The following is a 57,671-nucleotide window of genomic DNA, read 5'->3' on the forward strand; positions in this document are numbered from 1 at the left end:
GATTGCTCCGTCTTTCATTACCGCTCCATGCGAAGCGATAAATTATCCGGTATTAGCTACCGTTTCCGGTAGTTATCCCGGTCTTACGGGCAGGTTGCCTACGTGTTACTCACCCGTCCGCCGCTAACCAAGAGCGATCCGAAGATCGCTAAGGTCCGCTCGACTTGCATGTATTAGGCACGCCGCCAGCGTTCGTCCTGAGCCAGGATCAAACTCTCCAAGAAAGGTCGAACTTCGTTCGACCGACGATTGAAAATGGGTCAAACTCGGCTGAGTCGATCATTTTCAATCCGCATCTTCGAAAGAGCTCTTAGCTCATTTTGAATCTGACGAGAAATAATGAATTTTTCGATTGAGCAAAGCCTAATCGGAAATTTCATTATATAAATTCTCATTGTTTGCTCCGCAAACCATCCAGCCATAGGCTTGAACAGGTTTGCTTCGCGTTTCGGTTTCGTTGCCGAAACCTCATATCTCACTCGTTGTTCAGTTTTCAAAGATCAAACATTTCGTTTTCGCCGCCGCCGTTGTGTTCAGCAGCAACTTTTATAATATATCATGTTTTGTTTCTTAATGCAAGCTTTTTTTGAAAGTTTGTTGAAAAACATTTTAAAAGCTGCATTCTATTTCATCATGTCTTTGTGAAGACAAGAATTAATATAACACAGCTTCGTTAAGTATGTCAACTATTTAATTTGAAGATAAAACTTCTTCAATGTACAATTGGGGTTTTTGCGCTAAATTAATAATTTCGCCGCCAATGGACACCATAGGACGCGTCGGTTGATTTCGGTCCGTAAACACGATTTCCCCGATTTGATGATTACTAAGCCGTACCTTTGTGCCGTTGTGGAACTCCGTCGCCTTTTGGATAAATATTCGGACGAGCGTCGGATCCAGCTTGCCGAATGCCTCGGAATGAATTTGCTCCAACACGATGTACGGCGACTGAGCCTTCCGGTAAATTCGGCGAAGAGTCATGGCATGGAAAATATCCGTGATCCCCACGATTTTGGCGTAGACATGGATTTTGCTGCCCTCAAGCCGAAGCGGATAACCCGTTCCATCGATTTTTTCGTGATGCTGAAGCGCCGCAAGCCTGACGCCTTCGTTGATGGCTTTGACGTTTTTTAGGATTTGGTAGCCGTATGCCGTATGCCTGCGCATCTCCTCCGCTTCCGCAACGGTCAGAGGACTGGGTTTATACAATATCGCCGGATCGATCTTGGCATTTCCGATATCATGGAAAAGGCCCGCAAACGCGGCCTGCATCCAATCCTTCTGCTGCAGCCCGCTCCATTTGGCAAGCAAATACGAAGAAAGTGCGCATAATACGCTGTTATGGAATATATAGTCATACTCATTCATCGTTCTTGGGACGAACGTCAACGGATTATATTCCTTGATATGTCCGATAGCCGCTTCGAGTTGGTTGCGAAGCTCATATATCGGCAGCCCCCCGGCAATAACGGATTGATGAGCGCTTTTCATCAACGAAATCAATTTTTCGTATTCCTCATAAAAAGAGGCCATTTTGGTCGGCAATGCCGGGTCGTCCACTGCCCGCTCGTATGCGGCCGCGACCTGGCCCACAGCGTTTGAGAATCCGTTTTGGGGTTCCGCCTCCCCCATATCCACTTCGACCTGCGGCACCATAAAAGCACGCAAAATATCCAAATCGCGCGGGAGGAGAACCGTGCCTTTGCGCATCAGCAATCCGCCCAGCGGTGTATGTACATCTTTTTCTAGCTTGATACCAGGTTTCAATTCGGAAATAGATATGCTGGCCATAACGATGATTCCCTCGCTAACTTTTATCCATGGATAATGGCAATATACTCCATTATATTACGTAAAGCAGGTCTGTACAATCTTTATTAACAGTTTATGAAACGACGATGTTCCCCTTTTTTGGCATAAATGAAAACAATGAGTTTTTTTTATATCCAGATGGTTTGAACAAAAAAAGAGCACAGCTTCTGATCGCTCAAAAGCCATGCTCTTTCGATTATCGTTTACGCTTCATCGGAGGAATCGTCCGCGTCCGAATTCGCTTCCTCTTCTGCTCCATTCGCCGGCGCTTCCGCGTCGGACGAAGGATTCATTCCGTTCTCCTCGGACTCAACGCCTTCTTCTCCTTCTTCCGGCTCCTCGCTCTTATCGACGCGGCATACCGTGGCAACGGTATCGTCCTCGCGGATGTTGATGAGCTTCACGCCCTGCGTATAACGGCCCATAATGGAAATGCCGTCGATGCTGGTGCGGATCAGGGTACCGCTCGACGTAATGATCATCAGATCCTCATCCGGTTTTACGACCTTGAGGCCTACGACCGGACCGTTTTTCTCGGTCACGTTCAACGTCTTGATCCCCTTGCCGCCGCGTGTTTGCGAACGGTAATCGCTCAGAGGCGTCCGCTTGCCGTACCCCTTCGCCGTAACGATCAGCGTGTCCAGATCCTTGTCGACGACGTCCATGCCGATGACATGATCGTCATCATCCAGCGTGATCCCTTTGACGCCGGTTGCGCTCCGGCCCATGGAACGAACGTCGTTTTCCGAGAACCGGATCGACATTCCCTGTGCCGTCGCCATGATGACTTCCTGCTGGCCGTCGGTTAATTTGACCTCGATCAGGGAATCATCTTCACGTAGGTTGATTGCGATCAAACCGCCTTTGCGGATATTGACGTAATCCTCAAGCGGCGTTTTTTTGACGATCCCGCTCCGCGTTACGAAGAACAGGTATTTGTCGTTTTCGAACTCTTCCACCGGAATGACGGCATTGATCGTCTCTCCCTGTTCGATCTGGATCAGGTTGATGATCGCCGTGCCCCGGGCGGTTCGGCTAAGCTCAGGAATCTCATACGCTTTAAGCCGGTACACCTTGCCCCGATCGGTAAAGAACATCAGGTAATGGTGGGAGTTGGTGACGAACAAATGCTCGACGAAATCCTCGTCCTTCGTATCCATCCCCACGACGCCGCGTCCGCCGCGTTTTTGGCTGCGGTACGTATTGGCCGGCAGCCGTTTGACGTAGCCGGTATGCGTAATGGTGATGACCACTTCCTCGCGCGGAATGAGATCCTCGTCCAAAATGCTCTCTTCGCCAATCGTAATTTCGGTACGGCGCTCATCGGCGAAACGTTCTTTGATTTCGATCAGCTCGTTGCTGATGATTTCCAGCACCAAATGCTGGTTGGCCAAAATTTCTTTATATTCGGCAATCTTAACCATCAGTTCCTGGTATTCATTTTCTATTTTCTCGCGTTCCAGTCCGGTCAGGCGCTGCAAACGCATCTCGAGAATCGCTTGCGTCTGCTCGTTGCTCAGTCCGAAGCGTTCGATCAAACGATCGCGGGCGATATCGGTCGTTTGCGAGGAACGGATAATCGAGATGACTTCGTCCAAATGATCCAAAGCGACGCGCAAACCTTCGAGAATATGGGCGCGCGCTTCGGCTTTTTTCAAATCGTATTCCGTCCGCCGGCGAATAACCTCGACCTGATGCTCCAGGTAGTAGTTCAAAACGTCCCTTAAGCTCAGCACCTTCGGTTCGTTTTTGACGATCGCCAGCATATTGATGCCGAACGTGGATTGCATCGCCGTATGCTTGTACAAATTGTTCAGCATAACGCTCGGGTTCACGTCACGGCGAAGTTCGACGACGACCCGCATACCGTTACGGTCGGATTCGTCCCGCAGGTCGGTAATGCCGTCCAGTCTTTTTTCGCGCACGAGTTCCGCGATTTTTTCGACCAGACGGGCCTTGTTGACCTGGTACGGAAGCTCGGTAACGATAATCCGCGCCTTGCCGTTGTTCTCTTCAATCTCGGCTTTGGCACGCATCGTGACGGAGCCGCGGCCGGTTTCGTAAGCCTGGCGGATGCCATGGCGTCCGAGGACATAACCGGCGGTCGGGAAATCCGGCCCCTTAATATATTCCATCAATTCCAGTGAAGTAATGTCGGGATTTTTGATCAGGGCAAGCACCCCGTCAATGACCTCGCCGAGATTATGCGGCGGAATATTCGTCGCCATCCCGACGGCGATACCCGAAACGCCATTCACCAAAAGGTTCGGATACCGCGCAGGCAGCACGACGGGCTCCAGCTCTTCACCGTCATAGTTTTCTGTAAAATCAATGGTTTCTTTGTTAATGTCGCGCAGCATCTCCTGGGCGATCTTCGAAAGCCGTGCTTCGGTATAACGCATCGCGGCCGGAGCGTCTCCGTCGATGGAGCCAAAGTTGCCGTGCCCTTCGACAAGCATATAGCGCATCGAAAAATCCTGGGCCATGCGGACCATTGTCTCATAAGCAGGCGCGTCACCGTGCGGATGGTACTTACCGATGACCTCGCCGACGATTCTCGCCGATTTTTTAAACGGCTTATCCGGCGACAAGCCAAGCTCCGACATCGCATAGAGCACGCGCCGGTGTACCGGCTTGAGTCCATCGCGCACATCCGGCAAAGCCCGGCTCACAATGATGCTCATCGCATAGTCCATAAAGGACTCGCGCATTTCCACACCAATGTCCCGCTCCTTAATCTGGGGATTTTTTTCTTCCGCCATGGTGGACCTCCTCCATTTCCCTCAACAAACAAGCATACGGCCTATATAGAATCAACGAATCTTTTACTTCCATACGGGCATAAAACGGCAAGCCGCAATCCGCCGGCGAACGGGGAAAGCAGTACCGCTTCATGTGCCAAAATAGATAAAAACCACTAATCTTTATTATATTACTTTCACAAAAAGAGCACAATTAAACGTTTGGCCTTGTCTAGATGACCGGTCGCCCAACTTGCCTCTGTTCTGGGGATTCGCCCTACCCTCTTCCTGCCCGGGACATATACTGATAGGCAAAAGGATTTATGTTTCGGGAGTCTAAAATTTCAATTATCCATATCTTCATATTATACCATTCATTTGCTCCCTTGTCCTATGTTTTACGCATTCCATGAAGCATTTTACAATTCTCGACCGCCTTTGTTCCCCCTGCTTCCTACTACAACCTTCACGGAAAGGATGCGATGACTTGTCCATACAGCGTGTTTCGAGCAAATGGGCCAAAACCAAGGTGCTGATGCGCAATAAACAAACTGCGGCCTATATTCCCCTTACGATGAAATACTCGCAGGATGCGCTTAACGAAATGCTGAAAGACGAAACGATGGTGTACATCAAACCCGATGTCGGGACGTACGGCAACGGCGTGATGTGCGCCGAGCGTTTTACGGAAACCGAAGATTCCGTAGAAATCCAAAACGGGACATCCGTCCCCGAACGATACAGGCTTCATTACGGTACCAGCATCGAGGAATTCAATTCCTTAAATGACCTTCACCGTGCCGTACGCAACCAGATCGGCAAAAAGGTTTATCTTATCCAGCACGGCATTGCCAAACTTAAACACAAGGACCGTTCTTTCGACCTCAGGGTCTTGACGCAAAAAACGCCTCATGGCACCTGGGAGTCGACAGGCGTAATTGCTCGGGTGGCGGCCAAAAACAAAGTCATCACCAACTACCACAGCGGCGGCTCGGCAAAACTTCTTCATGAGGTGCTTAGCGATCATGCTTCCCGGCAAGAAATCAACGCGCTTGAAAAACAGCTGTACGCCCTGGGCGAGGATACGGGGAAACAGCTGCAGAAGGAATACCCGCGATTAAAAGAGCTCGGTCTGGACATCGCCCTGGACAAAGACTTGTATCCATGGATTTTGGAGGTGAACACGCTCCCGGCTATTTTTCCGTTCAAAAAGTTCTTCAAGGACAAAAGCGTGTACCGCCGCATCGAGCGATATGCGATCGCTTATGGGCGCATTTCCGCTCCCAAGGGCCGACGCAAATCGAAGGCATAAGCAAAAATACGCAAAAAAAAGAAGGAGCCGCGCGGGCTCCTTCCTGTCTTGATTTAAATATCCAGGTTTTTGACGTGTTTGGCATGCTCGTGGATGAAGTCGCGGCGAGGTTCGACGTTATCCCCCATCAGGGTATCGAACAAAATATCCGCCTGCATCGCATCCTCGATCGTCACCTGCAGCATGGTGCGGCTATCAGGGTCCATCGTCGTTTCCCAAAGCTGTTCAGGGTTCATCTCGCCCAAACCTTTGTAACGCTGGATCGTATATTTCGCGTTTTCGCCGAAGGAAGCGATGATTTCGTCGCGCTCCTTCTCCGAATTGGCGTACCGAATCGTTTTGTTGCGCTCGATCTTGAACAATGGCGGCTGCGCGATGTACACGTACCCCGCTTCTAGCAGCTGCCGCATATACCGGTAGAAGAACGTCAGCAGCAGCGTACGGATGTGCGCTCCGTCGACGTCGGCATCGGTCATGATAATCAGCTTATGGTAACGAGCCTTCGAGATATCGAAGTCTTCATCGCCGATCCCCGTCCCCATGGCCGTAACCATGGCGCGAATCTCCATGTTGGACAAGATGCGGTCCAGTCTCGCTTTTTCCACGTTCAAAATTTTACCGCGAATCGGCAAAATCGCCTGGAAGTGCCGGTCACGGCCTTGTTTGGCCGAGCCGCCGGCGGAGTCGCCTTCGACGATGTACAGCTCGCAGATCGATGCGTCCTTGGAGGAGCAGTCGGCCAGCTTGCCCGGCAGCGCGCTGATTTCCAACGCACTTTTGCGGCGCGTCAGTTCGCGGGCTTTGCGGGCGGCTTCGCGGGCACGGGATGCCTGCAGCGCTTTTTCCAGGATCCGTTTGGATACGGCAGGGTTTTCGCCCAAAAACTCCTGCAGCTTCTCGGAAAACAGGGATTCCACGATGCCGCGCACTTCGCTGTTGCCCAGCTTGGTTTTGGTCTGGCCTTCGAACTGGGGCTCCGGAATCTTGACGGAAATGATGGCCGTCAGACCCTCGCGGACGTCGTCGCCGGTCAGGTTGCCGTTGCTGTCTTTAATCATGCCGCTTTTGCGGGCATAATCGTTGATGATCCGCGTCAGCGCGCTCTTAAAGCCGGATTCGTGCGTACCGCCTTCATGCGTGTTGATGTTATTCGCGAAAGAATAAATATTCTCCGTATAGCTATCGTTGTACTGCAGCGCGATTTCGACCTGGATCATGTCGCGCGCGCCTTCGACGTAAATCGGCTGCTCATGGAGCGGTTCCTTTTTCTCGTTCAAATATTTGACGTATTCGATAATCCCGCCCTCGTATTTGAAGTAGTTGGAAGCGCCCGTCCGTTCGTCCGTCAACGTCAGGGCAATGCCTTTGTTCAGGAAAGCCAGTTCTCTGATCCGGGTAAGCAGCGTGTTGTAGTCGTATTCCGTGGTCTCGGTGAAAATTTCCGGATCGGGCAGGAACGTTACCGTCGTACCGTGATCATCGGTGTCCCCGATGATTTTGATATCGTATTGAGGAACGCCGCGATGGTATTCCTGCTGATAGATATGGCCGTCACGCTTGACCTGCACGACCACTTTGGTCGACAGCGCGTTCACGACAGACACGCCCACGCCGTGCAAACCGCCGGAAACCTTGTATCCGCCGCCGCCGAATTTACCGCCTGCATGCAGAACGGTCATAACGACTTCAAGCGTGGATTTTTTCATCTTGGGATGTTCGCCGACCGGAATGCCCCGCCCGTTATCGACGACGGTAATGCTGTTATCCTTGTGAACGATGACCTCGATGTGATCGCATATGCCGGCCATCGCTTCGTCGATACTGTTGTCCACAACTTCCCATACGAGATGGTGAAGGCCTTTGGAGCTTGTGGACCCGATATACATACCTGGACGTTTGCGGACGGCTTCCAGACCCTCCAGAACCTGAATCTGACTCTCATCATATTGCGGTTGATTCATAGACATGCCTGTCACCTACTTCTATAAATTCTAAATCTGCTGTTGCGAGTACAACTGCATGGAAAAGGAATCTCCTGCTAGGGATATTGCAACATCGTAAATAAAAAATCGCGCTTTATCGCAGCAAAAACTCTCGTGCGAAACCGTCTTGCCGGATTCAGAGAGTTCAACCCATGATTTTCGTATATATTAAGCGTTGGCCACAAATACCTTCGCCCGTTTTTTGAGTGTCGACGAGGAAATCGGGGAATAATAAACCGTGCTCTTCGTGATCACGATCGACTTGGGCTCCTCTTCGCCGATGAACTCCACGTTTTTGTGCTCGCAGGCGTGACTGACAAACTGCTTGGATATTTTTGAGGATTTCTCGATCGAAACGTCGAAAATGGCGACCAATTCCGCGGAGCGGATAATTCTTTCGCCGCCCAGGTGAATATACATACTCCCAACTCCTTAAGAGCCAATCCGTCCGTCGTGGACGTGAAAAACGCTGGCCTTTTTCAGTTTATCGGTATTCAGGCTCTCGATCCCCGTCGCCGTGATAAAGGTTTGCACTTTGGTCTGAAAGGTTTCGATCAGCTGCGTCTGGCGGTAAGGATCCAGTTCGGACAACACGTCATCCAAAAGCAGGACGGGATATTCGCCGATCTCTTCATGGATCAGTTCGATTTCCGCCAGTTTCAGCGACAGTGCCGTAGTGCGCTGCTGCCCCTGGGATCCGTAGGTCTGCACTTCCTTGCCGTTGATATAAAAGGCCACATCGTCGCGATGAGGCCCGGCAAGCGTCATCCCGCGCCGAAGCTCCTGATCTTTCAGTTGTGATAATTTTAACATAAATTGTTCGAAAAGATAAGCTTCATCTTCCTCCGCCTCTTCGCCAAACGACGGAACATAGACAAGCTTGAGGTCCTCGCTGCCGTTCGTAATGCCGTGGTGGATGGACTCGGCCCATTTTTGCAGCTTTAAGATAAATTGTTTCCTCTTTTTGATGATTTTAACACCATGTTCGGCAAGCTGCTGGTCCCAGACCTCCAGAAGCCCCTGCTGCGGCTTGTCCTTGCCCCACATTTGCTTGAGCAGGTTGTTCCGCTGGTTCAGCACTTTCTGGTACTGCTGCAAATGGTATAAATACCCCGGTTGAACCTGTCCGATCTCCATGTCAAGAAAACGCCGGCGTACGCCTGGCGTTCCCTTTACGATTTCCAGGTCCTCGGGCGCAAACATGACGACGTTCAGCGATCCGATGAAATCGCTCAGTTTGCGCTGCTCCAGACCGTTGATTTTTGCTTTCTTCCCTTGCGGGGATAAATTCAAGTCGAGCGTCAGCTGTCCGTATTTCCGTTCCACCGCCGCGGAAACATGCGCGCTTTTTTCCTGGAAGGAGATGAGCTCGCGGTCTCTCGAGGTCCGGTGGCTTTTCGTTAAGGCCAGAACAAAAATAGCTTCAACCAAATTGGTCTTCCCCTGGGCGTTTTGCCCGATCAGCAGATTGACGTCGCTGAAGGAATCCAATCGGAGCTCTTCGTAGTTGCGGTAATGCTGCAGGCTGATGCTTTTTACAAACACGTATGCTTCCTCCCCATCTCCCGCCGAATCGACCCGCGCCGGAGCACGTCTTTATGAGGAGTATATCAGGACTCCCTGGATACGGTAAACTCGCCGCAATCCTCTACGCTCACCCGATCGCCCGGATACAGCTTGCGCCCCCGGCGTTCCTCAGGCTCTCCATTCACAAGCACATGGCCTTCCGCAAGAAGGGCTTTCGCCATCCCGCCTGTGGATATGCAATCGGCCAGCTTCAAAAATTGATCCAGCTTGATATATTCACTGTGGATAAATATTTTTTTCATCGCAAACGCCCTTCCTGTTGATAACTTTGGCTGCTTTAGTTCGTTGTCCGGTAAGGCAAAATGACGTAAGAGCTTTGGCTGTCATCCAACGGCTTGAGGATAATCGGGCTCATCATGCCGGTAAAGGCGATCATCAGCTGTTCGCTTTCCACGATTTTCAGCACGTCGAGCATATATTTGGAGTTAAAGGAGATGCGCAGCGGCTCGCCTTTGAAGTCGATGACATCCAGTTCTTCGCGCACTTTCCCGAGCTCGGACGAGCTGGACGAAATTTCGATCCCGCCGTTTTCCATCGTCTGCAGGCGAACGATGTTCGTTTTTTCCTCGCGGGACAACAAATAAGCGCGGTCGATCGACTCGCTCAATTTTTTGGTGTCCAAAATCAGTTCTGTTTTGTAGGTTGTCGGAATAATTCTAGTAGTATCCGGGTAAATGCCATCCAGAATACGGGAATAGAACAGGACGCGGTCCAGCTTGAACAGCACCTGGTTGTCGGCCACGACGATATCGATCAGCGTGTTTTGGTCCGGAATGATTTTGCTCAGCTCGTTCAGCGTTTTGCCGGCAATGACGACATTGCTGAACTTCACGTCATCCGCTCCCTCCAGGTGGGCCGAACGCGTGGCAAGGCGGTGGCGGTCCGTCGCCGTAAATTTCAGGTCGTTATGGTCCAGGTTCCAAAGGACGCCGGTCAAAATCGGAGTCGTCTCCTGCGTGGAGATGGCAAACACCGTCTGGCGGATCATGTTTTTCAGCAGCGCTCCCGGGAGGGAAATCGTCTGGTTGCCTTCGATGTCAGGCAGCACCGGGAATTCCTCCGGATCCAGCCCGACCATTTGAATTTCCGTCGAACCGGAAGAAATGAAGGTCTGGAATTGCTCTTTGACCTCCATTTGGATTTCTTGGGAAGGCAGCTTTTTGATGATTTCCACGAAAAACTTGGCAGGCAAAACGACGCTGCCGATTCTCTCCACCTGCACGATCGTCCGGTCGGCATCTTCGGCTGGAATAAACGATTGAATGGAAATGTCCGTATCGCTGGCGGTCAGCGTCACCCCTTGGTAGGTCACGTCCAGCTTGATGCCTCCGAGAATCGGAATGGTAGTGCGGCTGGAAATCGCTTTGGATACATGCTGAATGGATTCGTTAAGGACGTTTTTGAGAATGCTGATTTTCATCTTTTCACTCCTAGCAGGAAATTTCGGCTGGCAGAGGCAGCATGATGTCCGTTCCTCTTTTGCGCAGCTTTTATGGTTATATTTTTTATATTTAAAACATAGTAATAGCAGTAGGGGCGCTGAATATGTGGATAAGCCCACGAAACCTCAACAAATTAAGCCTATCCACATGTGTATAGATTGTGCATAGGCTTTGAACTTGTTCAGGTCGGATTTTTGATTTTTTCTGTAATGTTATTGATCACTTTAAACAGATCCTGGTCGGTTTTCAGCGACTGGGATATTTTTTCGTGCGCATGGATCACCGTCGTATGGTCCCGGCCTCCGAAAGCTTCCCCGATTTTGGGCAGGGAAAAATCCGTCAGCTCGCGCGAGAGATACATGGCGATCTGGCGAGGGAAGGCGACGGCTTTGGTTCGTTTGCGCGCCTTAAAGTCTTCCAGCTTCAAATTGTAGTATTCCCCGACTTTCTGCTGGATGTCCTGGATGGTGATCATCTTCGGACGGCTGGAAGGGATGATGTCCTTCAGCGCTTCGGCAGCCAGGTGCGTGGTGACGTCCTGATTGGTGAGCGACGAATAGGCGACGACCCGGATAAGGGCGCCCTCGAGCTCCCGGATGTTCGTGTCGATCTGGTTGGCGATGTACATCATCGCTTCGTTCGGGATGTCGAGATTTTCGGCCTTCGCTTTTTTGCGCAAAATGGCGATCCGCGTTTCCAAGTCCGGCGGCTGAATGTCGGTGATGAGTCCCCATTCGAAACGGGAACGCAGCCGGTCTTCCAGCGTCGGAATTTCCTTCGGCGGCCTGTCGCTGGAGATGATGATTTGCTTCTGTTCCTCATGCAGCGCGTTAAATGTATGGAAAAATTCCTCCTGAGTCGATTCTTTCCCAGCCAGGAATTGAATGTCGTCAATCAGCAAAATGTCTACGTTGCGATATTTGTTGCGAAAGCTTTCCGCCCGGTTGTCCCGGATGGAGTTGATGAATTCATTCGTGAATTTCTCCGAGGAAATGTACACGACGCGGCTTGCAGGGTTATGTTCCAGAATGTAATGGCCGATCGCATGCATCAAGTGCGTTTTTCCCAGCCCGACCCCTCCGTACAAAAACAAAGGGTTGTATGCTTTGGCCGGCGCCTCGGCGACGGCGAGCGATGCCGCATGGGCGAACCGGTTCCCGGATCCGATCACGAACGTATCGAAGGTGTATTTCGGATTCAGCATATGGGTGAATGCTTCTTCTTGGGTCACCTGAGGCATTGGAGCGGGCTGCTGGGGAACGACTTCTGCAGGCTTGTTCTCTTCGATGACGAATTTCACGTCAACCTGTTTGCCAAGCACTTCATAGATCGTCGAGCTGACGAGCTTGGTATAGCGGCTTTCCAACCATTCAACAGCAAAGGTCGTAGGCGCGGAAATGACAATGGAGTGGTCATTCATTTGGATCGCTTTTGTTGCTTTAAACCAGGTGTCGAAGCTCGGCTTGCTTAGTTTGGTATGAATAATAGATAGGATTTGCTGCCATAATTCGGAAGTATGGCTGTCCACTAACTGTCACTCCTTTAAATCTTCCAAATGCGGCATTGGCCTCCGCTACTTGAGTGGAATTGTCGAAAAAAAATGAAACATGAAGTATTTATCCCCAAGTTTCACGGTCTGGAGAAAATAAAAAAAGTGGATAAATTAAAATTGTTCACAAGTTTATCCACAGCCTGTTAATAATATTATGGGTGAAAACAGATATTCACAACCAAAAGTAATATAATCATAGCAAAAGAATCCCTTTTTATCAATGTATGCGTCCATTTTATCCACAAATTCAATAAGTTGTGTATAAATCATATTCACAACACTATATATTGTTTATAAATTGTTTAAGTTTCGACAGTATTCCTAAAAACGGAAAATCGGTTGTGCACAGGTTGTGCCGGAAAAAGGGAAGTCGAGGCGATTTATGTGAACAAGTGGATAAGTAAGGTCTGTGGATTTTTACATGCTGCGACGAAAGATGCCTGTGGAAAACCTTGCTGTGCCCCTCCAGCCGAAATTTGGGGGAGCGGTTTGAAAGGGAGGAAACGTTCGTCCTGTGGATGATTCTTTTTGGACTGAGCTTTTATAATGAAATACGGATGGTCATTGTGGTCATTGCCCCGGATCAGAAGTAGAGTTCCCGATTTTGGGCTTGGCGGCATGCTTTAGTTCGGTTTGGAGCGGATGAACCTCTAAAAAAGAGGAAGAAGAGCGGTCGAAGGGAGAAAAAGAACGACCCAAAAGGCGGACAAGCCGGATTCGGCCGAATTTCGGATGCGAAAAGGGGAAGGGTTCAGGTTGACTTTTGGCCCTTGACATGGTTAAATGTATAAAGGCATTTTCTGTGTGAATGAAAATGAATTAACCATAAAGGTTATTTTAAATCCTGTAAGGGGGTGCGCAATACATGAGACCTACATTTAAACCAAATGTAAGCAAACGCAAAAAGGTACATGGCTTCCGGAAAAGAATGAGCACGAAAAACGGCCGTAAAGTGCTGGCAGCTCGTCGTCAGAAGGGCAGAAAAGTATTGAGTGCGTAAATTTCGTGCATAAAGACCACCGCGGTGGTCTTTTTTTCTTCAATGAGATGGACATTCCAGGATCGGAGTGCGGTTTTGGGGCAGGAATCCGGCAGAAGCACCCGAAAAAGAGGGAGAAACGATTTTGCCGCTTCCGGTTTATCGGTATGGCGGAATGCCAATACTGGTAAATGCGTTTTTCTTTTGGATCAGGATGCGGATGCGGTCGTGCCGGCCGGCTGCCGGCGCTTGAAATTGCTGAAAGCGTTTCGTCCGAAGCCGCGGTTCGCCGTCTGTTTTTTCCTACTATTATATGAAGCAAAAATTTTCAATAGGATGGAGGCGGGGGCAGTATGCGAAATGCGCCCCGTTTTCCGGGCCAAAGGGATCGGTTGTATCCCGAATCGCAAGATTGATGATAAGAATCGAAAAAGATGTTTTAAGAGGATGGTATTGGTCTTCAGCGAAGGCAGGGGGCGGTTCGTTTGCCGCCAAAAATGCTTTCGCCGACGATGGCCCTCGCTTTCTTAAATTTCTTCATGCTTATTATCAAGAAATGACCGCCTGAGCATACCGGGCGGAGAAGCAGGCAGGGGATCGGGTTGCATAAAAGTTTACGATTACGAAACCGCGCGGACTTCAGTCGCGTATATCGCCATGGGAAGTCTTTTGCGAACCATCAGTTCGTCGTGTATTGGTTCCGCAAAAAAGAGGTAGAGAAATTTCGCGTAGGGATTTCCGTCAGCAAAAAGGTGGGCAATGCCGTTGTCCGCAACCGGATGCGCCGGCTCGTGAAAGAGATCGTCCGCCACCATGAGGACCGGCTCATCGAGCATGTGGACCTTGTTTTTATCGTCCGCAAAGGCGCGCTGGATTTGCCGTACAAGGACTTGGAAAAATGCGTGCTGCACGTGCTGCGCAAGGCGTCGCTTTTAAAGCCTCCCGGCCATTGAAAGCTGGTTTCTTTGTCCAATTGTTTATGGTATGATTTACGTTGAACGGAAGTGTCCAGAGAGGGGTTATGAAGTGTCGCTATTCAAGACGAGACGAGGCAGGAAATGGATCCTCCTCACGGCAGTGTTGCTGCTTGCAGTCATGGTATTATCGGCGTGCGGTTCCAATTCGGTAACGTATACGACCGAAGACATGAAAACCAGCGGCAGTTTCTGGCAAAGAAACGTCGTTTATTATTTTTCGTTAGCGCTCGATACGTTTGCTCAGTGGTTTAACGGCGAATATGGACTGGCCGTCCTTGTGATGGTGATCATCGTGCGGACGATCATTTTGCCGCTGTCGATCAAACAGGTTCGAAGCTCCAAGGCGATGCAGGCGATTCAGCCTGAGCTTGCCAAAATCAAAGAGAAGTACAAAGACAACCCGGAAAAGCAGCAGCAGGAAACGATGCGCTTGTTCCAGGAAAACAAGGTCAATCCGATGGCGGGCTGTTTGCCGCTGATCGTGCAAATGCCCGTATTCATCGCTCTCTATAACTCGATTATTCACAATAAGTATTTGTATGAACATTCTTTCTTATGGCTCCAGCTGGGTAAGCCGGACCATACGTTCATTTTGCCTCTCCTTGCCGCAGCGACGACGTTCCTGCAAACCTGGATGATGCTTAAGATGAATCCGACCCCGCAGCAAGGGGCCATGCAGTTCATGATGTTCGTGTATCCGGTGTTGATTTTCTTCATGTCTTACCAGTTCCCGTCTGCGCTGCCTCTGTACTGGTTCTTCAGTAACCTGTACACGATCGTGCAGAACTACTTCCTCTACCGCAATAGACCGACGGCGAACGTAGCGGCCGTGTCCTCTGACGGCGGCAATGCCAGCGGCAAAGGCGGCAAGAACAAAAGCCAAGGCAACAAAGGAAACGCGGGAAAAGGCAAAAAGGGGGCCAAAAAGTCTAAATGAGCAAAGTCGTCGTATCAGGAAAAACCGTTGAAGAAGCTGTAAGACAAGGGCTGGCCCAGCTCGGGGTAAGCCAGGACCGGGTATCGGTCAATATCGTAACGCAGCCGTCAAAAGGATTCCTGGGACTGATTGGTGTCAAGGAAGCGAAGGTGGAGCTGACGCTGCTGCCCGAGCCGGAACCCGAAACCATTCCAGTCGAGACGGCAGCATCCTTGCCATTAGACCCGGCTGAGCCGGAGGCCGAACAAACAAACGCCGATCCAGATCCTTATGAAGAAGCCGTGCGATTCATTCAGGATGTCGGCAAAAGCATGGGCCTGGACGTCACCGTCGACGTGCAGCATGCGAAGGATGTCACGACGCTTCATATATTCGGGCCCGATTTGGGCCTGATCATCGGCAGAAGGGGACAAACCCTCGACGCTTTGCAGTATTTGGCCAACATCGTGGCCAACCGCTATTCGGGAAGTTACATCCGCATCGTGCTCGATGCCGAAAATTTCCGCGAGCGGCGCAAAAAAACGCTGGAGGAATTGGCTGACCGGCTTGCGGGCCGCGTCATCCGTTCCGGCAAGGAAGTCGTCCTGGAGCCGATGTCTCCGCAGGAGCGGAAAGTGATCCACGCCAAACTGCAGGATCATCCGCAGGTGAAGACATTCAGCAAAGGGGAAGAACCGAACCGGCGTATCGTCATCACATTAAAGTAACGGGAGTTTCAAGGAATCCCGGGGACTTATAGATTGTCCTAAGACGTGCATGATGTGCAATGACTTTATTCAGCTGATGCAGCTGATGAAGTCATTGCTTTTTTCGTAGATAAGGAGCTCTATCCAGGGTCTTTATGACTCGCGATTCGGGTAGAGTAGAGGTAAGGGCAAACGATCCGTACGAACAATATAAAGGAAGAGGTGAGTAACGTTGCTAAGCGATACAATTGCAGCGATTTCGACGGCGGTAGGGGAAGCGGGCATCGCGGTCATTCGCGTGAGCGGTCCTGATTCCATTGCCGAGGTAGACAACATTTTTCGCAGCAAAACGAAGCTGACGGAGGCGGAAAGCCACACCGTCCATTATGGGCATATTGTGGATCCGGAACTCGGAGAACGGGTGGAAGAGGTGCTTGTTACGGTCATGCGGGCTCCGCGTTCTTTTACGACGGAAGACGTGGTGGAGATCAGCACGCATGGCGGCGTCATTTCGGTGAAAAGGGTGATGGATCTGCTGCTACAGCAGGACATTCGGTTGGCCGAACCGGGCGAATTCACCAAACGCGCCTTCCTTAACGGACGCATCGATCTGTCGCAAGCGGAGGCGGTTATTGACCTGATCCGCTCGAAATCGGACCGGGCGTTTTCCGTGGCGCTGAAGCAGGTAGAGGGGCAGCTATCGGATCAAATCCAGAAGCTCCGCCATACGCTGGTGGAGACGCTGGCCCATATCGAGGTCAACATCGATTATCCGGAGCATGACGTCGAGTCGTTGACGGCTGAATTCATCAAGGAAAAGAGCACGGAGGTCATGCAGGGCATTACGAAGCTGCTGAAGACGGCCGAACAAGGGAAAATCCTCCGCGAAGGGATCACGACGGCGATCGTCGGACGCCCGAACGTGGGGAAATCTTCGCTGCTGAATGCACTCGCCCATACGAATCGTGCCATTGTGACGGATATTCCGGGGACGACGCGGGACGTCATCGAGGAGTTTGTCACGATCAACAACATTCCGCTGAAGCTATTGGACACGGCCGGCATTCGCGAAACGATGGACGTCGTCGAACGGATCGGGGTGGAGCGCTCCAAACATGCCGTCACCGAAGCCGATCTCATTTTGCTGGTCCTGAACGGCAGCGAGCCGCTGCATGAGGACGAACTGGAATTAATGGAACAAATCCGCGGTAGACAATCCATCGTCATTATGAATAAAATGGACTTACCTCAACAGCTGGATAAAGACGTGCTTTTGCGTTATTATCCGGAGGATTTGATCGTTCCGATGTCCGTCAAAACCCAGGAAGGCGTCGATGCGCTGGAATCGGCCATTTCGCAGCTCTTTTTCAGCGGCAGCATCGAAACCGCGGACCTCACGTATGTTAGCAATGTACGCCATATCGCCCTGCTGAAAAAAGCCTATAAATCGCTTCAGGATGCATACGATGCGGCCGAGCAGCTAATCCCGATCGACATGATCCAGATCGATGTCCGGCTGGCATGGGAGCAGCTTGGCGAAATTATCGGGGATACGGCGTCCGAATCGCTTTTGGATCAAATTTTCTCGCAATTCTGCTTAGGCAAATAAGGATGGACGACATCCTGAACATATATCGGATTTTCTCAATCTGCATTTTCAAATTTAAAGGAGGTTTTTCATATGAGTTTTGATGGTGGCAGCTTTGATGTCATTGTCATCGGCGCCGGCCATGCCGGCTGCGAAGCGGCTCTCGCCGCGGCCCGTATGGGTTGCAGCACGCTGATGATCACGATCAATCTGGACATGGTTGCGTTCATGCCGTGCAATCCGTCAATCGGCGGACCGGCCAAAGGCCATGTCGTTCGCGAAATCGATGCCCTTGGCGGCGAAATGGGCCGCAACATCGACAAAACATTCATTCAAATGCGCATGCTGAATACAGGGAAAGGACCGGCGGTTCACGCGCTGCGCGCTCAGGCGGATAAATTCCTGTACCAACACACGATGAAAGAAACGATGGAAAAGGAACCGAATTTGACGATGCGCCAAGGCATGGTCGAAGAACTGATCGTGGAGAACGGCGTATGCGTTGGCGTCATTACGAAAACCGGTACCGCTTATCGCGCCAAATCGGTCGTATTGACGACCGGCACGTACCTGCGCGGAAAAGTCATTATGGGTGAAATGACGTACGAAAGCGGCCCGAACAACCAACAGCCTTCGATCAAATTGGCCGAAAACCTGCGTGATCTTGGCTTTGAGCTTGTCCGCTTTAAAACAGGCACGCCTCCGCGCGTGCACAAGTCGACGATCGACTTTTCCAAAACGGAAATTCAACCCGGGGACGAAAAACCGAAGTTTTTCTCTTATGAAACGGAAAGCTCCGACAACGAACAGCTTCCTTGCTGGTTGACCTATACGTCGCTCGAAACGCATCAGATCATCAACGCCAACCTGCACCGGGCGCCGATGTTCTCCGGCATTATCGAAGGTACGGGACCGCGTTATTGCCCGTCCATCGAGGATAAAATCGTTCGTTTCAGCGATAAGCCGAAACATCAGATTTTCCTTGAGCCGGAAGGCAAGAACACGTCTGAATATTATGTCCAAGGACTGTCCACCAGTATGCCGGAGGATGTGCAGCTCGCGATGCTGCGTTCGATCCCGGGACTGGAAAAAGTGGAAATGATGCGCAACGGTTATGCGATCGAATACGATGCGGTGGTTCCGACCCAACTGTGGCCATCGCTTGAAACGAAATTGATTCCGGGACTGTTTACGGCCGGACAAATCAATGGTACTTCCGGTTATGAAGAAGCTGCGGGGCAAGGAATCATGGCGGGCATCAATGCAGCACGCCGCGTTCAAGGCAAGGATCCTGTCATTTTGGACCGCTCGCAAGGTTACATCGGCGTGTTGATTGACGATCTCGTCACGAAGGGCACCAATGAACCTTACCGTCTGCTTACTTCGCGTGCGGAATACCGCTTGCTTTTGCGTCACGACAACGCGGATTTGCGCTTGACGCCGCTGGGACATGAAATCGGCCTCATCTCCGAAGAAAGATACGCCAAGTTCCTGGATAAGAAACAAAAGGTGGAACAAGAAATCGAACGTTTGAAGGCGACCAAGGTCGGACCTTCGCATGTGAATGCGATGCTCGAACGGGTAGGCTCGGCGCCGATCCAGGATGGAAGCAATTTGCTTACCATTTTGCGCCGTCCGGAAGTCAGCCATGACGATATCGAAGAAATCTCGCCTTCTCCGTTTGACCTTACGGAAGAAATGAAGGAGCAGGTAGAGATTCAAATCAAATATGCCGGATATATCGAAAAACAATTGATTCATGTGGAACGCCTGAAAAAGATGGATAAGAAGAAAATTCCGGAGACGATCGATTATAACGAAATTGAGGGTATCGCCATCGAAGCGCGGCAGAAGCTGTCCAGCATCCGTCCGCTTTCCATCGGCCAGGCTTCCCGCATATCCGGGGTTACGCCTGCGGACATTTCAATCCTGCTGGTTTATCTGGAGCACTATAACCGGGTAACGGCTGCAAGAGGTTAACTATGGATCCAATACAAGAAGCTTTTGCGTTACGTCTTCAGGAAAAAGGGGTCGAGGTAACCTCGGCCCAACTGGAACAGTTTGAAACTTATTATAGAGAGCTTGTCGAGTGGAACGAAAAGATGAACCTGACCGGCATTACCGATCGCGAACAGGTCTATACGAAGCATTTCTATGATTCGATCTCTCTTGCTTTTTATATCGATATGAACGACGTTCGTACGATGGCCGATATCGGTTCCGGCGCAGGTTTCCCCGGCATTCCGCTCAAAATTTGTTATCCGCATGTGCAGCTGACGATTATCGATTCGCTGAACAAACGGATCAACTTTTTGAAACATGTCGTGCAGGAAACGGGCCTTGAGCAGGTGCAGCTTTTGCATGGAAGGGCCGAAGACTGGGCACGCAAACCGGAACATCGGGACCAGTACGACCTCGTCACCGCGCGTGCCGTCGCCAAGCTCGCCGTGCTTAACGAATTCTGCCTTCCTTATGCGAAGGTGGGCGGCGTGTTTACGGCGATGAAGGGAAGCAGCCCGGATGAGGAAATCCGGGAGGCATCGCGCAGTTTCAAGGAGCTTAAAGGCAAGCTGCAGCGGGTAGAGCGTCTTACGCTTCCGATTGAAGAAGCCGAACGGCATATTGTCGTGATCGATAAAACGGCGGCGACGCCTGGCAAATATCCGCGTAAAGCGGGTACGGCTTTGAAGACTCCTTTGTGAACCGACAGCATCTAAGTATAAAGACAACATCAGGAATGATTTTTCGAGGAATGTTTCACGTGGAACATTCCTCTTTTTTTTATGCCGGAATAGGCAAGGGACGGTGTGGATGACGCCCTTGCCCGGCTGCCTGAGGGCAAAAATGGTGAACGACGGATCTCTTCCCGTGATGTGCAGCATGCTTGGATATGCTCACTTTTGTATTGAGACCTCATTGTTGTTCCACCCCATTGGGGAATACGGGCAAAGACCAGGAGCCGCTATAATGCCAATTCTGGCCTCCTAGAAGATGTGTGCTTTTCCAAGGAGGAGGTGCATGGCTTGAGGAATGCCCCGGGTTGGCATAACTTCTTTTCAAGTCCATTTCTGAGTGGGCATCTTGTCCGCAAGAGTGCGTATGAAGTGGCGTTTCTGTCGCGGACATGCATCCTTAAATAGGAGCGCCGTCGCTGAAACGTAAAAGGACTTCCAATGATGATTCCATAATTTCACCCAATCGAGCGAAGAGGGGACGTGCATGTGAAAGGCGAACATTTTGTGCACAGGTGCAGCTTGGAATAGGCTGGCGTAGAAAGAGCCTCGGGTGTTGTTTAAAAGGTAAATCACAAGAGAAGCAAACGATGTTTCCCTAAGTTAATAAGCCATTCGTCAAATGATGTTTGAACAGTGAAAAAGAAGGGATGGTTTGAGGGAGGGAATGTTCGAAATATCCGAATAGCGAGGCGTTTGATTTCGATATCATCATCTTCCTTTTCCACTCTATCTTGTTCGATATCTATTTTGTGCAGCTATCAAACCAAGCGCAAAATTGTGGGCATATAAAACCATTAGACTTCGGATGTTCCCTTGCTCTCGATTTGATTGGCAGCCGGGATGGGAATCAAGTTAGCGGTTAGATCTGGGTTGGGCCGGGGTTTTAACTAAAAGGACAGAGAGTGGCGGTTGTTGCACAGCCTGGGATGGTTCCCCACAGATCAAAGAACTGAGCCAAAGCAAATCGAGGCGGATGGGAGGCGATCCAGGCCGGGAATGCAAGCAAACACTTTGCGTTTTTATCCACGGATTGACAGCATTCAACCGTAAAAAATAACTGATCGGCAGGAAAAAAAGAGGACTTTGGAGAATAGGATTATATGAAAAAAAGTGGTAGAATAGAGAGAGTTACCATAGTTGAAAGTTTGGGTTCAAGCAGCCCATAACATTCCTCGCCTTATAGCCGAAGTTCGCAGAATCAACCGGTCGTTTTCGACGGCTTCAAGCAGGGGGCAACCATTGCCCACGATTCTGGGGAAGCCCGGTCGAGGAAAGTTATCCCCGTATCGAAACGGTAGGAAACAGGGTGTACATAACGGGAGTTGCATTCGTACGCCCGGCTCTTGTTTTAATTCTATTTCGTGTGAATGGATCATGCGATCACCGATGCAGCTTGAGAACGGTCCCGTGGCATACGCTGAATGGCTGGGAAATAAACCAAGTTGATTTGTTTTAGTCATGTTGACCAAGCGCTTTGCCAAGTGCTATTACGAAATTAGGTGGTAATATACGGAATGAAAGAACAATTTTCTAAATTGTTTGGTTTGACGGAGCGAAACCATAGTGATGAAGTGAAACAAATTCCGGTCGGGGAGATCGTCAGCAGCCCATACCAGCCCCGTACGATTTTTGACGACGAGAAGATTGACGAGCTGTGCCAAACGATCAAAACCCATGGCGTCATTCAGCCGATCGTTGTTCGTGTCCGCAATTCCAAATATGAGATCATAGCCGGTGAACGGCGTTGGCGTGCCGTAACGAAACTCGGGATGGAAACGATCCCTGCGATTATTCGCGAATTTAATGATTCCCAGGCAGCTTCGATCGCGTTGATCGAGAACCTGCAGCGGGAAGGATTGACGGCCATTGAAGAAGCGGTAGCTTACCAGAAGCTGATCGACATTCATCAATTGACGCAGGAAAGCCTGGCGCAGCGCCTGGGCAAAAGCCAATCAACCATCGCCAACAAAATTCGGCTGCTACATTTGCCTGAGGAAGTAAAGATGGCTCTGATGGAGCGCAAAATTTCCGAACGGCATGCGCGGGCCTTGTTGTCCTTGGATACGGAGGAGCTCCAGCTGAAGCTGCTTGCCGAAATTATTGCCAAAGAGTTGAACGTGAAGCAGACGGAAGCCAGGGTGGCTTTTTATAAAGAAGCTTCAAAAGTCAAAAAATCCAAGCGCATTTCCTTTACGAAAGACGTGCGCCTTGCGTTAAATACGATCCGCCAGTCGATCGATATGGTTACCGATTCCGGCCTGGCCATTAAAACAACGGAAAATGACCACGAAGATCATTACGAAATCGTGATACAGATCCCCAAACGTTGATCGGAGGGGGATGACTGCAAGCGGCTGGTCAGGCCGCTTTTTTGGAGCAATGCGTTGTTTTGGGCCGCAGACGTAGATCATTATCGTTAGCCAGGACAGGGCCGTGGGGAAGGGTTTGTTTACAATACGCGTACCCTATAGGGGAGACTTAGGATTCGTTTCCAAAGAATCTGAATATCCCATGGCCGATTTATCCAGAGCAAACAGGTTCTTAGGATTGATATCTACATGCGGATCTCCAAAGTTGTTGGATTGCGCATCATGCCAATTTAGGTTTGCGGGTTGACTGCCCGGTGTTAGAGCAAACGGCTTCTCGTCCAGGAGCGGTTTGCATTTTGCTGTATTGCCGATCGATTTGAGGGAGTTGGAGGGCCATCTGCCGAAAACTCTTCAGGAAGCGATACGTGATTTGCGGTATAGGGTCCCAATCGAATTTTATAGGCGCATCATCCGTGTTATGCATGCATTGAAGCAGATCAAGTTGAAGAAACCGATACTTGTGGTTCAGGCTCAGGTTTTTCCTTTTTGCAAGAAAATGTACTCGTGCAGGGCGAAGCCGTTTCAGCTAGTACCTGAAAGGGGAGCGGACATTCGAACGTCGGTTCCGAATCGCGTTTTCTTTCAGGAGGTATGCAGCCGATTGTTTTGCTGTGTAACATAATCCCGTGACCTACAAGAAGAGTTTTCATACACAATGAGGTGAAATTGAGTGTCCAAAATCATTGCCATAGCAAATCAAAAGGGCGGGGTAGGGAAAACCACAACCTCCGTCAATCTCGGAGCAGGCTTGGCTTCGCTCGGCAAACGAGTGCTGCTTGTAGACATTGACCCGCAAGGCAATACAACGAGTGGCGTTGGCGTAAATAAAGCCGATGTGGCCAACTGCATCTATGACGTCATTATCAATGAAGTTCATCCTAAGGAAGCGATTCTTGAGACACAGGTTGAAGGGCTGCATATCATTCCGGCGACCATTCAACTGGCAGGCGCGGAAATCGAATTGGTTCCTACCATATCCAGAGAACTTCGTTTGAAAAAATCGCTGCATCTCGTGAAGGCAAACTATGATTACATCTTGATCGATTGCCCTCCGTCGTTGGGGATTTTGACGATTAACTCGCTGACGGCAGCCGACTCCGTCATTATCCCGATTCAATGCGAATATTACGCCCTCGAAGGGTTAAGCCAACTGCTCAACTCCGTTCGGCTTGTTCAAAAGCACTTGAATACGTCGCTGCAGATCGAAGGCGTGCTTCTGACGATGCTGGATGCCCGCACGAATCTCGGCATACAGGTCATAGAAGAAGTGAAGAAGTATTTTCAAGAAAAAGTATATAAAACGATTATTCCTCGAAACGTCCGCTTAAGCGAAGCGCCTTCCCATGGTCAATCGATTATGACTTACGATCCTCGTTCCAAAGGTGCAGAAGTATATTTAGAGTTGGCAAAGGAAGTGATTTCTTATGAGTAAACGGTTAGGCAAAGGACTCGATGCCCTCATTCCTTCCCTTTCGATCAACGACGATGACAAAATTGTGGAGATCCCGCTTAGCCAACTGCGTGCAAACCCTTATCAGCCGCGCAAAGACTTTAACGAAGAGTCGATCCAGGAACTGGCGGAGTCGATCAGGCAGCATGGCGTCATTCAGCCGATCATTGTCCGGAGCGTATTAAAAGGCTATGAAATCATTGCCGGAGAGCGGCGTTTTCGGGCATCGCAAATATGCGGGAAACCAACCATTCCTGCGGTTGTCCGGACGTTTAGCGATCAGCAGGTCATGGAAATCGCGCTCATCGAAAACCTCCAGCGTGAAAACTTGAATGCCATGGAGGTAGCGGTAGCCTATCAAGGATTGATGGATCAGTATTCCTTGACGCAGGAAGAGCTCTCGCTGAAGGTGGGGAAATCCAGATCCCATATCGCCAACTTTTTGCGGCTGCTTTCGCTTCCCGAAGAAGTCAAAGATTATGTTTCACGTGGAACATTATCGATGGGGCATGCCCGTGCCATTGTCGGATTGAAAGATTCGGATCTCATCAAACAGCTGGCGAAACAATGCGTGGCAAACGAATGGAGCGTTCGCGATCTGGAGGAAGCCGTTAAAAATCTGGATCGTAAAGCGGCCGATAAAAACAAGGTCAAGGTGAAAAAACGCGATCCTTATATTGACAGCCTGGAAGAAACGCTGCGCGAAAGGTTCCGGACGACGGTCAAAATTAAGCAAAACAAAGACAAAGGTAAAATCGAGTTGAACTATTACAGCAAGCAGGATCTGGAACGGCTGCTGGAGCTTTTGCAATAAAAGTAAATTTGTGATTGCGCCAAGATGACATGTCCGGCTTTATTCCTGTATAGGGAAATGGATATGTCTTTCTCTTTTTATAGGGATGGGGCAAAGCGAATGTTTAAGAAAGATGCTCTAGTTTCACCGCTAACCGTGGTTTGATTATTACGGTGGCAATAGTCGTGATAGGAGATTCCCGCAACCGATAGTCCGCATAAATGATGGGGAGGTGGATGTAGTATCATGGAACCGTTTATTTATTTGGATCATGCAGCCACTTCCTGGCCGAAGCCTCCCGAGGTGTTGCAGGCGATGCAGAAGGCGATGGAGGAGGCGGCGGCCAATCCGGGGCGAGGCAGTCATCAGATGGCGGTAAAAGCGAGCAGGGTGCTGTTCGAAGGCCGCAAGATATTGTCCCAACTGTTTCAGGTTCGTAACCAAAATGACATCATATTTACGTATAATACAACGGAAGCGTTAAATTTGGCGATTAAAGGCTTGCTGAAATCCGGGGACCGGGTCGTGGCGACGATGGTTGAACATAATTCCGTAAGGCGCCCGCTCGAATATTTGAAACGGGTGATGGGCATTCATGTGGAATATATTCCGGTGAACGGTCAAGGACAACTGGATATGGCCAAACTGAAAGCTGCGCTGGAAAGCCGCCCAAAATTGGTAATTAGCACGCATAGTTCCAATTTGCTTGGCAGCATTTTGCCGGTTGCCGAGATCGGGGAGCTTGCCCGTCGTTTTGGAGCGGTCTATTTAGTGGATGCGGCTCAAAGCGCAGGCTGCCTGGATATTGACGTATCCGCCATGAATATCGATCTGCTGGCCTTTCCCGGGCATAAGGGATTGCTGGGACCGCAAGGAACGGGAGGGTTATACATATCCCCGTCGATTGATTTGGAGCCGCTTTTACACGGAGGGACCGGAAGCCAATCGGAGGAAAAAGAGCAGCCTGCGGTCCGCCCGGATCGTTATGAGGCGGGGACGCCGAATACGGCCGGCATTGCAGGGCTAAGGGCCGGCGTCGCAGAGGTGATGAGGCAGACGCCGCAGCAGATATATCGGCATGAATGGGAGCTTGCTCAGCGGATTATCGAAGGGATTCGGGGCATTCGCCATCTTCGTATATTGGGACCCGAAGCGGGGCAACCGAGAACCGGAATCGTATCATTCGTTTCCTCGGAGAAGGATTCCAGCGAGATCGCCTTCCGGTTGGACCGGGAATACGGAATCGCCGTAAGAGCTGGGATGCACTGTACGCCGCTGGCGCATGAAGCCGTCGAGACGCTGCAGACGGGGGCTGTCCGGATCAGCGTTGGCGTCACCACGACGCGGCGGGAGGCCCATGCGGTGATTGATGCCGTTAAGGATATATGCGGCCAGCGGCCATAGGTTTGGATCAAAAATAGGCGCAAGGAACGGTATGGAAAAACGATTGTGATCAAGAATGAGGAAAAGGAATGAAATCAGCAATGTCGGACTTGAATAGTTTAATTTTAGAACAGTTGCAGTGGTTTATCGGCGGAGGCATACTCCTCATTTTGATCCTGCTCGTAATGGTATTGACGCAAGGCGCGAAGCTTAGAAAAATGCGCCGGAAATACGACCTGATGATGGCAGGCAGCGGTGTGGAGAATTTGGAGACGCTGCTCATCGACCTGAAAGTGCAAATGGATTCGATCGAGGACGAACATGAGCTTCAGCGCAAAACGCTGGAAAACGTCCTGGCCAAACTGCAGCAGGTCAAAGGGAAGATCGGCATCAAACGGTACAATGCATTTAGCGGTCAAGGCAGCGATTTGAGCTTTTCGATTGCGATTGTGGACGAAAAGAAAAATGGAGTTGTCATCTCGGCCCTTTACAGCCGTGACAGCTCCTATGTATATGCCAAACCGCTTGCGGCAGGCGAATCGTCGTATGCCCTGTCTCCCGAAGAGGTAGAGGCCATCAGTCTAGCCTCGCAACAAGCGTAGAACGGGATTTCCATTCCTGGATCGCCGAATGCAGACTGGACGCAATAATCTCCGATAGACGAACGACCAAACTTAATCGCGTGTTTTGCAGCACGAAATATTCCATGAAGCCGCCGACATTAACGATACCCGTCAAATGGATATCGCCAACCGGCGGTAATTCTTTATGTACGCCTGCGCCGGGCTTGAGGGGGCCGCTGGCGACTTGGATGCAGCCGACGCTCGAGGATTGCCCGAGGCAAGCATCGATGCCGATCACGAATGGACGGTCGTGAAGGGCATAAATGGTCGAAAGCGTTTCTTGCAAATTGACGGCATGGACGGGCTCGTCCAGCGTGCCGTAAAGATGGAACCAGGGGCTTTTGTAGCGGGCGAGGGCCGTGCCGACCAAAGGGCCCAAGCAATCCCCGGTAGAGCGGTCCGTGCCGATGCAGACGACCACGACAGGTTGTTGTTCTTCGGCCTGGGACAAATAAAACAAAAGACGATGAATGATAGCGGAATGGATTTCAGGATCGGTATGTGGTATTTTTAAGCATGAGAGCTGCTGGTTCTGGGATGGTTTGGGCAGCTGAGTCATAGAATCTTCCTTTCAAATGCGATTGGTAGTATCTAGTATATGGACGGCTGCATGTTTTTATACTTCCTCGGGACAAGCAATTTATTAGAACGAAAAGGCGGGCAATAATGCAATGGAGTCATGGATGTTGATGGCCTTCGATTCGACGCAGCAGGCTCTTCGGGCGGAAATGCTGCTGGAATATGCCGATATTGAAATCGATTTATGCCCAACGCCGAAGACGATTACGGCGGGCTGTGCGTTATCAATCCAATTTCCGAAGGAGGAGCTGGCTTCCGTACAGCAGATCGTTGTACAGGAGCAAGTGGAGATCAGAGGAATCTACTATAAAGACAATCATGATAGATATATAAGCATCGAGGGATAGGAGATCGATTAAGATGATGAATCCACAATGGCTCGAAACGGCAAACAGCGAAATGGAAGGGGCTGTGGATAAAGCGTTGAAGATTAGCGATAAGTTTCTTGACTGGATTACGAATGTGGATATGTGGACAAATGTGATGTTTTCAGGCATCCGCATTGTCGTGTTATTTATCGTGACCCGGATCGCCATCCGAGTCGTTTCCAAAATTATCGACCGGTCGCTGGAACGCCACCAGCAGAGCCGGATCAATGTCAATCCGCGCCGGTTTGCCACCGTCGGGGAGCTTCTGAAAAATATAACGGCCGTCACCTGCAATTTCGTCATGGTGCTGCTCATCTTGTCCGAGTTCAACTTCAAGCTGGGGCCGTTGTTGGCGGGAGCAGGAGTACTGGGCCTTGCCATCGGTTTCGGCGCACAGAGCTTGGTGAAGGATGTCATTACGGGCTTTTTCATTATATTGGAGGATCAGTTTGCGGTGGGGGACGTCATTCAGACGGGAACCTATAAAGGTACGGTTGAGGTCATCGGCCTGCGTTCCACCCGCCTTGTGAGCATGAACGGCGAAACGCATATTTTGCCTAACGGGATGATTACGAGCGTGACGAATTTTTCCCTTTCCAATGCACTGGCGATGGTCGATTTGCCGGTCAAAAACGAACGTTCGCTGGAGGACACCGTCGGCTTGATTAAGCAGTCGCTGACCGGCGTGCAGGAGGAAAACCCCAATATCATTGCGGTGCCCGACGTTCTCGGCATTCAGTCGATGAGCACCAGCGAATACGTGATTCGCATCGTGGCGCAGTGCGAGCCGAATACGAGGGCGGAAGTGGAACGCGATATTTTGGAACATATCAAACAAGCTTTGGAGGCCGAAGAGGCACAGAAACAAGCGTTAAGCGAGATGGCGGCTTCGAAAGAATAAAAAGGGGAGGCATGGTCAAATGGAACGGAAAGTGTTTCAACTCGGCGATATCGTGCAAATGAAAAAAAATCACCCTTGCGGCAGCAACGAAATGGAAATCATTCGCATGGGGATGGACATTCGGATCAAGTGCGTCGGATGCCAGCACAGCGTTCTGATTCCCCGTGCCAAGTTCGAAAAAAACATGAAAAAAGTGCTCCGCTCCAAAAATGCAGGCGAGGAATCGCAGGAGTCGAACGAAAAGTAATCTTTTGTAAAACAGCTATTGCATATTTTGTCCTCTTGTGATAGAATAAGTTTTGCTGCGGAAAGGTACCCAAGAGGTCTAAGGGGGCTGACTCGAAATCAGTTAGGCGTCGCAAGGCGTGCGAGGGTTCGAATCCCTCTCTTTCCGCCACATTCCCTTTTTCATCAAATATACTTCATAGATTAACGTAATTGGACAAAACCTTTGGCCCGTCATCGCCAGAGGTTTTTTACGTTGTATGGGGTTGTGCAGGCGAAATGCTGACACTTCAATAAAACACCAAAGGAGAACCCGAAGGTCCTCCTGTTTGGCAGACGGCTACTCAATGGATTTTGGAATTCGTTCTACAACAAAACGTCATTGAAACTTCGGATAAAGCCGCGGAGCAATCTCCATTGCTCCAGACAAAATGTCTTTGGCACGTCCCCTCGCTTCTTTTAGTTATGCTGTTTCAGACTTCCAGTGATTTGTTACGCAGCTCAGGCCCAACGGAACCACACCTCTCTCGTAACCGTCTGATTGTATCATCTGCATTTCGGGAGCGGATTATGCATCCGCGTCTAAAAAATTTTTAGTGGACCCGGGCTTTGGTTTTCTTTTTCCACTTCCGGTCTTTGTTGGTCGTTTCCGGGAACGTCTCGCCGCGCTCCATCGTAATCATTTTCGGATTCTGGATTTCGGTATGGAAGCTGGCTTCCCCGACCTCCATATATACCCCAGGGTTCGGCGCCTTGTCGCCAGGCTCGAATTCGGTTTTTTCACCCATGGCACAAACCTCCTTATCGAAATGAAAAATGGACTGCTTCTGTAGTGTTTACACATCGGGGGGAATCATGTGCCCGTTAATTTTGCCAATTCAGGCATGCTTGCATTAGGGCGGGCGTTTTGATATATTAATATGGTGCGAGTTTAGACTCGCTCCTTGCTCCTGACGCGATCAGGGGCCGAAGTCCATAAGGAGGTGAAAAATATGCGCAAATATGAAGTGATGTACATTATTCGTCCGGACATTGAACAAGAAGCCGTTCAAGCTGCAGTCGAAAAATTCCAAGGCATCATCTCCAACGGTGGGGAAATCACGAAGCACGAAGTGATGGGCAAACGCCGTCTTGCGTATGAGATCAAGAAATTCCGTGATGGCACTTTCGTTCTGGTAAACTTCACTGCAACTCCTGAAGTTGTTGCCGAACTCGAGCGTATCATGAAAATTTCCGACGAAGTAATTCGTTATCTCATTACTCTTGACGTTGCTTAATCCAAGCTTTGGCTTGAAGTGATCCATTCGATCGAAGGAGGGGATAGGATTGTTGAACCGTGTAATTTTAATTGGCCGATTGACCAAAGATCCTGAGCTTCGCTACACGCCCGCAGGGGTTGCGGTAACGCAGTTCACGCTGGCGGTAGACAGACCGTTTACGTCGCAAGGCGGAGAGCGGGAAGCGGATTTTATTCCAGTGGTGACTTGGAGACAGCTCGCTGAGACCTGCGCGAACTACTTGCGCAAAGGCCGTTTGACGGCCGTGGAAGGTCGCATCCAGGTACGGAATTACGAAAATAACGAAGGTAGACGCGTATACGTCACCGAAGTCATTGCCGATAACGTACGTTTCCTGGAATCGAACCGCGAAGGCGGCAGCGGCGGCGGCCAAGGACCGCGTGAAGAGTCCTCTTTCGGAGGCGGAAGCCGCGAGAATAACAATTACTCCCGGAGCAATTCCAATCAAGATCCTTTTTTCGATGACGGAAAACCGATAGACATATCGGATGATGATTTGCCATTTTAAATACGGAAAGGACTGAAACAGCATGGCTTTTAAACAAAGAGAAGGCGGAGACAACGATAAAAGACCGGCTCGCCGCGGCGGCCGTAACAAACGTCGTAAAGTGTGCTACTTCACTGTGAACAAAATTACTCACATTGATTATAAAGACACGGATCTGCTGAAAAAGTTCATTAGCGAACGCGGAAAAATTTTGCCTCGCCGTGTAACCGGCACAAGCGCAAAATACCAACGCATGCTGACGATTGCGATCAAACGCTCCCGTCAAATCGCATTGCTGCCATACACAACGGAATAATTCCGTTTTGGCTATAGAAGGGCCAGTATTCTGGGTTTACCAGGATTCTGGCCTTTTTGATTTTATTTTGCCTCTGAATACCGCGTAATGATCTACATAAAGTCAATCTCATGGTGCGCGTCATTGGAAACTTGTGTAAATTTTTAAATTTCCCGGGCAATGACGATTGAACGTCAAGGCTTCGCAAGCGGGGTTCTTCAAAAGGCAAAAACGCATGCTAATTGGCTCCAAAGATGCCCAATCGCCAGATGGAGGTAGAGAAGAAGGAGATCCGCCTGCCCTATGTTATAATAATGATGATCAGCGCATGTTCAAATGGACTCGTCGGCAGGAGGGAAGCTTCATGGGAATCGGCAGAATATACAGAAACTATTTTAAGAACAATATGTTCATGAAGATCCTTCTGATCTTCACTTTCATCGCCATTGTGACGATTGTAATATTGTCATACCTGATGATTTCCTCCTTGTCGCAGTCGATCGTAAATAAAGAATTGGATAACCAAAAAGCCGCCATGGAAAGCGTAAGCAGGTACATCGACAATCGGCACCGTGCCATAGAGAATATAGCAAGGGACATGTACCGAAACGAAACCTTGTTTTCCAATATCTCGTTTTTAATGGAAAACCCTTATGCCGAATACGTGCAGCACCGTATGGATCAGTTTAATGTTCAATCGAACGGGGATTCGACGGACGCGCTTCAATATTTTCAAAATATCATGGACGAAAACGGCGATATCCGAAACCTGATGCTGTACGGGTCGGAACATCAGTATCTCTCTATTTTCAAATCGAACAAGCAGTTCAAGCAGCTCTCCACCAATTTCGCCAATTCCTATATTCCCGAGGTTATGGCCATGGAAACGAAAGGCATCGCGGCTCCGAACGTTTGGGTTCGCAAAGCGGCCGATCAATGGGATAAGGAATTATATGCGATTAGAGTGCCCATTAACAACAAGCAGCTGAAAAATGCCGGCCAATTTTTGGTTTACCTTGATTCCAACAGCATTTTGAATGCGCTTGAAACCTATAAAAACGGCTACAAAGGAAGCATCGTCGTCCTTTCTTCGTCGGGAGACGTCCTTTTTGATTCGGAAGGAAAATATTACGGCAAAACCTATCCTTACGTCGACGTCACGGATTCGCTTTTTGATGATCCGCAGGCGGGACTGACCCGAAGCGGGGAAAGCATGTATATTAACAAGCTGATATCCGCCGAAGGGGGATACGTGGTCATTGGCGCCGTTCCGAAAAATGAAATCGCATCAAGTTATTCGGGCGTGCGGCAGACGATCATTACGATCAGCGCGATTTGCATCTTGTTTGCGGTTCTTTTCCCGGCGTTGTTCATCATCAATTTTGCCAATCGGACCAACCGGATCATCAAATTTACGCGGAAGGTAAAAAACGGCGATTTTGCCGCCAGAATCGACGATCCGCGCGAGGACGAGCTGGGGCAAATCTCGCGGAGCTTCAACGATATGCTGGATGAGCTGAATGCGTATATCGAACGGGTATACAAGGCGGAAATCAAACAGAAACAGACGGAGCTTGTCGCGCTTCAGGCCCGAATCAACCCTCACTTTTTGTATAACACGTTGGAAGTTATCCGGATGAGGGCGATTTCCCAGGGAGCGAAAGACGTCGGGGAAATGATCTATAGCTTGTCCGTCCTGTTCAAAAGCCTGGTGCAGCAAAAAAGGAATTACACGCTGAAAGACGAGCTGGAAACCTGCCGTCTATACCTCGAGCTGTTCAGAATACGGTACAAGGACAGGTTTGATTATACGATCACTTATGATCCGGAGCTCGCCGATAAATCGGTCATGAAGCTATCGCTCCAACCGATTATAGAGAACTATATCATTCACGGCATTCGAACGGAGAGGTACGATAATCGCTTGTCGGTCGAGATCAGGGAAGAAGGCGATATGCTCATCGCCGAAGTGTGCGACAACGGAAAAGGAATCGAGCCGGATCGCTTGAACGAAATTCGGGAGGAGCTGGAGAAACCGGAGGAAAGCGGCAAAATGTTCGGACTCCGAAGCGTTCATAGCCGTCTCCGTTTTCTGTACGGGCCTGCATACGGAATCGAGATTCAAAGTCGGCCGGATGAGGGCACGGTCATTACCGTGCGTTATCCAAGCCGGGAAGGAACGGATGCTGAACATGTATAAAGTATTTATTGTGGATGACGAACCGTTCATCATTGAAGGATTGTACGATATTTTGGATTGGGCGTCGTTCGGCCTGGAAATCGTCGGGCATGCGGAAAACGGACGGCAGGCGCTGGAGGCGCTGGCTTCGATTCCCGCAGACCTGCTGATTACCGACATATCCATGCCGGTGATGGATGGCCTCAGCCTCATCGCGGAAGCCCGGAAGCTTCATCAGGAGTTAAAGGTGATCATCCTCAGCGGGTTTAATGAATTCGACTACCTGAAAGAGGGTATGAAACTGGGCATCGAAAACTACCTGCTGAAGCCGATCAACGTAGAGGAACTGGAGTCCACGCTGCGCAATACGGTCGAAAAGATGAACAGCATGAAATCCGACGAGCTGTACGATGCCTTCGATATGCAAATTTTGAAGGACAATACGCTTTACCGGTGGTTGACGGGACAAATCGGCGAGGCGGAATTCCGGGAACGGGCCGATTTGCTGGGGCTTGATCTGATGAAGCCGTATTTGATCGTTGCCGTTATTCGGACGAACGGGGAGACGACGGAGGGCTTGAACCGGATCGGCGAGCGTTGGAGCAAATCGGAAGGGATTACGTCTTTCCGCGACGTAGACGGCGACCTGGTTTGGATCGGGTGCATGCAGCATTGGACCGAAGGGAAAAAGAACTTTATGGAACGGCTTGAGCGTCTTTCCGACGAATATGCGCCATTAAGCGTCCCTGTCCGAATCGGGGTAGGCAGCGTGGTGCAGCTTCCGGAGGAAGCTTCGCTCAGCTATAGGCAGGCTAAAAAATCGCTGGAGTATTTTATGGTGTATCCCGACCGCTCCGTTTTGGATTACGGGAATCTTGAAGGAAGAAGCGATGGCGGCGATGGCCGGTTGTCCATCCACTGGGAGGAATACAGCAAGCTTATTTTGGCCAGGGATCTTGAGGGGTTGGAGCGGAGAATCAAAGCGGATTTACTGCAAATGCAGGGGATGGAGGGCATTCGGCCGGAAGACCTCCGCAACGCCGGTTTGGAGCTCGTCATCCGGTTCAAGATGGAGCTGGAGCAGATCAAGCATACGGACGAGTCGGATATCTTTAAACAAGCGCTGACGGACGTCCGGAACAGCGGCACATTCGACGAACTGGCCGCTTCGCTTCAATCGGTGGCCAAAGCAACGGTGTCTTCGCTGCTGCAGGACGTCAAGAACCCGGTGGTCAGCCAGGTGCTCAGTTATATTCACGGGCATTATGCCGATGAACTTTCGCTGAAAACGCTTGGCGCGCAATACCATATCCATCCGGTCTATCTGGGACAGCTTTTCCATAAGGAAACCGGGGAGTCGTTTGCGGAATACATCAACAAATACCGGATCGAAAAAGCGAAGGAGCAGCTGAAAAACACCAACCTGAAGGTGCACGAAATCGCTAGGAACGTAGGCTATTGGGAAACGGGGTACTTCTATAAACAATTCAGGAAATACGTCGGGATTTCCCCGACGGATTATAAAAGCTTGGGGTGATCCAAGCCGCATACTCTGGATGAAAATGGACTTTGCATCAAAATTCGGGTCCGTTTTCATTCAGAGTATTTTTGTTTGTTTTCAGGAAAATTAAGAGCGTTATCATCAGCGGCGGAGCGGGAATTAAAAGCGGTTTCAGCCGAATTGACAGAATCATGCAAAATTCGAATCTTTTCTTTAATTTGTACCCTGATTTATTAGATTTATCTTCTTTTTGAAACTGCTTTCATTCGGTAAGGTTAACTTAGTTAGTACAGACAAGCCAGAGCGCTTAAATAGAGAAACGCATCTGGCGCCCGCCCGCGAGCCGGGCCGGGAAGAGATGCTTGAAGCATTCAAAAGGGAGGATTTACACATGAGCAAGAGTAAAAAAAGCTTCTCGTTCGCACTGGCCATGTTGACGGCCTTGACGCTTGTCCTCAGTGCCTGTGGGGGAGGAAGCAACAGCGCCGAAAGCGATTCCGCCTCCGGAGGAAAAGATTCCGAAAAACCGGTCAACCTGATCTGGTACACCATCGGAACGCCGCAAAAAGACGTGGACAAGGTCATGGCGGAAGTGAGCAAATATACCAAAGAAAAAATCAATGCAACCGTTACGATGAAAATGGTCGACTGGGGCGATTACGCGCAAAAAATGCAGGTTAACGTAGCATCCGGCGAACCGATGGATATCGTGTTCACGGCGGCGGGCGGATTCGATTACGTGCAAAACGCAAGAAAAGGCGCGTTCATGGAACTCGACGACCTGCTTGAAAAATACGGACAAGGCATCAAGAAAACGATCGATCCTGCTTTCCTGGAAGGCTCCAAGGTCGACGGCCACAATTACGGCATTCCTGCCAATAAAGAGCTTCCTCAACAAGAAGTATGGCGCTTTAACAAAAAGCTGTTAGACAAATACAACTTCGACATCACGAAAGTAAAATCGCTCGACAGCATCGAGCCGCTTCTGAAGACGATCAAGGAAAAAGAACCTGGCGTAACGCCGTTCGCCATGGACAAAAACTACGTTCCTTACGTTCCTTACGATTACGTCATTCAGAACCTGCCAATGGCGGTCAAACTGGACACGACCGATTATAAAATCGTGGACATTTTGGAAACGCCTGAAATGAAGCAAGCGCTGACTACGATGCACAAGTATTACCAAGCCGGTTATATCGCGCCTGAAGCCGCAACGACAGGTTCGACGAGCGACTTGATGACATCCGGCAACTGGTTCATGGACCGCGCGCAAACCCAGCCGCTGGCCGACAACAGCTGGTCCGCAAGCTACGGATATCCTGTCGTTTCGTCGCCGGCAAGCGATCCGATCATTACGAACACTTCCGTTCAAGGTTCGATCATGGCGATTTCGGCCAACTCCGAACATCCTGAAAAAGCGATGGAATTCCTGAACCTGCTGAACACGGATCCAGTGCTTCGCAACATGGTCGACTCCGGCATCGAAGGCGTTCATTACAAGAAGGTTGACGACAAGCACATGGAAAACCTTCCGGAATCGAAAAACTACGACATGCCGTCTTACTCTTTGGGCAACAACATGCTGCTTTACCTGAATCCGAATGATCCGGACGACAAATGGGATCAATTCAAGAAGTTCAACGCATCGGGTAAAAATTCTCCAATTCTGAGCTTCAACTTTGACAGCACGAAAGTCGCAACCGAAATGGCTGCCGTTCAAAACGTGAAAGAACAATTCTGGGCATCCCTGATGACCGGTACCGTAGATCCTGAAACCTACCTGCCGAAAGCAATCGCTGCCTTCAAGCAAGCCGGTCTTGACAAAGTCATGGCCGAAGCCCAAAAACAGCTCGACGAATGGAGAGCCGCAAATAACAAGTAACAATTGAACGACATTTTTGGGATCGGGCGGGTGATGATTTCGCCCGATCCTTTTTCATTTTTCAACATTCAGGAGGGAACACGATGGCTGCATTTTTTAAAAACCTCTTAAAGAACAAAGTCATGCTGTTTATGGTGCTGCCCGGTGCGATATGGTTTTTCTTCTTTTCCTATCTGCCGCTTGTCGGTACGATCGTCGCTTTCAAGCAATACCGTTTCAGCCGCGACGGCTTTTGGGCCAGCATCTTCAACAGCAAATGGGTAGGCTGGGACAACTTCAAGTTCCTGTTCAGCACAAACGATGCTTACACCATTACGCGCAATACGTTATTGTACAACATCGCATTTATTATTATAGGACTCGTGCTTTCCGTCGCGATGGCCGTTTTGCTGTCCGAGCTCGTCGGCAAAACGATGGCCAAAATTTATCAAACCGGCATGTTCCTCCCGTATTTTCTTTCCTGGGTCATCGTCGGCTATTTTGCGTTCAGCTTCCTGAGCATGGACCGCGGCATGCTGAACCAGATTCTAGGCTGGTTTGGCGCAGAGCCCGTTCAATGGTATTCGGATCCTAAATATTGGCCATATATATTGATCTTCGTCAGTTTGTGGAAGTCGGTCGGATATAACAGCGTCGTGTACCTGGCTTCGATTATGGGCATCGATAAATCCCTTTACGAAGCGGCCATGATCGACGGCGCCAGCAAATGGCAGCAAATCCGCAATATCACGATTCCGATGCTTTCGCCAATCATCATCATTATGACGCTGCTTGCGGTAGGCCGCATTTTCTATGCCGACTTCGGTCTGTTCTATCAAGTTCCGAGAGACTCCGGCACGCTTTACTCGGTGACGAACGTAATCGACACGTACGTATACCGCGGTCTGAAAACGACAGGGGAAATCGGCATGAGTACGGCTGCAGGGCTTTACCAATCGGTCGTCGGTTTTGTTCTTGTCATCGTCTCCAACTTTGTCGTGCGCAAAATCGACAAAGACAGCGCCCTGTTCTAAAAGATTTGAAAGGAGTGTCAGAATTATGGCGAAGGTCATCAGAAAAAAACGGGATTTTCATCATGTGTCCCCCGGTTGGAACGTCGTTCTCAACATCATCGCGGGATTGTTCGCCTTCATATGCGTCTTTCCTTTTTTGTTCGTCGTCATCATCTCTTTAACGGATGAAAAAACGCTGGCAACGGACGGCTACCGCCTGCTTCCGGCCAAATGGAGTCTGGAAGCCTACCGGTTCGTATTTCAAAGCGGGGATACGCTGCTCCGTTCTTACGGGGTAACGATCCTTGTCACTGTCGTAGGCACGATCGTCAGCTTGATCCTGATTTCGCTTTACGCTTATGCGATTTCGCGGAAAAGCTTCCGCTACCGCAGATTTTTCTCCATATTTGCCATTTTGACGATGCTGTTCAACGGCGGCATGATTCCGACTTACATGGTCGTATCGCAGTTGTTGGGTCTGAAAGACAGCCTATGGGCCCTTATCTTGCCGCTGGCTATGAATGCTTTTTATATCATGATTCTTCGGACGTTTTACAGCACCAGCGTTCCCGAGGCGATTATCGAGTCGGGACGGATCGACGGTGCGGGCGATTTCTATATCTTCTTGCGCATCGTGCTGCCTTTGTCCCTGCCCGGCCTCGCAACGATCGGTTTGTTCAGCACGCTTGGCTACTGGAACGACTGGTTTAACGCTCTCTTGTACATCGACAATCCGAATTTGGTGCCGCTGCAGTCGATGCTCATGCGGATCGAATCCAGCATTCAATTCATTCAGCAAAACTCGGCGAACACTTCGCTTAGCATGGCGGCGCTGCAGTCCATTCCGCAGGATACGTCCCGGATGGCGATGGTCGTACTGGCCACATTGCCGATCATTTTTGCATATCCGTTCTTCCAGCGTTATTTTGTTCAAGGCTTGACCGTGGGTGCCGTAAAAGAATAACAACATCACTAGAAACGGATAGGGAGAGTGGAGATGTTGCTTTATAAGGACAAAACGAAATCGGTTGAGGAAAGGGCAGGGCATTTGCTAGGCCTGATGACTTTGGAAGAAAAGGTGGGCCAGCTGGTGCAGCCGTTCGGCTGGCAAACCTATGAATACAAAGACGGCGCCGTGACTTTGACGGAAACGTTCAAAGAGCAGGTGAAAAACGGCGGCGTAGGCTCCCTCTACGGGGTGCTGCGCGCCGATCCGTGGACCGGCGTCACATTGGAAAACGGACTGTCGGCCAAAGAAGGCGCCGAGGCCGTCAACCGGATCCAGCGGTACGCCGTGGAACATTCGCGTCTCGGCATTCCGATCCTGATCGGGGAGGAATGCTCGCATGGGCATATGGCGATCGACGGCACGGTATTCCCGGTGCCGCTGCTGCTGGGCAGCACATGGAACGTGGAGCTGTACCGCGAAATGTGCCGCGCGGTAGCCGCGGAAACCCGCGCCCAAGGGGGAGCGGTAACTTATTCGCCGGTGCTCGACGTGGTGCGTGATCCGCGTTGGGGACGAACGGAGGAATGTTTCTCCGAAGACCCGTACCTGATCGGCGAATTTGCGGCCGCGGCGGTCCAGGGGCTTCAAGGGGAGCGTCTGGACAGCGACGGCAGCGTAGCGGCCACGCTGAAGCATTTTGCCGGATACGGCAGCTCCGAGGGCGGACGCAATGCCGGCCCGGTGCATATGGGCTGGCGCGAGCTGCTGGAAGTCGACCTGTATCCGTTTAAAAAGGCTGTCGAAGCCGGAGCGGCGTCGATCATGCCCGCTTACAACGAAATTGACGGCGTGCCGTGCACGGTCAATACCGAGCTGCTGGAAGAAGTGCTGCGGAAGCAATGGGGATTCGACGGCATGGTCATTACCGATTGCGGCGCGATCGACATGCTGGCTGCGGGGCACGACGTGGCCGAAGACGGCCTGGACGCATCGGTGCAGGCGATCGAGGCGGGCATCGACATGGAAATGTCCGGCGAAATGTTTGGGCGTTACTTGCTTGAGGCTCTTCATCAAGGTCGGCTGAACGTCGAAGTATTGGACCGCGCGGTGTTTCGGGTGCTGACCCTGAAGTTCAAGCTTGGTTTGTTCGACAATCCTTATGTGGATCCGGATCGGGCCGCGCGCGTCATCGGCAGCGAAAAGCACGTAAGTTTGGCGCGCAAGCTTGCCGAAGAAGGCATCGTGCTGCTCAAAAACGAAAACGGAGCGCTGCCGCTTGATGACCGCTGCGGGAAAATCGCGGTCATCGGGCCGAATGCCGATGCCGGATACAACCAGTTGGGCGATTACACGTCGCCGCAGCCGCCGGAAAAAGTGGCGACGGTTTTGAAGGGAATCCGGGCAAGGCTAGCGAAAGAGTCTGAGCGCGTGCTGTACGCACCCGGATGCCGGATCAAAGGCGAAGACCGGGAGGGCTTTGAATACGCGCTCGCTTGCGCGAAGCAAGCGGATACCGTCGTGATGGTGGTTGGCGGTTCCAGCGCCCGCGATTTCGGGGAAGGGACCATCGACCTGAAAACGGGGGCTTCGAAGGTTTCGGACAACTCATGGAACGACATGGACTGCGGCGAAGGGATCGATCGCATGACGCTCGGCCTTGCCGGCGTGCAGCTGGAGCTGATGCAGGAGATCCATAAGCTCGGCAAACGCTTCATCGTCGTTTACATCAACGGGCGTCCGATCGCCGAGCCGTGGATCGACGAGCATGCCGACGCCATTCTGGAAGCATGGTACCCCGGACAGGAAGGGGGGCATGCGGTGGCAGGCATTTTGTTCGGCGACGTCAATCCGTCCGGCCGACTGACCGTGTCCGTGCCGAAACATGTCGGACAGCTTCCGGTTTATTACAACGGCAAACGGTCGCGCGGCAAACGGTATTTGGAGGAAGACTCGAAAGCGCGGTATCCGTTCGGATACGGACTCAGCTACACGACCTTTGGTTATGACCGCCTGAACATCACGAAGGATTCCATCGGAGCGAACGAATCGGCGATCGTATCGGTGGATGTGACCAACACCGGCAGCATGGCCGGAGCTGAGGTTGTTCAGCTTTACATCTCGGATGTCGTCAGCAAAGCCAGCCGGCCGCTGATGGAACTGAAAGGGTTCGCCAAGGTTGAGCTTGCGCCGGGAGAAACCAAAACGGTTTCTTTTGAAATAGGAAAAGAGCAACTGCAGTACATTGGGCGGGATCTGGAACCCGTTGTTGAACCGGGCCTGTTCCAAGTCCACATCGGAAGGAACGTAAACGATACGCTGAGTACGTCTTTGACTGTACGGGAGGATGGATGATGGAACGGATCAGACGTTTTATTCGCGAACTGTCGGAAAACCAGTGGCTCGAGCAAATGGAGTACCGCCACTGGGAAATTACTCGTTCTTATTATAAGCTGCCAGGCGAATACGAGAATTCGGCCCCTTATCCGGAAGGGCAGGGATTGAACTCGTTTCCGAGCAAGCAGGGGACGACCTACTTTTTTAAAACCAAGCTGCAACTACCGGCCGAATGGACGCAAGAGCCATTTGGCCTTGTGTTCAAGTCGGGCGGAGAAGGATTGCTCCGGGTCAACGGAGCTTCCTATCAAGGGCTGGACCGGAACCATACGTACGTTACGCTGGACCCGCGCGTCGTCGGCGAATCTCCGGAGCTGGAAATCGAGCTGTTCGATCCGGTGCCGGAGCCCGTGGATCCGCTGAACCAACAGGCCGTGATACAACCCCCGATCACTTCGATCATAAGCCAACTCGTCAAACCGAATCGGGCGGTACAAAGCTTGATGTATACCGTTACGATCGTTCGGGATTCCACCGCGCTGCTGCCGCAGGAGGACTTCCGGCGGGTAAGGCTGATGGAAGCGTTGTACCGGGCCATGGACCGGTACGTGAACCTGGATGCGGCTGCGATCCGCGAAGGCAGCGGGATTGCCGACATCGAAACCGAGTTAAGACGGGAAGTCCGGGACATCGGCGGAAACGCCGAAGGACTGGAGCATATGATCGGCCAGTCGCACATCGATATCGCCTGGCTGTGGCCCGTGCGGGAAACGGTGCGCAAGGCCAGCCGGACGTTTTCGACCGTGGACAGGCTGATGGAAGAATATCCGGAGTACCGGTATGCGCAAAGCCAACCGCTTCTGTTCGCCTTTTTGAAGGACAACGATCCTGAGCTGTTCGAGCGGGTGAAGGCCCGCGTAGCGGAAGGGCGTTGGGAACTCGTCGGGGGCATGTGGGTCGAGCCCGACCTGAATCTGCCGAGCGGCGAATCCCTGATCCGCCAAATGTTATACGGACAGCGGTTTTATCAGGAGGAATTCGGCAAGACGTCGAACATCGAATGGCTGCCCGATACGTTTGGGTATTGCGCCTCGCTGCCGCAGATTTTAAAGCACGGAAAAGTGGATTATTTCATGACCACCAAGCTGGGCTGGAACGACACCAACCGGTTTCCGTACGATTTGTTCCATTGGGTGGGCATCGACGGGACGCCGATTTTGTCTTATCTCAACCATGGCGTCAATGAACACACGCTGCCGAAAGACATCCACGAGCATTGGCAGTCCTACCGGGAGAAGTCCAAGCATAACGAGCAAATGCTGCTCTACGGACATGGAGACGGCGGAGGCGGCGTGACCCGCGAAATGCTGGAATACATCGACCGGTCCGAGCTGATGGTTGGACAACCCGCAAGCCGCTACAGCACGGCAGCACAGTTTTTTGAACGCATTACCGAAGCGAATCCCGCGCTGCCGACGTGGCGGGGCGACTTATATCTCGAACTTCACCGGGGAACCTATACGACCCATGCCCGCAACAAACGGAACAACCGGAAAGCGGAAGCGTTATACCGGGAAGCGGAGCTATGGAATTCGTTGGCGCAGCCGGACATGGCCGCATCGAAGCGGGAAGCCGCATTGCAGCAGCTGCATGAAGGCTGGAAGCTGATTCTGTTGAACCAGTTCCATGACATCATTCCGGGCTCGGCCATTACGGAAACGTACGAAACCTCCGATAAAGAATACGGAGAAATTTTTAATAAAGGGAAGTCGGGGCTGCAGGAAGGCGTTCAGGCAATCGCTGCGGCGATCGACACGACCGGGCAGGATGGAATCCCGTATGCCGTGTTTAACAGCCTGGGCTGGAGCCGAAGCGCCACGATCCGCATTGAAACGCAGCAAGGCGCGTTGGAGGCTTATGACGAACAGGGCGCAAGGCTCGAAACCGACCGGGTCGAGGGCGGCATATCCGTTTACGTGCCGGATATTCCCGCATTCGGCTATAAAACCGTTTGGCTGAAGGTGCCGCCGGAAGCATTATTCTCTTCAGAAACGGAAGACGCTGCAGCGTTCGGGGATACATGGGAAACTTCCTATTATCTTGCCCGTTTTAACGAGCGCGGCGAGATGATCGGGCTGTTCGACAAAAAAGCCGGGCGGGAGATCGTCAAGTCGGGCGAGAGAGCGAACCGGTTCCACTTTTTCCATGACCGACCGACGTTATGGGACGCATGGGACATCGATACGCGGTACGAGCAGCAGCCGGCGGGAGAAGCGGAGCTGCTGGAGAAACGGCTGGTAATCTCGGGACGCACCAAGGACGTGCTTCGCTTCCGTTGGCGGATCGGCCAATCCGAAATCACGCAGGACGTCATCTTTTATCATCATGATCCGCGGATCGACTTTCAAACGCATGTCAGCTGGCATGAAGCGCACAAGCTGCTGAAAGTGGGCTTTCCGATCGACGTGGTGACGGAAAAGGCGACCTACGAAATTCCGTTCGGATCGCTGGAACGGGCGACGCACCGCAATACCAGCTGGGAGCAGGCCCAGTACGAGGTATGCGGGCACCGTTTCGTGGACGTATCCGAGCATGGTTATGGCGTCAGCCTGTTGAACGACTGCAAATACGGCTATGACGTTCAGGACAGCACGATCCGTTTGTCGCTGCTGCGCGCGCCGAAATGGCCGGATGCAACCGCCGATCTCGGAGAGCACGACTTTACGTATTCGCTGCTTCCGCACAGCGGCGACTGGAGAGACGCCCATACGGTCCGCCATGCGGCGGAACTGAACCAAGAGCTCCCCGTGCTGCCGCTGCAAGCAGGCAAGAAAGGGACGCGCCCTGCCGCGCAGTCCCTCATATCTTTGGATAGCCGGCATGTCGTGCTGGATACGGTAAAACCGGCGGAAGACGGAAACGGCGCGATTCTGCGGTTCTATGAATCTTCCGGCGGCCGGGAGCAGATCGAACTGCAATGGCCGTATGCTTTTGAGGAGGCCTATCTTTCGAATGCGCTGGAGGAGCCCGTTCAGAGGCTGGAACCGGACGAAGGACGTCTGACCTTGTCTTTTGCTCCGTTCGAGATTAAAACGGTACTCCTCCGATAACCGATTCCGATAGGATATACCGTGTTTTTCAATCCGGGTTCCCGCAGGGACTATGCATGGTCTTGCGCGTCTTCACCCGCGGGAATGCCGGTTTTATGACTTTTTTCGTTAGCCATCAAACCGTGCTTCATATTTCATTTTTGCTTACAAAGGAGCGTTCTTCAATTGGAACAATTCAGACTTCCCAAAATACCGATGCCTAAGCTTGAGCTGCCGCAGGCTATTCAAGACGTAATCCAAGAAGCCGAAGAGAAGCTGGCCCACCGGCCCAAGCTGCTTCAGCTGTTCAAAAATTGTTTCCCGAATACGCTGGAAACGACGACGAAACTGATGGACGATGGAACGACCTTCGTGATCACGGGCGACATTCCCGCCTCCTGGCTTCGGGATTCCGTCGAGCAAGTGATTCACTACGTGCCGTTTGCCAAAAATGACGCCGATCTGCAGCGCATCATCGGAGGATTGATCAAACGCCATATCCACTACGTTCAAATCGATCCTTACGCGAATGCCTTCAACGAATCGGCGAACGACTGGCATTGGAATACCACCGATAAGACCGAAATGTCGCCTTGGGTGTGGGAACGCAAATTTGAAATCGATTCCCTGTGCTTTGTCATCCGTCTAGCCTACCTGTATTGGAAAGAGACGGAGCTTACCGATATTTTCGATGCCAACTTCAAAGCGGCGTTGCGTAAAATCGTCGACGTATTCAAAACCGAGCAGCGCCATTTTGAGCTGTCGCCGTACCGTTTCACGCGGAACAACGGCATTTTGACCGATTCGCTGCGCAACAACGGAATGGGGATGCCGGTGAACTACACGGGCATGATCTGGTCCGGATTCCGCTCCAGCGACGATGCCTGCGATTTCCATTACAACATTCCGGGCAACATGTTCGCGGTGGTCGCATTGCGCCAAATGCAGGAATTTGCCGAATGGGTATTCCGCGACATGGATCTCCTTGAAGAGCTCAAGGAGCTTGAAATCGAAGTCAATCACGGCATTCAGCTGTACGGCATTTACCGCCATCCGGAATTCGGGCCGATTTACGCCTATGAGACCGACGGCTTCGGCAACTACTGCCTGATGGACGACGCGGGCACGCCGGGACTGATGTCCATTCCTTACCTGGGCTACACGACGGCCGACGATCCGATTTACCAAAATACGAGACGGTTTGCCCTCAGCAAGGAAAACCCGTTCTATTTCGAAGGCAAGGCGGCCAAAGGCATCGGCAGCCCGCACACGCCGGAAAATTATATCTGGCACATGGCCTTGTCCATGCAGGGATTGACGGCGCAGACGGCCGAGGAAAAACTGGAAATGATCGCAATGCTGGAAGCAACCGACGCGGACACGGGCTTTATGCATGAAGGTTTCCATGCCGACGACCCGACCATCTTCACGCGGAAATGGTTCGCCTGGTCGAACAGCCTGTTCTCGCAGTTGGTTTATAAAGCGATGAAGGAAGGATTGCTATGAGCCAAAACCGAATCATCATTTTTTGCGATCCCGATTTCCCGGCGGCGGGCCTGATCCCGCAGGCCGGGGCGTTCGGGAAAACGGAGGGCGTAAAAGTCGTCGGCGCCGCAGAGCTTGCCGATGCCCTGCGCGGGCTTGAAAACGGCTGTTTCGTCAATTTGCACGCCCCTTATTTTCCAAAATCCGCGTGGACGGAAATATCGGCTTTCCTTCATCGGGGGGGAAGTTTGATCAGCGCGGGAGGGGCGCCTTTTAAGCGTCCGGTTTCTTTGGAGAACGGATCCTGGGTTCCCCAAACGGAACAGACGGCGTACCATCAAGAGCTGTACATTCATGAAGCTCTGCGGGTGGATACGGCGAAGGTCGCCTCGTTTGCGGCCTCGGACAGCATTCCGCTTCTTGCGGGACAAGAAGTGCTTTTCGAATTGGACGATGTGTGGAACCTCGTGCCGCATACGACCAAAAGCAGCGACCTGCCTCACCAGATGGGATCGGCGGGCCCGATGAGCACGCAGATTTATCCGCTGCTGAAAGGGGTCAGCGCCGAAGGGCGCGAAATCGCCGCGCCGGTCGTGCTGTGGGAAAACTCCCGCGTCACGTTTGCCGGTTCGCGCTGGATGTTTGTTTTCCTGCCGCTGAAGGCGGCATTCTGGGACAATGGCGGCGCAGAGCGGTTATTGGCATGGGCGCGTTTTTGCGCCAAAGGGGTCACCGAGCTCTCGCTGAAGCCGAATTATGCTTCCTATGAAACGGGCGAACACGCCGTGCTGACGCTTCAGACGCAAATTTTGCAGCGCGGTGACGAGCGGGCCGAGGCTCCCGAAACATGGAGCTTTGCGCTGGAAGTCCGCCATGAGGGAGACGGCGGCGAGGTTTGGAACCGCCAATTCGAAGCCAAAGTGAGCAAAGAGCAAAATTTTGTCCGCATTCCGGTTCCGCTGGACGTTCAGAGCGGATTGTACCGGATTCGCTGCCGCGCGGAAGGTCCCGACGGCGAAGTGCGGATATTGCGCCAAGGCTTCTGGGGACGCGACGACCGTTTGCTGGCCGGAGGGGAGCCGATCAGCCGCAGCCGCGACTATTTCGTCAAGGACGGACGGCCTTTGCCTGTCGTGGGCATGACGTACATGACCTCCGACGTGGCCCGAAAGTTTCTGTTCCTGCCGAACGTAGACGTTTGGGAGCGGGATATGGCCCAAATGGCCAAAGCCGGCATCAACTGGATCCGTACCGGCGTATGGACGGCATACCGGAATATCATGCAGGTTGACGGACACGCGTCGGAAGAGGTTCTGCGCGCGATCGACGCCTTTTTCCTGACGGCCAAACGCCACGGTCTGCAGGTAACCTTCACGTTTTTCTCCTTCACGCCTGAGACTTGGGAAGGGGTCAATCCTTATCTGGATCCGCAAAGCGTGGAGGCTCAGAAGAGATTCATCCGCAGCATCGTCAGCCGCCATACGGCGACGACCCATGTGGATTGGGATTTGATCAACGAGCCTTCGATGTTTGACCCGCCGCGGATTTTCTCGGAAGGCCCGCGTTCCGCAAGGGATCCGTTCGAGCGCCAGGCGTTCGTGAAGTGGCTGAAACAGCGTCACGGCGATATAAGAAGCCTTCAGGAGGCCTGGAACATGTCGCCGGACCAGCTGCCCGATTTCGAGTCGGTGGTCATTCCCGAAGCGGAGGACATCAACTTCGACGTACAGGATATGCATAAGGCCAAAAAAGGAACCAGATGGCTCGATTACTGCCTCTTCTCGATGGATATGCACAATGTTTGGGCAGAGCAGCTCGTTGGCACCATCAAAGAGCTGTGCCCGAACCATCTCGTGACGGTCGGCCAGGACGAGGCGCTCGGCGCTCAGCGTCCTTCGCCGTTTTTCTACGAGAAAGCCGTTGATTATACGACGGTGCACTCCTGGTGGCTGAACGATTATTTGGTTTGGGACGGCATTTTCGCCAAAACGCCCGACAAGCCGAACCTGATTCAGGAAACGGGCATCATGTACGTGGAAACGCCGGACGGACGCGCCAAGCGCTCCGAAGCGGAGCTGCGCAACATTCTGGAGCGCAAATACGCGTACGCCTTCTCGACGGGGGGAGCCGGAGCGATTCACTGGATTTGGAACACGAACTTCTATATGGACAACGCTAACGAGTCGCATATCGGCGCCCTGCGGGCGGACGGCACGGAAAAGCCGGAGGCCGACGTCTCTTATGATTTTGGCCGGTTCATTGCGGAAACGCGTGACTTGTTCACGGACCGCGAGCTTGAAGATGTCGCCGTCGTCTTCCCGTATTCGAATGATTTTTCCAACCGGGCTTTGGCGTTCCAATCGACGACCCGCCTGACGCGGCTGATGTCCTATGATCTCAAAATTCCGTTCCGAGGGGCATCCGAATATCACTTGGACGCGCTGCGGCGGCAAACGCCGAAGCTGATCATGGTACCAAGCCCGCATAATATGGACAGCGGCGCTCTGGAAGAATTGATCGCCCTCGTCAAGGAATCGGGCGTAACGCTTCTCGTGACCGGACCGCTCGGCCTCGATGCCTACTGGCGGCCTAGCGACCGCATGGACGAGGTGCTTGGCAAACGCAAGCTCGCCAACGTCCGCAGGGAGGAAATGCTGGGTCTGGGCGGCCGTCCGATGGCCGTTTCTTTCGGCCACCGGCGAATTGCGGAGGTCGTCAAGGAAAGCCCGGCTGATGCGGATGGAATCCAAGGATCCATGGACCATGTCGTCGACATGCCGCTCGGCAAGGGACGCCTGATCTGGAGCAGCCTTCCGCTGGAGCTGAACGGCCGCGACGAGCCGATCGTGGAGCTGTACCAGTATGCGGCCGAAGCCGCAGGCGTGGGGCAGGACATGCATTGGATTGCCGGCGGCGAGCTTCCGGGGGTATACGGACGGAAATTAAGCTTTAAGGAAGGGAACCTGTACGTGTTCGTCTCCGAGTTCGGCTGGGATGCTTCCGTCAAGGTTCAGGATCCGCGCACCGGGGCAGCTTATAGCTTTACGCTGGAAAGCGACCGGAGCGTATTGTTTGCCACGGACCGGGAAGGCCGCATTACGGCGGTGTACCGTCCGGACGAAGTTCCCATCCGCACGGAAGGCGTTCAAGCATAAAGGCTTTGGGATGAGATAGGCCTTGCTCCAAAGTCGGCAGACGAGGATGGACCGAGTTTGCTGCAGGGCCGCGGAGGCTTTCGGGTATGGAACAGCTGTCCTCATATGGTGGACAGTTGTTCTTTATCCCGTTTGGACGGCTTAAGGCGCAATCATCGTGTGTCGTTTTGAAACGACGCACCTGGGGATGAATGTGACCGTAATAAGATTTTGCGGAAAAATCGCAGGTTTCCCTATACGATGAGGACATATTTAAGTATAATATGTGACGTGGCAAGACGATGGAATATTTTTGACTTGAACGAAAAAAGGGAATCATTCCCTGATTTGTGATATAGAGCATAACCTGTCATTGTTCGTGTGGAATGGACAGTCGAAAGGCTTCCGTACGGTTCGAAAGAAGCCGGCAATGCAAGCGATCATTATAAAACGAAACGTATATTGGACAAGCACATGATCTCATTACGGGGATTCCTCGGCCGGTCGGCCGCATGAAGCGGCAGGCCCGGACTTACAGAAAAGGGGATTGACTTTCATGACTTCACAACCAAAACGAACCGCGCATATCATTTCGCACACCCACTGGGACCGGGAATGGTATTTGCCTTATGAAAAACACCACATGCGCTTGATCCGCCTGATGGACGTGCTGATGGATACGCTGGAAAAGGACACGGAATACAAGAGCTTCTACCTGGACGGACAAACGATCATTTTGGAGGACTACCTGCAGGTGCGTCCGGAGCAGAAGGAGCGCCTCGAAAAATATATCCGCGAAGGGCGCATTTTCATCGGCCCGTGGTATATCCTGCAGGATGCGTTCCTGACGAGCGGCGAGGCGAATATCCGCAACATGCAGGTCGGCCATAAGGATGCCGCGCGTTACGGGCAAATTTCCAAAATCGGTTATTTCCCGGACACGTTCGGCCTTGTCGGACAAACGCCGCAGCTCATGCGCCAATCCGGCATCGACAATGCGGTGTTCGGCCGCGGCGTGAAACCGACGGGCTTCAACAACACGGTGTCCGATTCCGATTACGAATCCTCGTTCTCCGAGCTGATCTGGGAAGGCCCGGACGGCTCCCGCGTGCTGGGCATCCTGTTTGCCAACTGGTACAGCAACGGCAACGAGGTTCCGGTCGATCCGGAAGAAGCCAAGGCATTCTGGGACAGAAAGCTGGCAGACGCCGAGAAGTATGCTTCGACTCCGGAACTTCTGTACATGAACGGTTGCGACCACCAGCCGATCCAAACCGACCTGGCGGAGGCGCTGGAGACGGCCCGGAAGCTTTATCCGGATACGGAGTTCGTGCACTCCAATTTCCCGAAATATCTCGAAGCCGTGAAAAAAGCCAAAGAAGGCGAGCTTTCCGTCGTTCGCGGCGAACTTCGCAGCCAACGCACCGACGGTTGGGGGACGCTCGTCAATACGGCTTCCTCGCGCGTGTATCTGAAGCAAATGAACCAGCTCGGACAGACGCTTCTGGAAAAGGTGGCGGAGCCGCTGGCATCGTATGCCCGTCTTGCCGGACAGGAATATCCGCATGACATGCTGACGTATGCTTGGAAAACGTTGATGCAAAACCATCCGCATGACAGCATTTGCGGCTGCAGCGTGGATGAAGTGCATCGCGAAATGGTAACCCGTTTTGCGAAAAGCCGCGACGTCGCGGAATCGATCATCGACGAGAGCAAGCAGGCGGTCGCCGATGCTGTGAATACTTCGGTATTCGGCAGCTATGGGGAAGATGCTGTTCCGTTTGTCGTGTTCAACACGACCGGATGGAAACGCAGCGGCACCGTGTCCGTCGATCTGGACGTCAAACGCGTATACTTCCGTGAAGGACACTCCTTCGAAGACATGAGAAGCCAAATGAAGGACTTTGACCTTGGCTTGCGCGCGGTCGTGGATGCCGACGGCAACCCGGCAGCTTTTACGCTCGAGGATCTGGGCCTTCGTTTCGGTTATGACCTGCCGGACGATAAGTTCCGTCAACCTTATATGGCCCGCGCCGTCCGCGTGACGTTTGAGGCAAGCCAAATCCCTGCGCTCGGCCTGAAAGCTTATGCGCTCGTTTCCGGAGAAGCGGCGACAGGGCTTCAGGTGCAGAAGGATTCCCTGGTCAAAGGCGGCAACGTCATCGAAAACGGCATCCTGCGGGTGGAAGCGGCGCCGAACGGCAGCCTGTCGATCACGGACAAGCGCACCGGCCGCGTGTTTAACGATCTGATGATCTACGAGGACACCGGCGATATCGGCAACGAGTACATGTACAAACAGCCGGAAGGGGAAGAGGCCCTGACGACGAAAGATCTCGCGGCTTCCATCCGCGTCGTCGAAGACACGCCTTACCGGGCCGTCCTCGAAATCGTGCATGATTGGGAGATTCCGGCGTCCGCCGAGGAGCTTCTCGACCGGGAGCAGGTGGAACTGGTTTATTACCCTGTGCGCAAAGCGCAGCGCGTGAAAGAAACCGTTCCGATGAAAATCCGCACGTTTGTCAGCCTGGAGCGGGAGGGACAAGGCGTTCACATCGAAGCCAGCTTCAACAACCAGGCGAAGGACCATCGCGTGCGCATGCTGATGCCTACCGATATCGAGGCTTCCAAATACCAGGTCGACTCGATGTTCGAAGTGGCGGTACGCGATATCCATCCTGCGAAGGAATGGGAGAACCCAAGCAATACGCAGCACCAGCAGGCCTTCGTCGACGTCAGCGGCGAGGGGGCCGGACTGACGGTCGCAAACCGCGGCTTGAACGAATACGAGGTTTTGCGCGACGGCCGCAACACGATTGCCGTTACGCTGCTGCGCTCGGTGGGCGAGCTTGGAGACTGGGGGCATTTCCCTACGCCTGAAGCCCAATGCCTTGGCGAGCATACCGTCCATCTCGAAATCATCCCTCATAGCGGCGATGGAGTCGAAGCGGGAGCTTACCAGGAAGCGTACCGGTTCCAAATCCCTTGGACTGCCGCGCAAACCGGGCAGCATGAAGGCGCCATCGACGCCGTCCATGCGCCGTACGCATGGGAAGCGGACAACGGCTTGGCATTTTCGGCCTGGAAGGTCAGCGAGCATACCGGCGACGATATCCTGCGCTGGTACAACATGAAGCGCGAGACGGCAGACTTGAAGCTCGAGCTGACGCAAGGCACGGCTTCCATGTACAAGACGACGATTTTGGAAGAGGACAGCAGCGACAAGCTGGCGACGGCTTCTGCCCGCGCAGAGCTTACCGCAGGTCCTTGCGAGATCGTCACCGTCGGAATCAAGCGTTCATAGATCGGCAAAGCAAGAGGGTCAGGGACATCCCTGGTCCTCTTTTTTATGATCCTGTATCTGTGATTTGTTCATGAAAACTATAGCGTCATTGATCCATAATTATATTATATTTCCAATATTTAAACCTTCTTGGATCTCTTCTTAAGTCCCATTCCCTGTCTATTCATCTTTGAAAACTCGAATTTCCACCCCTGTACACCCTTCGACTTTAACGTTAAAAAAACGACATGAGACGACCCGGATTTTTATCGAAAAACCCTTATTTTACAGGGTTTTTTCACATTTAAAAAAATTGATAAATTCGCACAAAAAAGATATTGACTAGGCATAAGTTTGCACGTATTATTTACATTAAATTTACGAGGAAAAATTACCCATTGTAATTTAATCCTTCCATTCTTGCTGTTTTCAATTGACCGATGGTCATTTAATGCATTAATGCTTTATTGCAAGTATGCAGGCGAAAGGCGGCAAGAAGCAGATTCATCGTCCGAAAAGGAGTGATCGCACCGTTTGTTTGCAGTACCCGTTTTTGGAGTTTCACTAAATCTAAGGGGGATTTTATTTTGAAGAGAAAGCTTTCGATATTTCTATTGACGCTTGCGATGTTTGGCGGATTGTTGGCTGGATGCGGGGGCGGCGATGAGAAAGCGGCAGATCCTGCGCCGACAGAGCAAGGAACGCAAAATAAAACCGACGACTCGAAAAAGACCGATGATACGGCCAAAACAGACGATACCGCAAAAACGGATGACGACAAAAAGGACGATGCTGCGGCAACCGATCAAAACGACGGCCTGTTCCCGGCTTCCGATCCGGCTTCCAGCCCGGCAGCGGCCATGAACCGGAAAGACACGCTGATCGTGGGCATGACAGCGCCAAAGGGAATTTTTAACCCGTTCTACGGAGAAACCGCTTATGACCAATACGTCATTAAGACCTTGTTCAGCAGTTTTTTGGAAGTACAGAAAGACGGAACCTATGCAAATTCGCTTGCGGACAAGGTTGACGTATCGCCGGACGGCCTGAAGTATACGTACCATCTAAAACCTGGCGTTAAGTATAGCGACGGAACGCCGGTAACGGTTAAAGATTACGTGTTTGCGCTTAAAGTGTTTCTTGACAGCAGCTATGACGGCCCGTCCGACCTGCTCAGCCTGAAGATCAAAGGCGGACAGGAGTACCACGACGGCAAAGCGAAGGATATTTCGGGGGTAAAAGTGATCGACGACAATACCGTCGAAGTGACCGTTCTGGAACCGCAGGCGATGACGAAAAACGACTTGGGTACGGTTTACCTGGTACCTGAAGCATACTACGGGAAGGGATACAAGCAAGGCAACACCGAGTCGATCAAAGCGCTCAACAATAAGCCGATCGGCAGCGGCCAATACGTGCTGACCAAATACGCTCCGGGCCAGGAGGTTGACCTTACGGCGAATCCGAATTATTTCAAGGGCGCGCCGAAAATCAAAAACGTCGTCTTCAAAACAACGACCGAGGAAACGAAAATGGCCATGCTGCAATCCGGAGAAACCGATATGGACATGGTCACCGTCAGCGAAGATAACGTGGAGGAGCTTATCTCTTACGGCTTCCTGGACGTGAACATCTTCCCGACGAACGGTTACGGATACATCCAATTCAATCATAAACTAAAGAAATTCCAAGACCTGAAAGTGCGTCAAGCGCTCGTATACGGCCTGAACCGTGCAGAGATCGTCGAAGGCGTCTACGGCAAGTACGCCGACGTCATCAATATTCCGCAGTCCAAGGTATCCTGGGCGTATACCGATGAAAACATCGAAAAATATGAATTCAACCTCGATAAAGCAAAACAATTGCTGGACGAAGCCGGATGGAAGGTCGGATCGGACGGCATCCGCGAAAAGGACGGGGAAAAATTGAAGATCAATTTCTCCGCGACGGCCGACAACTCGGTTGTAAATGCCATCATTCCGATCATGACCCAAAACTATAAGGAGCTTGGCATCGCTTTGACGTCCGAAACGCTTGATTTTAATGCCATCATGGACAAAAAGGATAAAGGCGACTACGAAATGTTCTTTGCGGCATGGGGACTCACGCCCGACCCGGATACGACGATCTTTATTACGAACGGGGCCCAGAACGAAATGGGCTATTCCAATAAAAAAGTCGACGAGCTGATGCTTAAGGCGAAGGTCGAGCTGGACCAAAACAAACGCAAAGAGCTCTATAAAGAGCTGTATCAAGAGCTGAACCGCGACCTGCCGATGATCTTCATGTATCAGCGTAGAGACATGTGGCCGATCAATGCCAGAGTCAAAGGCTTCGATCTTTCCCCGTACAAAGATTTCTCTTACGGCCTTTATAACGTGGAGTTGCCGCAATAAACGATGGAATGCATGATGCTCGGCTCCCGGCTTTCCGGGAGCCGGGCATATCCACATAAAGCCGGGAGGAATCGTTATGAAGCAGTACATTATCCGGAGGCTGCTGCAGATGATCCCGACCCTCATCGGGATATCCATCATCGTCTTTGCCATCTCTTCCCTAGTACCCGGAGATTACATTACGGCCCAGAACAACCCGAACATGACCCAGGAAAAGGCGCAGCAGCTTAGGGAAATCTACGGACTTGACAAGCCGGCGGTACAGCGTTACTTCATTTGGATCGGCAACATGCTGACAGGGAACATGGGCGATTCCCTGGTTCACAAGGAGCCCGTCACTTCCGTCATGAACAATTACGTATGGAACTCGTTTATCATCGCCTTTTTCAGTTTGCTGCTCGCATGGATCATCGCGATCTTTGCCGGCGTATTTTCGGCCAAATTCCAATATTCCTTTTTCGATAAGATCGTAACCCTGCTCGTGTTTCTATTCATGTCTCTTCCATCGTTCTTTTTGGGGCTTTTGCTCATAAAAACGCTTTCATTGGAATTGAAGCTGTTCCCTGTAGGCGGCATGACGACCGCGGGGCTTAACGCCGAGGGATGGGCATATATTTTGGACGTTCTAAAACACGCGGTTTTGCCGATCATTGTGTTGACGATGCTCAGTACGGGCAGCCTGACGCGTTATTTCAGAACCAGCATGCTTGAAGTCATCCATATGGATTATATTCGGACGGCACGGGCCAAAGGGCTCCACGAACGGGTCGTGATCTTCAAGCACGCCCTTCGCAATGCCATGCTGCCTGCGATCACGCTGTTGGGCTTTGAGCTTCCATCCCTGTTCGGCGGTGCGATTATCCTTGAAAAGATCTTCATATGGCCGGGGGTGGGGCAGGTATATCTCGAATCCATCAGTATGCGGGACTATCCTTTCATGCTTGGCTTCACGATTTTCATCGCACTGCTGACCCTGCTCGGAAACCTGTTGTCGGACGTGTTATACGGGGTCGCGGATCCAAGAATTCGGCTAAAGTGAGGGGGGAGAATCCATGTCCGTTATTGATGTAGCCAAAACAGACCCTACCGCCGGCAAAGCCATAAAAGCGCCCGCCTCTCCCTGGAGCATGGCCCTGCGGCGTTTTACCAGGAACAAACTGGCTCTGATCGGCTTTATCATACTCGTCATCATGTTTGTCGTTTGCTTTTTCGGCCCGCTTTTTTCGCCTTACGAGCTTGAAGATTACAAAATTTCGATGAAAAACAAACCGCCAAGCGCGGAACATTGGCTCGGCACAGACAATCTCGGCCGCGACATCCTGCTTCGCGTCATGCTTGCGGGGAGAATATCGCTTTTGGTCGGACTCATATCTACGACCATTTCGGTCATCGTCGGCGCAACGATGGGTTCCATCGCCGGCTTTTACGGCAGGGTGGCCGATACCGTCATTATGCGGATTACGGATATTTTCATGGCCATGCCGACCTTGCCGATCCTGATTATTTTGGGCGCGGTTTTGTCCGATTTAAAAGTCGATCCGAAATACCGTATATTTTTTCTTATGCTGATCATCGGCATTCTGGGTTGGACAACGATGGCGCGTTTGGTTCGCGGGCAAATTCTTTCCCTGCGCGAAATGGAGTACATGCAGGCCGTCGATGCACTGGGAATCCGGGACCGCCGCAAAATATTCAGGCACTTGCTGCCCAACACCGTTCCGATTATCATCGTTGCGGCCACGCTTAGCGTAGCCGGGGCGATTTTGTACGAATCCGTGCTGAGCTACCTGGGCATCGGCGTCGTTCCGCCGACACCGTCATGGGGCAATATGATATCGGCTGCCAACAACATGATCGATTTTCGAAAGAGGCCATGGCTGTGGATTCCTCCGGGCATGTGCATTCTTATCACGGTTGTAGCGATTAACTTAATAGGTGACGGGTTAAGGGATGCCTTAGATCCGAAAACGAAAAAATAGGGGATTCGAATATGGCGAAAAATCTGGTTGAATTTCGAAACTTGCAAACTCATTTCCGCACTTCCGCCGGCGTGGTCAAAGCGGTCGACGATGTCAGCTTTACGATTCGCGAGGGGGAAACCTTATGCGTCGTCGGCGAATCGGGCTGCGGCAAAAGCGTGACCGCCATGTCGATGATGCGCCTCGTGGAATCGCCTCCAGGGAACATCGTCGGCGGTGAAATCGTTTTTGAAGGCAAAGACCTGCTGAAACTGAACAACAACGAAATGAGAAGAATCCGCGGCAATGAAATCTCAATCATATTTCAGGAGCCGATGTCATCCTTAAACCCGGTCCTTACGATCGGCGAACAGATCACCGAACCGCTGATGCTCCATCTGATGATGGACCGAAAGGCCGCCAAAAAACGGGCTATCGAGCTGATCCGTCTGGTCGGCATCCCAAGGGCGGAGGAAATCTTCCATTCCTATCCGCATGAGCTTAGCGGCGGCATGCGCCAGCGCATCATGATTGCCATTGCTCTGAGCTGCAACCCGAAGCTGCTGATCGCAGACGAACCGACGACGGCTCTGGACGTGACGATCCAGGCCCAAATTCTCGATCTGATGCGGGATATCAAGAAAAAACTGAATACGTCCATTATGCTGATTACCCATGATTTGGGCGTCGTCGCGGAGATGGCCGATTTCGTTGTTGTCATGTACGCAGGCAAAGTCATTGAGGAAGCGCCGGTCGTCGAATTGTTCAAAAACCCGAAACATCCGTATACCCAAGGGCTTTTGAAAGCCAAGCCGGTCATCAACCAGACGAAGGAGAGGTTGTACACGATCCCGGGTCAAGTCCCCAATCCGATCGAGCTCGGAAGCAATTGCCACTTTCATGACCGCTGTGCCTTTTGCATGGACATCTGCAAAACGAAAGAACCGCCCCTCCGCGCCCATGAATCGGGCCACAAAACGGCATGCTGGCTCTATGAGGAAGAGGGGAGAGGGTAAGCGATGGGCGAAGCGTTGATCGAAGTCAAAAACCTGAAAAAATACTTTCCGATCACCGGCGGCGTATTTCAGCGCACCGTCGGGTACGTCAAAGCGGTTGACGACGTGTCCTTCGACATCCGCCGCGGCGAGTCTTTCGGGCTGGTAGGCGAATCCGGATGCGGGAAAAGCACCACTGGCCGCACAATTCTCCGCCTGCACGAAAAAACCGCCGGCGAGGTTAGGTTTAAAGGCCAGGATCTGTTCGGACTGCCCAAAAACAAGCTGAGGGAGCTGCGTCCGGAACTGCAAATCGTATTCCAGGACCCGTTCAGCTCTTTGAATCCCAGGATCAAAGTAGGGGAAGCCATCGGGGAGGCGCTGCTTGAGCAC

44 protein-coding genes, 1 tRNA gene and 1 rRNA gene (1 of these 46 running past the window's edge) are annotated in these 57,671 nt (G+C 51.7%); 35 read left to right on the forward strand and 11 right to left on the reverse strand.

Going from position 1 to position 57,671, the window contains the following annotated elements; all coding sequences use genetic code 11:
• The 3 genes from KI367_RS20385 to gyrA form a co-directional block, all read right to left on the reverse strand.
• Positions 1 to 224: ribosomal RNA gene (locus KI367_RS20385) — 16S ribosomal RNA — on the reverse strand; the annotation flags it as partial.
• Between the two features lie 466 nt (positions 225 to 690).
• Positions 691 to 1,791, reverse strand: coding sequence for an HD-GYP domain-containing protein (locus KI367_RS20390; protein WP_212951988.1), 1,101 nt, complete (start codon positions 1,789 to 1,791; stop codon positions 691 to 693).
• Between the two features lie 224 nt (positions 1,792 to 2,015).
• On the reverse strand, positions 2,016 to 4,574 hold the full coding sequence (gene gyrA, locus KI367_RS20395) for a DNA gyrase subunit A (protein WP_212951990.1): 2,559 nt from the start codon (positions 4,572 to 4,574) through the stop codon (positions 2,016 to 2,018).
• 466 nt (positions 4,575 to 5,040) lie between these two features.
• Between gyrA and KI367_RS20400 the strand changes: the two genes are divergently transcribed.
• Entirely contained in the window at positions 5,041 to 5,865 is an 825-nt protein-coding gene (locus KI367_RS20400) for a YheC/YheD family protein (RefSeq protein ID WP_212951991.1), read from the forward strand.
• Positions 5,866 to 5,918: 53 nt separating this feature from the next.
• On the opposite strand, the gene gyrB is transcribed toward KI367_RS20400, so the two are convergent.
• From gyrB to dnaA, 6 genes are all read right to left on the reverse strand, one after another.
• Complete coding sequence (gene gyrB / locus KI367_RS20405; RefSeq protein ID WP_036710784.1) at positions 5,919 to 7,832, reverse strand: DNA topoisomerase (ATP-hydrolyzing) subunit B; 1,914 nt, start codon at positions 7,830 to 7,832, stop codon at positions 5,919 to 5,921.
• 183 nt (positions 7,833 to 8,015) lie between these two features.
• Complete coding sequence (remB, locus tag KI367_RS20410; RefSeq protein ID WP_036710781.1) at positions 8,016 to 8,267, reverse strand: extracellular matrix regulator RemB; 252 nt, start codon at positions 8,265 to 8,267, stop codon at positions 8,016 to 8,018.
• Positions 8,268 to 8,279: 12 nt separating this feature from the next.
• The gene (gene recF, locus KI367_RS20415; protein WP_212951993.1) at positions 8,280 to 9,392 is read right to left on the reverse strand and encodes a DNA replication/repair protein RecF; all 1,113 of its coding nucleotides are present in this window, start codon (positions 9,390 to 9,392) and stop codon (positions 8,280 to 8,282) included.
• 65 nt (positions 9,393 to 9,457) lie between these two features.
• On the reverse strand, positions 9,458 to 9,676 hold the full coding sequence (gene yaaA, locus KI367_RS20420) for a S4 domain-containing protein YaaA (protein WP_212951995.1): 219 nt from the start codon (positions 9,674 to 9,676) through the stop codon (positions 9,458 to 9,460).
• A 35-nt stretch (positions 9,677 to 9,711) separates the two neighbouring features.
• Positions 9,712 to 10,854: a DNA polymerase III subunit beta gene (dnaN, locus tag KI367_RS20425; RefSeq protein WP_212951997.1), complete on the reverse strand. Its 1,143-nt coding sequence runs from the start codon at positions 10,852 to 10,854 to the stop codon at positions 9,712 to 9,714.
• 203 nt (positions 10,855 to 11,057) lie between these two features.
• A complete protein-coding gene (gene dnaA / locus KI367_RS20430) occupies positions 11,058 to 12,404 on the reverse strand; it encodes a chromosomal replication initiator protein DnaA (protein ID WP_212951998.1) in 1,347 nt (448 codons plus the stop codon).
• An 889-nt stretch (positions 12,405 to 13,293) separates the two neighbouring features.
• On the opposite strand from dnaA, the gene rpmH reads away from it, so the two are divergent.
• The 12 genes from rpmH (at position 13,294) to KI367_RS20490 (ending at position 26,927) form a co-directional block, all read left to right on the forward strand.
• Positions 13,294 to 13,428, forward strand: a complete 135-nt coding sequence (gene rpmH / locus KI367_RS20435) for a 50S ribosomal protein L34 (RefSeq protein ID WP_068778604.1) — start codon at positions 13,294 to 13,296, stop codon at positions 13,426 to 13,428.
• Between the two features lie 581 nt (positions 13,429 to 14,009).
• Positions 14,010 to 14,360, forward strand: a complete 351-nt coding sequence (gene rnpA, locus KI367_RS20440) for a ribonuclease P protein component (protein WP_212952000.1) — start codon at positions 14,010 to 14,012, stop codon at positions 14,358 to 14,360.
• 73 nt (positions 14,361 to 14,433) lie between these two features.
• Positions 14,434 to 15,321 (forward strand): YidC/Oxa1 family membrane protein insertase, encoded by an 888-nt coding sequence (locus KI367_RS20445; RefSeq protein WP_212952002.1) that lies wholly within the window; start codon positions 14,434 to 14,436, stop codon positions 15,319 to 15,321.
• A complete protein-coding gene (gene jag, locus KI367_RS20450; protein ID WP_212952004.1) occupies positions 15,318 to 16,028 on the forward strand; it encodes an RNA-binding cell elongation regulator Jag/EloR in 711 nt (236 codons plus the stop codon). The genes KI367_RS20445 and jag overlap by 4 nt, the downstream gene beginning before the upstream one ends.
• A gap of 211 nt (positions 16,029 to 16,239) precedes the next feature.
• A complete protein-coding gene (gene mnmE, locus KI367_RS20455) occupies positions 16,240 to 17,616 on the forward strand; it encodes a tRNA uridine-5-carboxymethylaminomethyl(34) synthesis GTPase MnmE (RefSeq protein ID WP_212952007.1) in 1,377 nt (458 codons plus the stop codon).
• Positions 17,617 to 17,688: 72 nt separating this feature from the next.
• Entirely contained in the window at positions 17,689 to 19,575 is a 1,887-nt protein-coding gene (gene mnmG, locus KI367_RS20460) for a tRNA uridine-5-carboxymethylaminomethyl(34) synthesis enzyme MnmG (protein ID WP_212952009.1), read from the forward strand.
• 2 nt (positions 19,576 to 19,577) lie between these two features.
• Positions 19,578 to 20,297 carry a 16S rRNA (guanine(527)-N(7))-methyltransferase RsmG gene (gene rsmG / locus KI367_RS20465; protein ID WP_212952011.1) on the forward strand — a complete coding sequence of 240 codons (720 nt, stop codon included), beginning with the start codon at positions 19,578 to 19,580 and terminating at the stop codon, positions 20,295 to 20,297.
• Positions 20,298 to 21,844: 1,547 nt separating this feature from the next.
• A complete protein-coding gene (gene noc, locus KI367_RS20470; protein ID WP_036710762.1) occupies positions 21,845 to 22,660 on the forward strand; it encodes a nucleoid occlusion protein in 816 nt (271 codons plus the stop codon).
• Between the two features lie 709 nt (positions 22,661 to 23,369).
• Complete coding sequence (locus tag KI367_RS20475; RefSeq protein WP_212952013.1) at positions 23,370 to 24,131, forward strand: ParA family protein; 762 nt, start codon at positions 23,370 to 23,372, stop codon at positions 24,129 to 24,131.
• Positions 24,124 to 24,963 carry a ParB/RepB/Spo0J family partition protein gene (locus KI367_RS20480; protein WP_212952015.1) on the forward strand — a complete coding sequence of 280 codons (840 nt, stop codon included), beginning with the start codon at positions 24,124 to 24,126 and terminating at the stop codon, positions 24,961 to 24,963. The genes KI367_RS20475 and KI367_RS20480 overlap by 8 nt, the downstream gene beginning before the upstream one ends.
• Positions 24,964 to 25,188: 225 nt before the next feature.
• Entirely contained in the window at positions 25,189 to 26,346 is a 1,158-nt protein-coding gene (locus tag KI367_RS20485; protein WP_212952017.1) for an aminotransferase class V-fold PLP-dependent enzyme, read from the forward strand.
• 80 nt (positions 26,347 to 26,426) lie between these two features.
• Positions 26,427 to 26,927, forward strand: coding sequence for a DUF4446 family protein (locus tag KI367_RS20490; RefSeq protein ID WP_212952035.1), 501 nt, complete (start codon positions 26,427 to 26,429; stop codon positions 26,925 to 26,927).
• Here the strand turns inward: KI367_RS20490 and yyaC are convergent.
• On the reverse strand, positions 26,902 to 27,507 hold the full coding sequence (gene yyaC, locus KI367_RS20495) for a spore protease YyaC (protein ID WP_212952019.1): 606 nt from the start codon (positions 27,505 to 27,507) through the stop codon (positions 26,902 to 26,904). The genes KI367_RS20490 and yyaC overlap by 26 nt on opposite strands.
• 112 nt (positions 27,508 to 27,619) lie before the next feature.
• Between yyaC and KI367_RS20500 the strand changes: the two genes are divergently transcribed.
• The 4 genes from KI367_RS20500 to KI367_RS20515 all read left to right on the forward strand — a co-directional run bounded on the left by KI367_RS20500 (position 27,620) and on the right by KI367_RS20515 (position 29,193).
• The gene (locus tag KI367_RS20500; protein WP_036710747.1) at positions 27,620 to 27,874 is read left to right on the forward strand and encodes a putative Se/S carrier protein; all 255 of its coding nucleotides are present in this window, start codon (positions 27,620 to 27,622) and stop codon (positions 27,872 to 27,874) included.
• A gap of 16 nt (positions 27,875 to 27,890) precedes the next feature.
• Entirely contained in the window at positions 27,891 to 28,796 is a 906-nt protein-coding gene (locus KI367_RS20505) for a mechanosensitive ion channel family protein (RefSeq protein WP_212952036.1), read from the forward strand.
• Positions 28,797 to 28,815: 19 nt separating this feature from the next.
• Positions 28,816 to 29,043 carry a DUF951 domain-containing protein gene (locus KI367_RS20510; RefSeq protein ID WP_036710740.1) on the forward strand — a complete coding sequence of 76 codons (228 nt, stop codon included), beginning with the start codon at positions 28,816 to 28,818 and terminating at the stop codon, positions 29,041 to 29,043.
• Between the two features lie 59 nt (positions 29,044 to 29,102).
• Positions 29,103 to 29,193, forward strand: a tRNA-Ser gene (locus KI367_RS20515).
• A 421-nt stretch (positions 29,194 to 29,614) separates the two neighbouring features.
• On the opposite strand, the gene KI367_RS20520 is transcribed toward KI367_RS20515, so the two are convergent.
• Complete coding sequence (locus KI367_RS20520) at positions 29,615 to 29,809, reverse strand: YjzC family protein (RefSeq protein ID WP_036710736.1); 195 nt, start codon at positions 29,807 to 29,809, stop codon at positions 29,615 to 29,617.
• 204 nt (positions 29,810 to 30,013) lie between these two features.
• Between KI367_RS20520 and rpsF the strand changes: the two genes are divergently transcribed.
• The 18 genes from rpsF to KI367_RS20610 all read left to right on the forward strand — a co-directional run.
• Positions 30,014 to 30,298, forward strand: a complete 285-nt coding sequence (rpsF, locus tag KI367_RS20525) for a 30S ribosomal protein S6 (RefSeq protein ID WP_036710734.1) — start codon at positions 30,014 to 30,016, stop codon at positions 30,296 to 30,298.
• 49 nt (positions 30,299 to 30,347) lie between these two features.
• On the forward strand, positions 30,348 to 30,827 hold the full coding sequence (ssb, locus tag KI367_RS20530) for a single-stranded DNA-binding protein (RefSeq protein ID WP_036710731.1): 480 nt from the start codon (positions 30,348 to 30,350) through the stop codon (positions 30,825 to 30,827).
• 22 nt (positions 30,828 to 30,849) lie between these two features.
• Positions 30,850 to 31,122 (forward strand): 30S ribosomal protein S18, encoded by a 273-nt coding sequence (gene rpsR, locus KI367_RS20535; protein WP_036710728.1) that lies wholly within the window; start codon positions 30,850 to 30,852, stop codon positions 31,120 to 31,122.
• 343 nt (positions 31,123 to 31,465) lie between these two features.
• A complete protein-coding gene (locus tag KI367_RS20540; RefSeq protein WP_036710724.1) occupies positions 31,466 to 33,301 on the forward strand; it encodes a sensor histidine kinase in 1,836 nt (611 codons plus the stop codon).
• On the forward strand, positions 33,294 to 34,817 hold the full coding sequence (locus tag KI367_RS20545) for a response regulator transcription factor (RefSeq protein ID WP_212952021.1): 1,524 nt from the start codon (positions 33,294 to 33,296) through the stop codon (positions 34,815 to 34,817). Before KI367_RS20540 ends, KI367_RS20545 begins: the two co-directional genes overlap by 8 nt.
• Before the next feature lie 355 nt (positions 34,818 to 35,172).
• Positions 35,173 to 36,663: an ABC transporter substrate-binding protein gene (locus KI367_RS20550; protein ID WP_036710718.1), complete on the forward strand. Its 1,491-nt coding sequence runs from the start codon at positions 35,173 to 35,175 to the stop codon at positions 36,661 to 36,663.
• Between the two features lie 83 nt (positions 36,664 to 36,746).
• Positions 36,747 to 37,676 carry an ABC transporter permease gene (locus KI367_RS20555; RefSeq protein WP_036710713.1) on the forward strand — a complete coding sequence of 310 codons (930 nt, stop codon included), beginning with the start codon at positions 36,747 to 36,749 and terminating at the stop codon, positions 37,674 to 37,676.
• 25 nt (positions 37,677 to 37,701) lie between these two features.
• Positions 37,702 to 38,619: a carbohydrate ABC transporter permease gene (locus KI367_RS20560; protein ID WP_212952023.1), complete on the forward strand. Its 918-nt coding sequence runs from the start codon at positions 37,702 to 37,704 to the stop codon at positions 38,617 to 38,619.
• A gap of 33 nt (positions 38,620 to 38,652) precedes the next feature.
• Positions 38,653 to 40,956 (forward strand): glycoside hydrolase family 3 N-terminal domain-containing protein, encoded by a 2,304-nt coding sequence (locus tag KI367_RS20565; protein ID WP_212952025.1) that lies wholly within the window; start codon positions 38,653 to 38,655, stop codon positions 40,954 to 40,956.
• Entirely contained in the window at positions 40,956 to 44,048 is a 3,093-nt protein-coding gene (locus KI367_RS20570; RefSeq protein WP_212952027.1) for an alpha-mannosidase, read from the forward strand. Before KI367_RS20565 ends, KI367_RS20570 begins: the two co-directional genes overlap by 1 nt.
• Positions 44,049 to 44,213: 165 nt before the next feature.
• Positions 44,214 to 45,533 carry a glycoside hydrolase family 125 protein gene (locus tag KI367_RS20575; protein ID WP_212952028.1) on the forward strand — a complete coding sequence of 440 codons (1,320 nt, stop codon included), beginning with the start codon at positions 44,214 to 44,216 and terminating at the stop codon, positions 45,531 to 45,533.
• On the forward strand, positions 45,530 to 48,667 hold the full coding sequence (locus tag KI367_RS20580; RefSeq protein WP_212952029.1) for an alpha-amylase family protein: 3,138 nt from the start codon (positions 45,530 to 45,532) through the stop codon (positions 48,665 to 48,667). The genes KI367_RS20575 and KI367_RS20580 overlap by 4 nt, the downstream gene beginning before the upstream one ends.
• A 535-nt stretch (positions 48,668 to 49,202) precedes the next feature.
• Entirely contained in the window at positions 49,203 to 51,950 is a 2,748-nt protein-coding gene (locus tag KI367_RS20585) for an alpha-mannosidase (RefSeq protein WP_212952030.1), read from the forward strand.
• Positions 51,951 to 52,516: 566 nt separating this feature from the next.
• A complete protein-coding gene (locus tag KI367_RS20590; protein WP_036710702.1) occupies positions 52,517 to 54,325 on the forward strand; it encodes an ABC transporter substrate-binding protein in 1,809 nt (602 codons plus the stop codon).
• Between the two features lie 76 nt (positions 54,326 to 54,401).
• The gene (locus KI367_RS20595) at positions 54,402 to 55,364 is read left to right on the forward strand and encodes an ABC transporter permease (RefSeq protein ID WP_212952031.1); all 963 of its coding nucleotides are present in this window, start codon (positions 54,402 to 54,404) and stop codon (positions 55,362 to 55,364) included.
• Positions 55,365 to 55,377: 13 nt separating this feature from the next.
• Positions 55,378 to 56,304, forward strand: coding sequence for an oligopeptide ABC transporter permease (gene opp4C / locus KI367_RS20600; RefSeq protein ID WP_212952032.1), 927 nt, complete (start codon positions 55,378 to 55,380; stop codon positions 56,302 to 56,304).
• Between the two features lie 11 nt (positions 56,305 to 56,315).
• On the forward strand, positions 56,316 to 57,299 hold the full coding sequence (locus KI367_RS20605; protein ID WP_036710699.1) for an ABC transporter ATP-binding protein: 984 nt from the start codon (positions 56,316 to 56,318) through the stop codon (positions 57,297 to 57,299).
• A 3-nt stretch (positions 57,300 to 57,302) separates the two neighbouring features.
• Positions 57,303 to 57,671, forward strand: partial view of an ABC transporter ATP-binding protein gene (locus KI367_RS20610; protein WP_212952033.1) — the 5' portion only. It continues 597 nt past the right edge of the window; 369 of the gene's 966 nt are visible here — the first part of the coding sequence; the start codon lies at positions 57,303 to 57,305; the stop codon falls past the right edge of the window.

Source organism: Paenibacillus cookii (assembly GCF_018333375.1).
Taxonomy (GTDB): Bacteria; Bacillota; Bacilli; order Paenibacillales; family Paenibacillaceae; genus Paenibacillus_AQ; species Paenibacillus_AQ cookii.

Coding starts and splice junctions, on each gene's coding strand:
- KI367_RS20390 (WP_212951988.1), bottom strand. CDS start 1,791: ATGGCCAGCATATCTATTTCCGAATTGAAACCTGGTATCAAGCTAGAA.
- gyrA (WP_212951990.1), bottom strand. CDS start 4,574: ATGGCGGAAGAAAAAAATCCCCAGATTAAGGAGCGGGACATTGGTGTG.
- gyrB (WP_036710784.1), bottom strand. CDS start 7,832: ATGTCTATGAATCAACCGCAATATGATGAGAGTCAGATTCAGGTTCTG.
- remB (WP_036710781.1), bottom strand. CDS start 8,267: ATGTATATTCACCTGGGCGGCGAAAGAATTATCCGCTCCGCGGAATTG.
- yaaA (WP_212951995.1), bottom strand. CDS start 9,676: ATGAAAAAAATATTTATCCACAGTGAATATATCAAGCTGGATCAATTT.
- dnaN (WP_212951997.1), bottom strand. CDS start 10,854: ATGAAAATCAGCATTCTCAAAAACGTCCTTAACGAATCCATTCAGCAT.
- rpmH (WP_068778604.1), top strand. CDS start 13,294: ATGAGACCTACATTTAAACCAAATGTAAGCAAACGCAAAAAGGTACAT.
- jag (WP_212952004.1), top strand. CDS start 15,318: ATGAGCAAAGTCGTCGTATCAGGAAAAACCGTTGAAGAAGCTGTAAGA.
- mnmG (WP_212952009.1), top strand. CDS start 17,689: ATGAGTTTTGATGGTGGCAGCTTTGATGTCATTGTCATCGGCGCCGGC.
- rsmG (WP_212952011.1), top strand. CDS start 19,578: ATGGATCCAATACAAGAAGCTTTTGCGTTACGTCTTCAGGAAAAAGGG.
- noc (WP_036710762.1), top strand. CDS start 21,845: ATGAAAGAACAATTTTCTAAATTGTTTGGTTTGACGGAGCGAAACCAT.
- KI367_RS20480 (WP_212952015.1), top strand. CDS start 24,124: ATGAGTAAACGGTTAGGCAAAGGACTCGATGCCCTCATTCCTTCCCTT.
- KI367_RS20485 (WP_212952017.1), top strand. CDS start 25,189: ATGGAACCGTTTATTTATTTGGATCATGCAGCCACTTCCTGGCCGAAG.
- KI367_RS20490 (WP_212952035.1), top strand. CDS start 26,427: ATGTCGGACTTGAATAGTTTAATTTTAGAACAGTTGCAGTGGTTTATC.
- yyaC (WP_212952019.1), bottom strand. CDS start 27,507: ATGACTCAGCTGCCCAAACCATCCCAGAACCAGCAGCTCTCATGCTTA.
- KI367_RS20500 (WP_036710747.1), top strand. CDS start 27,620: ATGGAGTCATGGATGTTGATGGCCTTCGATTCGACGCAGCAGGCTCTT.
- KI367_RS20505 (WP_212952036.1), top strand. CDS start 27,891: ATGAATCCACAATGGCTCGAAACGGCAAACAGCGAAATGGAAGGGGCT.
- KI367_RS20510 (WP_036710740.1), top strand. CDS start 28,816: ATGGAACGGAAAGTGTTTCAACTCGGCGATATCGTGCAAATGAAAAAA.
- KI367_RS20520 (WP_036710736.1), bottom strand. CDS start 29,809: ATGGGTGAAAAAACCGAATTCGAGCCTGGCGACAAGGCGCCGAACCCT.
- rpsF (WP_036710734.1), top strand. CDS start 30,014: ATGCGCAAATATGAAGTGATGTACATTATTCGTCCGGACATTGAACAA.
- rpsR (WP_036710728.1), top strand. CDS start 30,850: ATGGCTTTTAAACAAAGAGAAGGCGGAGACAACGATAAAAGACCGGCT.
- KI367_RS20540 (WP_036710724.1), top strand. CDS start 31,466: ATGGGAATCGGCAGAATATACAGAAACTATTTTAAGAACAATATGTTC.
- KI367_RS20545 (WP_212952021.1), top strand. CDS start 33,294: ATGTATAAAGTATTTATTGTGGATGACGAACCGTTCATCATTGAAGGA.
- KI367_RS20550 (WP_036710718.1), top strand. CDS start 35,173: ATGAGCAAGAGTAAAAAAAGCTTCTCGTTCGCACTGGCCATGTTGACG.
- KI367_RS20555 (WP_036710713.1), top strand. CDS start 36,747: ATGGCTGCATTTTTTAAAAACCTCTTAAAGAACAAAGTCATGCTGTTT.
- KI367_RS20560 (WP_212952023.1), top strand. CDS start 37,702: ATGGCGAAGGTCATCAGAAAAAAACGGGATTTTCATCATGTGTCCCCC.
- KI367_RS20565 (WP_212952025.1), top strand. CDS start 38,653: ATGTTGCTTTATAAGGACAAAACGAAATCGGTTGAGGAAAGGGCAGGG.
- KI367_RS20570 (WP_212952027.1), top strand. CDS start 40,956: ATGGAACGGATCAGACGTTTTATTCGCGAACTGTCGGAAAACCAGTGG.
- KI367_RS20580 (WP_212952029.1), top strand. CDS start 45,530: ATGAGCCAAAACCGAATCATCATTTTTTGCGATCCCGATTTCCCGGCG.
- KI367_RS20585 (WP_212952030.1), top strand. CDS start 49,203: ATGACTTCACAACCAAAACGAACCGCGCATATCATTTCGCACACCCAC.
- KI367_RS20595 (WP_212952031.1), top strand. CDS start 54,402: ATGAAGCAGTACATTATCCGGAGGCTGCTGCAGATGATCCCGACCCTC.
- opp4C (WP_212952032.1), top strand. CDS start 55,378: ATGTCCGTTATTGATGTAGCCAAAACAGACCCTACCGCCGGCAAAGCC.
- KI367_RS20605 (WP_036710699.1), top strand. CDS start 56,316: ATGGCGAAAAATCTGGTTGAATTTCGAAACTTGCAAACTCATTTCCGC.